The 56,440-nt window shown below is 64.6% G+C and carries 55 protein-coding genes (2 of these 55 only partly in view); 17 read left to right on the top strand and 38 right to left on the bottom strand.

Annotated elements, in window-relative coordinates:
- From CK489_RS22275 to CK489_RS22255, 5 genes are all read right to left on the bottom strand, one after another.
- A protein-coding gene (locus CK489_RS22275) for a calcium-binding protein (RefSeq protein WP_095733812.1) crosses the window boundary here: on the bottom strand, positions 1–288 show its start. 984 nt of this gene lie to the left of the window's left edge; 288 of the gene's 1,272 nt are visible here — the first part of the coding sequence; it begins with the start codon at positions 286–288; its stop codon lies off the left edge, out of view.
- A gap of 670 nt (positions 289–958) precedes the next feature.
- Complete coding sequence (locus CK489_RS22270; protein WP_095733811.1) at positions 959–2,113, bottom strand: glycosyltransferase; 1,155 nt, start codon at positions 2,111–2,113, stop codon at positions 959–961.
- Positions 2,110–4,101, bottom strand: coding sequence for a heparinase II/III family protein (locus CK489_RS22265; protein WP_095733810.1), 1,992 nt, complete (start codon positions 4,099–4,101; stop codon positions 2,110–2,112). The genes CK489_RS22270 and CK489_RS22265 overlap by 4 nt, the downstream gene beginning before the upstream one ends.
- Positions 4,098–6,284, bottom strand: a complete 2,187-nt coding sequence (locus tag CK489_RS22260) for a bi-domain-containing oxidoreductase (protein WP_095733809.1) — start codon at positions 6,282–6,284, stop codon at positions 4,098–4,100. The genes CK489_RS22265 and CK489_RS22260 overlap by 4 nt, the downstream gene beginning before the upstream one ends.
- A 110-nt stretch (positions 6,285–6,394) precedes the next feature.
- Positions 6,395–7,639: a glycosyl hydrolase gene (locus CK489_RS22255; RefSeq protein WP_245350468.1), complete on the bottom strand. Its 1,245-nt coding sequence runs from the start codon at positions 7,637–7,639 to the stop codon at positions 6,395–6,397.
- 117 nt (positions 7,640–7,756) lie between these two features.
- Here CK489_RS22255 and CK489_RS22250 point away from each other — a divergent pair, with 117 nt between their 5' ends.
- From CK489_RS22250 to CK489_RS22240, 3 genes are all read left to right on the top strand, one after another.
- Entirely contained in the window at positions 7,757–9,070 is a 1,314-nt protein-coding gene (locus tag CK489_RS22250; RefSeq protein WP_095733807.1) for a glycosyltransferase family 4 protein, read from the top strand.
- A 79-nt stretch (positions 9,071–9,149) separates the two neighbouring features.
- Complete coding sequence (locus CK489_RS22245; RefSeq protein WP_050626308.1) at positions 9,150–10,460, top strand: nucleotide sugar dehydrogenase; 1,311 nt, start codon at positions 9,150–9,152, stop codon at positions 10,458–10,460.
- 8 nt (positions 10,461–10,468) lie between these two features.
- Positions 10,469–11,188: a class I SAM-dependent methyltransferase gene (locus CK489_RS22240; protein WP_095733806.1), complete on the top strand. Its 720-nt coding sequence runs from the start codon at positions 10,469–10,471 to the stop codon at positions 11,186–11,188.
- 21 nt (positions 11,189–11,209) lie between these two features.
- On the opposite strand, the gene CK489_RS22235 is transcribed toward CK489_RS22240, so the two are convergent.
- The 11 genes from CK489_RS22235 to CK489_RS22185 all read right to left on the bottom strand — a co-directional run bounded on the left by CK489_RS22235 (position 11,210) and on the right by CK489_RS22185 (position 23,573).
- On the bottom strand, positions 11,210–11,881 hold the full coding sequence (locus CK489_RS22235; protein WP_095733805.1) for a class I SAM-dependent methyltransferase: 672 nt from the start codon (positions 11,879–11,881) through the stop codon (positions 11,210–11,212).
- A 13-nt stretch (positions 11,882–11,894) separates the two neighbouring features.
- Positions 11,895–12,518 carry a class I SAM-dependent methyltransferase gene (locus tag CK489_RS22230; protein WP_050626305.1) on the bottom strand — a complete coding sequence of 208 codons (624 nt, stop codon included), beginning with the start codon at positions 12,516–12,518 and terminating at the stop codon, positions 11,895–11,897.
- Positions 12,515–13,834, bottom strand: coding sequence for an MATE family efflux transporter (locus tag CK489_RS22225; protein WP_095733804.1), 1,320 nt, complete (start codon positions 13,832–13,834; stop codon positions 12,515–12,517). The genes CK489_RS22230 and CK489_RS22225 overlap by 4 nt, the downstream gene beginning before the upstream one ends.
- On the bottom strand, positions 13,831–15,123 hold the full coding sequence (locus CK489_RS22220; protein ID WP_095733803.1) for an O-antigen ligase family protein: 1,293 nt from the start codon (positions 15,121–15,123) through the stop codon (positions 13,831–13,833). Before CK489_RS22220 ends, CK489_RS22225 begins: the two co-directional genes overlap by 4 nt.
- A complete protein-coding gene (locus CK489_RS22215) occupies positions 15,120–16,235 on the bottom strand; it encodes a glycosyltransferase family 4 protein (protein WP_095733802.1) in 1,116 nt (371 codons plus the stop codon). Before CK489_RS22215 ends, CK489_RS22220 begins: the two co-directional genes overlap by 4 nt.
- A gap of 3 nt (positions 16,236–16,238) precedes the next feature.
- Positions 16,239–16,997: a class I SAM-dependent methyltransferase gene (locus CK489_RS22210; RefSeq protein ID WP_095733801.1), complete on the bottom strand. Its 759-nt coding sequence runs from the start codon at positions 16,995–16,997 to the stop codon at positions 16,239–16,241.
- Complete coding sequence (locus tag CK489_RS22205) at positions 16,994–17,836, bottom strand: hypothetical protein (RefSeq protein WP_245350467.1); 843 nt, start codon at positions 17,834–17,836, stop codon at positions 16,994–16,996. Before CK489_RS22205 ends, CK489_RS22210 begins: the two co-directional genes overlap by 4 nt.
- The gene (locus tag CK489_RS22200) at positions 17,820–20,093 is read right to left on the bottom strand and encodes a polysaccharide biosynthesis tyrosine autokinase (protein ID WP_198960996.1); all 2,274 of its coding nucleotides are present in this window, start codon (positions 20,091–20,093) and stop codon (positions 17,820–17,822) included. Before CK489_RS22200 ends, CK489_RS22205 begins: the two co-directional genes overlap by 17 nt.
- 129 nt (positions 20,094–20,222) lie before the next feature.
- The gene (locus CK489_RS22195; RefSeq protein ID WP_244485925.1) at positions 20,223–20,972 is read right to left on the bottom strand and encodes a hypothetical protein; all 750 of its coding nucleotides are present in this window, start codon (positions 20,970–20,972) and stop codon (positions 20,223–20,225) included.
- Positions 20,973–20,974: 2 nt separating this feature from the next.
- Positions 20,975–22,429: an O-antigen ligase family protein gene (locus CK489_RS22190; RefSeq protein WP_095733799.1), complete on the bottom strand. Its 1,455-nt coding sequence runs from the start codon at positions 22,427–22,429 to the stop codon at positions 20,975–20,977.
- A 31-nt stretch (positions 22,430–22,460) separates the two neighbouring features.
- Positions 22,461–23,573 carry a polysaccharide biosynthesis/export family protein gene (locus CK489_RS22185; RefSeq protein ID WP_094193671.1) on the bottom strand — a complete coding sequence of 371 codons (1,113 nt, stop codon included), beginning with the start codon at positions 23,571–23,573 and terminating at the stop codon, positions 22,461–22,463.
- A gap of 298 nt (positions 23,574–23,871) precedes the next feature.
- Between CK489_RS22185 and CK489_RS22180 the strand changes: the two genes are divergently transcribed.
- From CK489_RS22180 to CK489_RS22160, 5 genes are all read left to right on the top strand, one after another.
- Positions 23,872–24,174, top strand: coding sequence for a hypothetical protein (locus CK489_RS22180; protein WP_143278203.1), 303 nt, complete (start codon positions 23,872–23,874; stop codon positions 24,172–24,174).
- A 113-nt stretch (positions 24,175–24,287) separates the two neighbouring features.
- A complete protein-coding gene (locus CK489_RS22175) occupies positions 24,288–24,551 on the top strand; it encodes a hypothetical protein (protein WP_143278202.1) in 264 nt (87 codons plus the stop codon).
- 123 nt (positions 24,552–24,674) lie between these two features.
- Positions 24,675–25,967: a hypothetical protein gene (locus CK489_RS22170; RefSeq protein WP_095733796.1), complete on the top strand. Its 1,293-nt coding sequence runs from the start codon at positions 24,675–24,677 to the stop codon at positions 25,965–25,967.
- Positions 25,968–25,974: 7 nt separating this feature from the next.
- Positions 25,975–26,751 (top strand): metallophosphoesterase family protein, encoded by a 777-nt coding sequence (locus tag CK489_RS22165; protein WP_095733795.1) that lies wholly within the window; start codon positions 25,975–25,977, stop codon positions 26,749–26,751.
- A 4-nt stretch (positions 26,752–26,755) separates the two neighbouring features.
- Positions 26,756–27,352, top strand: coding sequence for a hypothetical protein (locus CK489_RS22160; RefSeq protein ID WP_143278201.1), 597 nt, complete (start codon positions 26,756–26,758; stop codon positions 27,350–27,352).
- Between the two features lie 40 nt (positions 27,353–27,392).
- Here the strand turns inward: CK489_RS22160 and CK489_RS22155 are convergent, their stop codons facing one another.
- Complete coding sequence (locus CK489_RS22155) at positions 27,393–28,829, bottom strand: undecaprenyl-phosphate glucose phosphotransferase (protein WP_095733793.1); 1,437 nt, start codon at positions 28,827–28,829, stop codon at positions 27,393–27,395.
- A gap of 101 nt (positions 28,830–28,930) precedes the next feature.
- On the opposite strand from CK489_RS22155, the gene CK489_RS22150 reads away from it, so the two are divergent.
- Positions 28,931–29,236, top strand: coding sequence for a hypothetical protein (locus CK489_RS22150; protein ID WP_050626290.1), 306 nt, complete (start codon positions 28,931–28,933; stop codon positions 29,234–29,236).
- 30 nt (positions 29,237–29,266) lie between these two features.
- On the opposite strand, the gene CK489_RS22145 is transcribed toward CK489_RS22150, so the two are convergent.
- Positions 29,267–29,641 (bottom strand): helix-turn-helix domain-containing protein, encoded by a 375-nt coding sequence (locus CK489_RS22145; RefSeq protein ID WP_095733792.1) that lies wholly within the window; start codon positions 29,639–29,641, stop codon positions 29,267–29,269.
- 667 nt (positions 29,642–30,308) lie between these two features.
- Here CK489_RS22145 and CK489_RS22140 point away from each other — a divergent pair.
- Complete coding sequence (locus CK489_RS22140; RefSeq protein WP_050424306.1) at positions 30,309–30,497, top strand: hypothetical protein; 189 nt, start codon at positions 30,309–30,311, stop codon at positions 30,495–30,497.
- Positions 30,498–30,681: 184 nt separating this feature from the next.
- Here the strand turns inward: CK489_RS22140 and CK489_RS22135 are convergent, their stop codons facing one another.
- The 9 genes from CK489_RS22135 to CK489_RS41795 all read right to left on the bottom strand — a co-directional run bounded on the left by CK489_RS22135 (position 30,682) and on the right by CK489_RS41795 (position 35,134).
- Positions 30,682–30,891: a hypothetical protein gene (locus CK489_RS22135; protein ID WP_050626288.1), complete on the bottom strand. Its 210-nt coding sequence runs from the start codon at positions 30,889–30,891 to the stop codon at positions 30,682–30,684.
- 800 nt (positions 30,892–31,691) lie between these two features.
- Entirely contained in the window at positions 31,692–31,904 is a 213-nt protein-coding gene (locus tag CK489_RS22130) for a hypothetical protein (RefSeq protein WP_244485924.1), read from the bottom strand.
- Between the two features lie 102 nt (positions 31,905–32,006).
- Positions 32,007–33,035 carry an NAD-dependent epimerase gene (locus tag CK489_RS22125; RefSeq protein ID WP_502694138.1) on the bottom strand — a complete coding sequence of 343 codons (1,029 nt, stop codon included), beginning with the start codon at positions 33,033–33,035 and terminating at the stop codon, positions 32,007–32,009.
- 97 nt (positions 33,036–33,132) lie between these two features.
- Positions 33,133–33,549, bottom strand: coding sequence for a hypothetical protein (locus tag CK489_RS22120; RefSeq protein ID WP_050626286.1), 417 nt, complete (start codon positions 33,547–33,549; stop codon positions 33,133–33,135).
- Between the two features lie 55 nt (positions 33,550–33,604).
- A complete protein-coding gene (locus CK489_RS22115) occupies positions 33,605–33,892 on the bottom strand; it encodes a hypothetical protein (protein WP_050626285.1) in 288 nt (95 codons plus the stop codon).
- A 162-nt stretch (positions 33,893–34,054) separates the two neighbouring features.
- The gene (locus tag CK489_RS40905; RefSeq protein ID WP_143278200.1) at positions 34,055–34,375 is read right to left on the bottom strand and encodes a hypothetical protein; all 321 of its coding nucleotides are present in this window, start codon (positions 34,373–34,375) and stop codon (positions 34,055–34,057) included.
- Between the two features lie 40 nt (positions 34,376–34,415).
- On the bottom strand, positions 34,416–34,574 hold the full coding sequence (locus CK489_RS41800) for a hypothetical protein (RefSeq protein WP_167350127.1): 159 nt from the start codon (positions 34,572–34,574) through the stop codon (positions 34,416–34,418).
- Between the two features lie 32 nt (positions 34,575–34,606).
- A complete protein-coding gene (locus tag CK489_RS22100) occupies positions 34,607–34,786 on the bottom strand; it encodes a hypothetical protein (protein ID WP_050626282.1) in 180 nt (59 codons plus the stop codon).
- Positions 34,787–34,981: 195 nt separating this feature from the next.
- A complete protein-coding gene (locus CK489_RS41795; protein WP_167350126.1) occupies positions 34,982–35,134 on the bottom strand; it encodes a hypothetical protein in 153 nt (50 codons plus the stop codon).
- 253 nt (positions 35,135–35,387) lie between these two features.
- Here CK489_RS41795 and ku point away from each other — a divergent pair, with 253 nt between their 5' ends.
- Complete coding sequence (gene ku, locus CK489_RS22095; RefSeq protein WP_095733791.1) at positions 35,388–36,365, top strand: non-homologous end joining protein Ku; 978 nt, start codon at positions 35,388–35,390, stop codon at positions 36,363–36,365.
- Positions 36,366–36,603: 238 nt separating this feature from the next.
- On the opposite strand, the gene CK489_RS22085 is transcribed toward ku, so the two are convergent.
- Positions 36,604–36,768, bottom strand: coding sequence for a Flp family type IVb pilin (locus CK489_RS22085; protein WP_050424338.1), 165 nt, complete (start codon positions 36,766–36,768; stop codon positions 36,604–36,606).
- 324 nt (positions 36,769–37,092) lie between these two features.
- Between CK489_RS22085 and CK489_RS22080 the strand changes: the two genes are divergently transcribed.
- Together CK489_RS22080 and CK489_RS22075 are read left to right on the top strand one after the other, a co-directional pair.
- Positions 37,093–38,727: a thiamine pyrophosphate-requiring protein gene (locus tag CK489_RS22080; RefSeq protein ID WP_095734607.1), complete on the top strand. Its 1,635-nt coding sequence runs from the start codon at positions 37,093–37,095 to the stop codon at positions 38,725–38,727.
- 82 nt (positions 38,728–38,809) lie between these two features.
- Positions 38,810–40,024, top strand: coding sequence for an NAD(P)/FAD-dependent oxidoreductase (locus CK489_RS22075; protein WP_095733790.1), 1,215 nt, complete (start codon positions 38,810–38,812; stop codon positions 40,022–40,024).
- Positions 40,025–40,140: 116 nt separating this feature from the next.
- On the opposite strand, the gene CK489_RS22070 is transcribed toward CK489_RS22075, so the two are convergent.
- The 7 genes from CK489_RS22070 to CK489_RS22040 form a co-directional block, all read right to left on the bottom strand.
- A complete protein-coding gene (locus CK489_RS22070; protein WP_095734606.1) occupies positions 40,141–41,382 on the bottom strand; it encodes an ABC transporter substrate-binding protein in 1,242 nt (413 codons plus the stop codon).
- A gap of 42 nt (positions 41,383–41,424) precedes the next feature.
- Positions 41,425–42,903, bottom strand: coding sequence for an ATP-binding cassette domain-containing protein (locus CK489_RS22065; protein ID WP_095733789.1), 1,479 nt, complete (start codon positions 42,901–42,903; stop codon positions 41,425–41,427).
- Positions 42,904–43,830, bottom strand: a complete 927-nt coding sequence (locus CK489_RS22060; protein ID WP_095733788.1) for a branched-chain amino acid ABC transporter permease — start codon at positions 43,828–43,830, stop codon at positions 42,904–42,906. It abuts the gene before it with no gap.
- A gap of 1 nt (position 43,831) precedes the next feature.
- Positions 43,832–44,707 carry a branched-chain amino acid ABC transporter permease gene (locus CK489_RS22055; protein WP_095733787.1) on the bottom strand — a complete coding sequence of 292 codons (876 nt, stop codon included), beginning with the start codon at positions 44,705–44,707 and terminating at the stop codon, positions 43,832–43,834.
- A gap of 94 nt (positions 44,708–44,801) precedes the next feature.
- A complete protein-coding gene (locus CK489_RS22050; protein ID WP_095733786.1) occupies positions 44,802–46,025 on the bottom strand; it encodes an ABC transporter substrate-binding protein in 1,224 nt (407 codons plus the stop codon).
- 551 nt (positions 46,026–46,576) lie between these two features.
- A complete protein-coding gene (locus tag CK489_RS22045; protein WP_095733785.1) occupies positions 46,577–48,172 on the bottom strand; it encodes an MDR family MFS transporter in 1,596 nt (531 codons plus the stop codon).
- A gap of 191 nt (positions 48,173–48,363) precedes the next feature.
- Entirely contained in the window at positions 48,364–48,885 is a 522-nt protein-coding gene (locus tag CK489_RS22040; protein ID WP_095733784.1) for a YcgN family cysteine cluster protein, read from the bottom strand.
- Between the two features lie 287 nt (positions 48,886–49,172).
- Between CK489_RS22040 and CK489_RS22035 the strand changes: the two genes are divergently transcribed.
- The 3 genes from CK489_RS22035 to CK489_RS22025 are packed head-to-tail and all read left to right on the top strand — an operon-like array spanning position 49,173 to position 52,643.
- A complete protein-coding gene (locus CK489_RS22035; protein ID WP_095733783.1) occupies positions 49,173–51,446 on the top strand; it encodes a transglycosylase domain-containing protein in 2,274 nt (757 codons plus the stop codon).
- Position 51,447: 1 nt separating this feature from the next.
- Positions 51,448–52,026, top strand: a complete 579-nt coding sequence (locus tag CK489_RS22030) for a DUF1214 domain-containing protein (protein WP_029082050.1) — start codon at positions 51,448–51,450, stop codon at positions 52,024–52,026.
- Positions 52,023–52,643, top strand: a complete 621-nt coding sequence (locus CK489_RS22025; protein WP_050626276.1) for a DUF1254 domain-containing protein — start codon at positions 52,023–52,025, stop codon at positions 52,641–52,643. The genes CK489_RS22030 and CK489_RS22025 overlap by 4 nt, the downstream gene beginning before the upstream one ends.
- A gap of 10 nt (positions 52,644–52,653) precedes the next feature.
- Here the strand turns inward: CK489_RS22025 and CK489_RS22020 are convergent, their stop codons facing one another.
- Together CK489_RS22020 and CK489_RS22015 are read right to left on the bottom strand one after the other, a co-directional pair.
- Positions 52,654–53,757 carry a helix-turn-helix transcriptional regulator gene (locus CK489_RS22020; RefSeq protein WP_095733782.1) on the bottom strand — a complete coding sequence of 368 codons (1,104 nt, stop codon included), beginning with the start codon at positions 53,755–53,757 and terminating at the stop codon, positions 52,654–52,656.
- Between the two features lie 173 nt (positions 53,758–53,930).
- A complete protein-coding gene (locus tag CK489_RS22015; protein WP_095733781.1) occupies positions 53,931–54,770 on the bottom strand; it encodes an MBL fold metallo-hydrolase in 840 nt (279 codons plus the stop codon).
- Positions 54,771–54,861: 91 nt separating this feature from the next.
- Between CK489_RS22015 and CK489_RS22010 the strand changes: the two genes are divergently transcribed.
- A complete protein-coding gene (locus CK489_RS22010; RefSeq protein WP_095733780.1) occupies positions 54,862–55,743 on the top strand; it encodes a LysR family transcriptional regulator in 882 nt (293 codons plus the stop codon).
- Here CK489_RS22010 and CK489_RS22005 read toward each other — a convergent pair.
- A protein-coding gene (locus CK489_RS22005; protein ID WP_050626272.1) for a hypothetical protein crosses the window boundary here: on the bottom strand, positions 55,712–56,440 show its 3' portion. Its footprint extends 39 nt past the window's final position; the window shows 729 of its 768 coding nt (coding positions 40–768); the start codon falls outside the window, past its right edge — the gene reads right to left on this strand; it ends in the stop codon at positions 55,712–55,714. The two genes, CK489_RS22010 and CK489_RS22005, sit on opposite strands and share 32 nt — an antisense overlap.

The raw sequence follows: 56,440 nt of genomic DNA, 5'->3' as shown, positions 1-56,440 counted from the left end.
GTTGACCGACAGCGTCACGTCGCTGTTGGTGGCCTCAATGATGGCCTTCAGGTTGGCGTCAGTGTTGACGGTGTTATTGGCGTTGGTTTCGATAAGAACATTGGCAGATGGATCCGGGTTGGAGATGCCCGCACCCACCTGCACCGGGACCGCCGTTCCGTCATCCGGGTTGGTGTAGCCGATGCCCGAGTTGATCAGATAGTTGAAGATCTGTTGCTGGGTCGCGTGATCGATCGTGGAGTTGATCGCATGTTTCAGGTCAGTCTGGTCGAGATTGTAAGTCGCCATCGATGTAGCCCCTGCTTGGGATACGAGGATCAAGCCGCTGGCCCACACCTAAGCTGTTGATTCACAACTCGATTGTTGCGACGCAGCTCAAATGTGGACACACGTTACGAACTTGTTAAGTCCATTGTTAAGTCCGCAATGCGAGAGTGTCAATCAGCAATGCGCCATTAACGCCTGGTTCCACGTGATTTATGTGAGACTTAGCGCCATTTCTCACGTGCGCTAACATTCAGCGCAGGCAAATCCCGAATGTTAGCCGCGACGCAAAAAAGGGTAGTGATTATACGGGGTTTCATTGCCCCGCGAGACCGCGCAAAAGCCCGGAATTTCGCTGCTGCTGCGTGTGCTTTGACGCGATTTTCTGCTCTGAAAAAATATTTCTGCGCCGCGTGAGAGTTTTTCAAAAAAAGCGTCAAACTTCACAACCGGCCGTCAGCCCGATCAGTGTTATGGCTGGCTGTGGTTGCAATCCGTGAGCTCCAGGCACGCCAAAACCGGGGAATCGATCGCAGAATCGAGGTCACCCGACCGCCCGGTCGGAGCCGGTGGCGTCGGACAAGGCGCCTGATATAACAGATTAACATCAGATTTGCCGCAATCCGTTAGGGATGGGTACGGGGAAACCGGCAAGGCGGCGCCCGATCGAGGCGGAACAAACCGCCTGCATCGATCATCCCGCGGCAGCACGCGCGTAGACGGCCTCAAGCAGCCGGAGATTCTCATCCGGCGCGTAGCGCGCGAGATAGGCGGCCCGTGCGGCCTGTCCCCACGCCGTCGCGCAATCAGGCGTGCCCAGCAGGTCGGAAATCCGGTTTCTCAGCGCGACGGCGTCGCCCGGCGGCGCCAGCGCTCCGGTCTTGCCGGCGCTCACCGCCTCGGCCAGCCCGCCGATCTCGGACGCGATCACCGGCGTGCCCCGTGCGAAGGCCTCGACCACGACCATGGGAAATCCTTCGTACCATAGCGACGGCACGACCAATGCCCGGGCATTGGCCATCTCCCAAAGCACCTCCGCGCGCGAACGCGCACCAAGGAAGGTGACATTGCCGGTCGCCCGCGCCGCGAGCGCAGCGCGTTCCGGCCCCTCGCCCACGATCCGCAACGGCACGCCGCTCCCCGCAACGGCGTCGAGCAGCACGCCGACGCCCTTCTCGCGGCTCAGCCGTCCGACATAAAGCAGCCCGGCGCGCGGCATGGCTGGATCAGGCGCCCCCGGATCGGCCATGAAGTTCGGCTTCACGTCGATCCGGCCTGCGTCGAAGCCCGCCTGCACGAACAGGGTGCGGGCAAACTGCGTCAGCGCGATCAGACGCAGGCCGGGCCGCGTCCAGGTGCCGCGGCGCCGGTGCTGCGCGATCATGTAGGCCGAGGCCAGCGAGCCCGGAATCGACCCGCGGTAGCAGCGATGCGCAACGCCCCAGAGATGGCCGCGGTCCAGGCATTTGTGGCAGATGCGCCCGTCGCGCAGCAGCATGCCGCCGGTGCAGATGGCACGATAATTGTGCAGCGTCACCACCGCGGGCACGCGCTTTTCCCGGCAGACGTCGAACACGGCGGGCGAGAGCAGCGGGAAAAAATTGTGAACGTGCACGACGTCGGGGCGGAAGCGGTCGATTGCCTTCGCCATGACCTGTTTTCCCCGCGCATTGTCGGCGATCGACAGCGTCGTCGCGATCCGCGCGGCGAGCGAGTTGATCGCCTCGTTGCTGACCGTAAGCGTTTCAACGCTGTGTCCTGCGCCGCGCAACAGGTCCACTTCCGCATCGAACACGACGTCCTCGCCGCCGCGTCCCTGATACTCGTTGTGCGCAACCAGGATCTTCATGACCGACGCACCGGATCGGGAAACCAGCGCAGCTCAGTCACCAGATCCTGGCCGGTCGCGAGCGTACCGGAGCCGATCAGCGTGGTCGCCGGCACCTTGAGATCGAAGGACGGCGAATACCAGCCGGCCGGCGTGGCTTCGTCGCCGCGATACGATATCCAGTCGAGCGCCGTCGGCAGCTCGAGCTCGCCGCGGCCGCCCGGCCACGCAAGCTGCGCCGTGCGGCCCTCGAGCTTGCATTCGACCTCGGGACCGAGATGCCAGCTGAGGCTCGCCGGCACCGCGAGCCCTTCGTCGGCAAGCACAATATCCGTGACGACGAGCCGCGCCGCCCGACGCTGCAATTGCACCGAGCGGCGATGCACGAGACCGGCTTCGTCATGGTATCCCGAATGCTCCGCGGCCCAGCCTGCGTCCGCATCAGCATCGTCCAGGCCGCTTGCTGCGATCAGCCGGCCCCGCGCATGCCGCGTCCAGAGGAACGGCCCACCGGACACCGACTGATCGCGCGCGAACAGGCAGAGCGTGTTGTGCGCCAGTGTGGAGCGGAAATAGGCACGCCATCGCGAATCGCCGTGGTAGCAATAGGTGCCGGGGTCGGCGAGGATCTCGACCCCGCCGATCCTGCATTCGAGCGACAGCGCATCCGCATGGGCATGCGCCGCAATGCGGCCGAAGCCATGCGGGCCGTGATCGCAGCGGCACCACACCGCGTTGTCTTGATCGACGAGAAACGTCTGTCCCGCCGCATCAAGCAAATGCGGGCGGCGCGCAGGCCGCGCCGCGATCGCACGCGCCTTGACGCCGTCGGTCAGAAGGAACGTGCGCAGATCGCCCTCCGGCAATCCGGGCCACCATGGCAGATCGCCGAACAGGCGCGCGCCGCTGGCGAGCAGACCGAGCCAGCGATTGCCGGCGTGATCGTCGAGCAACAGGCCGATGCCGTCGTCACCGTCGCCCTGACGCGGCGGATGCGCGCGATCGTCCAGCATCGCGGCGATGACGTCGCTCATGCGGCACATCGTGGTCCAGACCGCATCGCCAAGCGGATGTCCCGACGACTCGCCCTGCACCGCCGCGGCAAGCAGGAGTTCGAGGACAAAGCCGTGATAATCGGTCGCGAGCTCGCCGTTGCTGCCGCAGGCGAGGGTTTGCGCAACGGCTTCGTGTGTCAGCGTGCCGGCGGATTGCTCGCGCCATCGCGCGCTGTCGCGGAACAGCGGAAACACACAGGCCGCCACGAACTGCCCGGCAGCCTCCGCGATGACGTGGTTGTTGGCGGAAGAGCCGCGGCTCGGGAACTGCGACAACCAGTATTGATGCGCGTAGAGCTGCGTCACGAACAGGTCGTTGTCCTCGAACAACGCGGGCGCGCCGGGCCAGTTCTGCAACAGCTGGCGCACCCAGGCCCACGAGATCAGCCGCACGCCAAGCTCGATACCGCTGATCCAGTGCGGGCCGCGAGGAAACGGATTTTCACGCCACCAGCTCACCAGATGCTCGGCCACGCGCCCAGCATAGCGCTCGTCCGAGGTCAGGTAGTACGCGGCAGCCAGCACCGTGAGATGGTGGTGACGAGACGCCTCCCAGATGTATTTGATGTTTCCGACCGCAGCTTCGTCGCGATAGGAAACTGCAAACGAATACATGTCCGCGGGCGCCCGCTTGCCGCTGCGGACATCGACGAACCAGTCGGGCCGTTCGCCGAGCGCTCCATGATTCCTGGCAAAGATCCGCCACTGGCCGGCGAGAATCCGCTCCGCGCTCTGGACCAGGCGCTCGGCGGCTTGTCGCGGTGCGCACGCCGGCGACGGCAACGGCTTCAGCCGCGGCTGCCGCGGGCGAGGAGCGAGCCTTGCGCTGGCGTGTCGCGCGATATCGGGCGGCGTGATGCGCCAGAGCAGGCGCAGCACCTGATCGTTCACCCGTCCGGCAAGCTCGGACGGCTCCATGCGCTGCAGGCGGCGCAGATACCAGGCCGGGTTCATCTCGACGCAATCGAGGCACGCGCGACACCCTGCCCTGTCGCGCTGATCGTCAGATCGACCGGCATCCCGGCAGCCGCGCTCTCCTGCACCGCGAGCGTCGCGCGGGTGGTCGCGAGCAGCGATTCCAGCGCGATCGGCATCGCGGCCCCTGATGCGATGGCCCCAATGAAGGCATCCAGCATCGGCCGCTGCCCCTTGTCGAGCCGCGCTGTCTTCGCCGTACGCTGTCCGGCCTGCCAGACCTCGAAGCCGGAGAAATTGTCGAAAGCGGCAAAGCCTGTGCTCGCCGATATTTCGAGCGCTTCCTTCGGCACCCGCGGATCGCCGCCGGTGAGATAGCTGAGGCTCGCGACCGACCCGTCGGCAAAATCGAAAGTGGCGACGAGATTGTCGACATCCCTGCCCGCGGCACTCGCCGCAACGCGCACCGGCAAGGCGCCGAGCCACCATGACAACACGTCGATGAAATGGCCGCCCTCGCCGACGAAGCGACTGCCTTCGGTCTCGGCCTGCAGATACCAGGATGACTTCTCCAGCGGGCCGGCGATGACGCGATATTGCAGCGTCTGCGGCCCGGCGGGCGCGAACGCCGCGCGCATGCCCAATAGCAGCGGCGAGAACCGGCGATTGAAGCCCACCATCAGCCTGTTGTTGCCGGTCTCGCGGATTACCTGCTCCAGGTGATCGAGCGAGCCGGTGTCGATCGCCAGCGGCTTTTCGACGAACACCGCCTTGCCGGCGCGCAACGCTTGCGCCGCGAGGTCGGCATGGGACGCGTGACGCGTCGCGATCAGCACGACGTCGATGTCGTCCGCCGCGAGCAGCGAGGCCGCATCCGTCGAGGCGCGCGCGAAGCCGAACTTGCGCACCGCGGTGGCGCCGCTGAGACCGGTATTGGTCACGACCTCGACGAGATCGACGCGCGCGTTGTTCGCAAGCTGCGGCAACAACATGCTGGAGGCATAATTGCCCGCGCCGATGACACCGAGCCGCACCCGGCCGCTGCGCAGGGCAACGGCCGGACGATAGCTCATCTGCATCGCGCGCGGGGCAGCGTCCGGATAGGCGAACACCATGCCAAGTCCGACCTCGCCCCGGCTCATGCGCTCGAACGCCGAGGTCGCCTGCTCCAGCGGCACCACTTCGGAAATCAGCGAGGAGAAGTCGAGCCGCCCGTCGGCAAGCAGCGCGACGATCGCCTCCATGTTGCGCTTCTCGGTCCAGCGCACATGGCCGATCGGATAATCGATGCCGCCCTCCTCGTAGAGCGGATCGTAGCGGCCGGGGCCGTAGGAGCGCGAGAAGCGAACGTCGAGCTCCTTGTCGTAGAACTCGTTCCACGGCAGGTTCAGCGTGCATTTGCCGATATCGACGATGCGGCCACGGTCGCGCAGCAGTGCTGCCGAACGCGAGGCGAGATCCGGATCGTCGCTGCCTGCCGTGATGAACACGCAATCGACGCCGTTTCCCGCGGTCAGCTGGTCGATCCGCGCACGAAACTCGGCCGCGGTATCGTCCGATGCGACTGCGCAGACCGCAGCGCCCGCCGCCTCCGCCTGACGACAGCGCACCTCCAGCCGGTCGAGCCCTGTGACCACGACACCGGCGCTGCGCAGCAGGCGCACCATGATCTGGCCGATCAGGCCGAGGCCGATCACGCAGGCGGTCTCGCCGAAACGGATTTCGGACTGGCGCATCGCCTGCAGTGCGATCGAGGCGATCGTGGCGAAGGCGGCCTGGTCGAGCGCAGCGCTGTCCGGAACCGGCACGCAGAGGTTCACCGGCACCCAATTGTATTCAGCATGGGTTGCATATTGATTGCCGCCGCAGCACACCCGCTGCCCGACCGAGAAGCCGCCGACGCCCTCGCCGACCTCCACGACGGTACCCGATAGCGAATAACCGAGCGGCGTGTAGGAATCGAGGCGGTTCATCACCTTCTGATAGGTCGCAACCAGTCCCTGCTGGCGGACCGAGCGCATCACCTTGGCCACCTGATCGGGTCGCGCGCGCGCCTTGCCGAGCAGCGACAGGCGGCCTTCAGTGAACTTCATCATCTCGGTGCCGGTCGAGACTGCCGAGAACGCCGTACGAACCAGGACCCCGCCGGGGCGGCAGCGCGGCGCCGGCACGTCGATCAGCTTGAGTTCACCGCTCTTATAGTTCTGCGCGATCTGCTTCACAGTCGGTCAATCGCCTCAAATTAACAGAGTCCTTGTATCGCGCCTGCGGCCCGCAATGAAGCCGGGAACGTCATCAAAGTTATCTCATCGCCTGCGCGTTAACATTCTTATCATTCGAGCAGCAGAACCGGTTTAGGCGAGATTTCGACCTCGCCATTGGCGACGGACCCTTCGCCACCGTCGAGGCCCTGGAAACGGCTGAAACGCGGGTCGACCCGCTGAACGGACCGCCCCTTGGTGGTCCAGAGGATCAAGCCGTTGCGGCCATCCGGCATGCGAAGCTCGACGCGCCAGGTCGACGGCGACGTCCTGGCTGCGCTCACGACGCTCGCGCCGACCAACCATGACTGGATCGTGCGGTATGCCACTCCGCTCGGAAGCAGCCCGCGCGCCGGGTCCCATAATTTTCCAAAGTCGCTGCCGCCGCCGGCGAACTCATACCAATAGAACCGGTCGACGCCGCTGATCCATTTCAGGATGTAGGCACGCGCCAGGCACCCGTCCGGATTGTCCTCATAGGACGACCAGCCGGCCTCGGTGTCCCAGATCGGCCGTGCGGCAAGATCGTGCGCGGCGAGAATCTGCCTGAACCGCGCGATGATTCCGAGCACGGCTTCAGGTTCGCTGGTGTAGCCATGGAAAGCGAACACGTCGGCATATTGCCCGCCGCCTTGCGCCATGAAGGCCTTTTGCCAGCGATACCCGTCAGGCGTGCCATTGGACGGCGGCGTCAGCACGGTCAGGCCGGGATCGCTGGCCTTGATGATCTCATAGGCCCGCTTCTGCATCTGGACCATGGTCGCGATATCGCCCGAGTAGTATTTGGGATCCTCGGGCTCATTCCAGATTTCCCAGTATTTGATGCGGCCGGCGGCACGCGTGACGGCGGCGCGCACCCATTCATCCCATGATGCGAGGTCGGCAGGCGGCGAACTTGCGCCGGGCGCGAACGCCGGCGGCGCGTCTTTCACCGAGGCGGCCCATCGCGGCGTGTAGGCGAGATTGAGCACGATCTCGACATGCTCGCGCTCCGCCGCCGCAAGAATGGCGTCGAAGCGCGCCCAATTGAAGATGCCGGGCGCTGGATTGATCTGCGCCCAGTAGATCGCGCCCCACAGCCGGACGCCGTCGAATTTCAGCTCGGGCCAGGGTTGCGACTGCCCGATCGCGTTGATCGTCATGCCGAAAAGTGACGGCGGGATCACCGCATTCACGCGGCTCACAGTGAGCGCATCGTTTGACGCCGCGCCACTCCATTGCAGCGGCCATTTGTGGGCCAGCGGCAGCAGCGTGCTCAAAACCAGTGCAATCAACGCCCTTTGACCCCAATCCCTCACCGTCGCCTTGCCTGCCATGTCGTTGTCTCGTCGCCGTCACATCGGTGCCGGGATTGCTAAGTGCAAGCCGCGCATGTTAATGCCGATGTTAGTCGGATTGTGATGTTGTTAGGTCAATGGTATAGATCACCGCAGATGTCGAGAGCTGAACCATCACCGCGGCGGATCCTGATCATCGTCGAGAACCTTCCGGTTCCTTTCGATCGCAGGGTGTGGTGCGAGGCAACGTCGCTGCGCAGGGCAGGCTATGAAGTTTCGGTGATCTGCCCGAAAGGGCGCGGTCATGACGAGGCTTACGAATACCTCGAGGGCATTCACATCTACCGCCATCCGATGCCGGTGGAGGCGCGCGGGATCGCCGCCTATCTCATCGAATACCCGGTCGCACTGTTCTGGGAGATGCTGCTCGCGATCAAGGTGGCGTGGAAGCACGGCTTCGACGTGATTCAGGGCTGCAATCCGCCGGACCTGATCTTCCTGATCGGCCTGTTGTTCAAGCTCGGCGGCAAGCGCTTCGTGTTCGATCATCACGACGTCAATCCCGAGCTTTATGAAGCGAAATTCGGCCGCAGGGACTTTTTCTGGCACCTGCTGCGGCTGGTCGAATATCTCACCTTCAAGACCGCAAGCATCTCGATCGCGACCAACGAATCCTATCGCGAGATCGCGATCACGCGCGGCCGGATGCCGGCCAATCGCGTCTTCGTGGTGCGCTCCGGGCCCAATCTCGACCGCGTGCGCTCCCGTCCGGCCGATCCGGCCTGGCGCCGCGGCCGGCGCTACAGCGTCGGCTATGTCGGCGTCATCGGCCAGTCCGAAGGCATCGATCTGCTGCTGCAGTCGATCGGCCATATCGTGCACGACCTCGGACGCACCGACATCCAGTTCAACATCGCCGGCACCGGGCCGGAGTGGAATGCGGTCGTCAAGCTCTGCGAGGAGATGCGGCTCTCCGACTACGTGAACTTCACCGGCGCCATCGCCGATGACGCGTTGTTCACGATGCTCTCGACCGCCGACGTCTGCGTCAATCCGGATCGCGTCACGCCGATGAACGACATCTCCACCATGAACAAGATCATGGAGTATATGGCGCTCGCACGGCCGATCGTTCAGTTCGACGTCCGCGAAGGCCGTCGCTCGGCGCTCGACGCCTCGCTCTATGCCGCGAAGAACGACCCGCAGGATTTCGCCGGCAAGATCGTCACGCTGATCGATGACCCCTCGCTGCGCGACTCGATGGGCGCATTTGGCCGCAGCCGCGTCGAGCGGGCGTTGTCCTGGACGCATGAGGAGCCGAAGCTGCTCGCGGCCTATGAGGCTCTGTTCGCCAGGAAGGCCCCCAGGCAGAGCCGCGCACCTCGCGCGAACGCGAGCAGCGAGCGGCCGACTTCACAGGCCTCTGGCGCCGTCAACGCCAATGCAGCCGCCGGGCGGGCATCGCGTTGAACGCCCTGCCGCCTTACTCCCGCCAAGCACGCCGTGGCCGCGGCGGCGCGCACGCCGCCGAATTGTTGAAGGTCGAAGCATGAACGTCAGCATTTTCGGCCTCGGCTATGTCGGAACGGTCTGCGCCGCCTGCTTCACCGAGCTCGGCCACCAGATCATCGGCGTCGACAAGAGCGTGGCGAAGGTCGATCTGATCCGCGAGGGCCGATCGCCGGTGATCGAGCCGGGCATCTCGGACAAAGTGGCGCGCGCCGTTGCAACCGGTCAATTGATAGCGACCACCGACGCCACCGAGGCGATCGTCAACAGCGACATCTCGATGGTCTGCGTCGGCACGCCCTCGTCCGGCAATGGCAACCTCGACCTGACGGCGATCCGACAGGTCGCGATCGAGATCGGCCGCGGTTTGCGCGCCAAGAACGCGCCGCACACCGTGACGATCCGCTCCACCGTGCTGCCCGGCACCACCCGCGGCACCGTCGGGCCGCTGATCGAGGAAGCCTCCGGCAACAAGATCGGGCGGGATTTCGATCTCGCCTTCAATCCCGAATTCCTGCGCGAAGGCTCGGCGATTGCCGATTTCAATGCGCCGTCGAAGACCGTGGTCGGCGCCTTCAACCAGGAGACCGCCGACCGCGTCATGGCGCTCTACAAGGATCTGCCGGGCGCCAAGATCACGCCGCCGGTCGAGACCGCTGAGCTCGTCAAATATGTCGACAACAGCTGGCATGCGCTGAAGGTCAGCTTCGCCAACGAGATCGGCACGATCGCGAAGACGCTGGGTATCGACGGCCGCGACGTCATGAACATCTTCATGCAGGACACAAGGCTCAACATCTCGCCGGCTTACTTACGGCCTGGTTTTGCCTTCGGCGGCTCCTGCCTGCCCAAGGACGTCAAGGCGTTGAAGCATCTGGCGCACAGCCGCGGGCTGTCGACGCCGGTGCTCGAAAGCATCCTGCCGAGCAACGACATGATCATGTCGCGCGGCGCCGACTGGATCCTGTCGCATGACGGCCGCCGCATCGCTTTCCTCGGGATCAGCTTCAAGGCCGGCACCGACGATGTGCGCGACAGCCCGTTCGTCGAACTGGTCAAGAGCCTGCGCGGCGAGCAACGCGAGATCCGGATCTACGACCCCAATGTGCGGCTGTCGCAGCTGATCGGCGCCAACCGGGACTTCCTGATGCGCAACCCGGACCTGGTCGGCCTGCTGCATGATGATGTGGCGGAGACGATCGAATGGGCCGACATCATCGTGCTGACGACATCAGATCCGCGCTTCGTCGCGGCGCTGAAGGCAAGCCGCCCCGACCAGACCGTGCTCGAACTATCGGACATCGGACTGCCCGATGAAGTCAGCGCCAGAGTGAGCGGCTTCCATTGGTAGGGATCACCATGGCCACCATGGCCGAGACCCGCGACCGACCCGAAATCCGTTTTCACGACGAGATTTCGTCGGAGTGGGAGACGCTGCATCGGAGCCGCACCTTCAAGGCGCGCACCGCTGCGATGTTCGGTCTGCTCGGAGACGCGGACCTTGTTGGCCAGCGCTGGCTGGATGCAGGTTGCGGCACCGGAACGCTCTCCCGCCTGCTCGCCGCGCGCGGCTGCGCCGTCACCGGCGTCGACGCCTCGCATGAAATGATTGCGGCAGCACGCGATCGCCCGGTCGACGGCCTGCTGGCCGAACGGCTGACGTTCCGGCAGATCCCGACCATCGCGAGCCTGCCGTTTGCCGATCGTTCGTTCGACGGCGTGCTCTGCGCGAGCGTGCTGGAATATGTCCCCGACGTGGCGCAGTGCCTCGCCCAGATCCATCGCGTGCTCAGGCCCGGCGGACTGCTCTTGGTCTCGATCCCCAATCGCGGGTCACTGCTGCGCCGGAGCTACCGGCTCGCGCACGCCGCCTCGTCGCGGGTGTCTTCGCGACCGCTGTACCGCTACCTCGCCTTTTCCAAATTCGAGGCTTCGCCGGCCGCCATGCAAGACTTGCTGCGGCGACACGGTCTCATGATGCTGGCTACCGGCTTTGCCGGCTCTCCGCTGCCGCCGGCGCTGGATCGCCGGGCGACAATCGGCACGCTGATCAATATCCTGGCGCGCCGCGACGACTGACGCGCCGGGCAGACGTCCGCCTCAAGCCTTGATCGCCATCAGCGACTTGGTCATGCCGAGATATCGTTCGCGATAAATCCTGGCATCCGGAAACGTTTCCGTCATCTCGCGCCAGTCGAACAGATGCCAATCGGGCGCGGTCCGCTTGAACCAGAAGCGGTTGAACAGTTCGATCAGCGAGATCTGCAGCCGCCTCGGCAACAGCACGATGATTCCGGGCAGGCAGGTATGGCTCTCGATCGGGAAGTAGCGGTACGGCGTTTGCACGTAGAAGGACTTTGCGACCCGCGAAATCTCACCCGCAAAGCGGTTCTGGTGCTCGCGCGCGATGTTTAGGAATGCCGTGTCGCTCGCGATCGTCACGACGTCCTGCTTCGGACCCGTGACATGTTCGATCACCGACGAGCAGAAGCAGAAATCGAACGCATGATCGTCGAACGGCAGGCGCTCGGTCTCCTGCAGCAGCACGGTCTTGAAGCCGAAGCGCTCGCGTGCCGTCTTCAGATCGTCGGTTGAGATGTCGCAGACCGTGATGTCGGTATGAAACGGCAGGATCGCGCGGATGTGCCGGCCAGTGCCGCCGCCGAGATCGAGGATCTTCGCGTTGAGCGGGATATTCACGGTGCGGACGAGGAACTCGCCGCGCCGCTGCCGTGCCGCACTGGAAAATCGCGCCTGGATTGCGCCCAGCACTGTCAGTCTCCTGCTACTTGATGGCCTCGAAGAAGATCGACTCGTCCGGCCGGTTGTCGAGCCGGTCGATGTCGGGACAGACCCCCTCCCGATACGCCCGCGTATGGGTCTCTGAGCATCCCGCGTCGCGGAACAGCGCCGCGAGCGAGGCACGGGTATAGCCCCAGTGATGTGCGAAGGCGGCTTCCTTGCGGCGTTCGATCTCGAACACGCCCTTGAGGAAGGCCTGCGGCGCGGCCGGATCGTAGAGGGCGACGATCCGTTCCATGTCCGGGACGACAATACGGCACACCCCGCCCGGTGCCAGCACCCGGGCAATCTCGCGCGCCAGCCGCCCGACCTCGTCAGGGAACAGATGCTCGAAGACGTGCGCGCTGAACACCGCCGAGAGGCTGCCATCGGCGAACGGCAGCGGCTTGGTCAGGTCCATGTAGCGGAGCCGGGCAAACCTGCCGTTGCGGTGCTCGGCATAGCGGGCATTGCTCAGCAGGCCCGCGAGATGCAACGCTTTGGCCGCGAACGGCAGCCGCGCAATCCACAGGTGCATCGTGATGTCGGTGTTGATCCAGCCGTCGATGCCGCAATTGAAGGCGCCGATGTGCAGCCTCGGGAGCGAACCGCGCGCGTGGTCAGTCATGCCTGCCCCCGCGCCCGATTGGTCAACACGACGGTGATCACCGACGCCGCACTGGAGGCCACCATCGCCGCAACCGCGCCCATCACCTGCCAGGCCTGCGCCGCGAACGGCAGCACGCAGCACAGCGCGACGAGGCCGGCGATCCGGCTCAGCATGAAGCGCTGCGGCTTGCCGGTCGCGAACAGCGGCAGCGCGAGGCCGAGCCACACGGCGTCAAGCGCCATCGCCGCGCCCATCAGGGCGAGGCTGCCGGTGCCGATCTCGTAGGTCTGTCCATGGATGACGAGCGCAAGAATGCGCTGGCCGAACAGCACGACCACCGCGCCATAGGCGGCGGCGACCGACCCGAGCAGCAGGGCGTTTTCGCGCGCCGCCGCAGTGACCGCGCCGCGCCTGCCGGCGCGCAGCCCGGCCGCGATCTCCGGCAGGCGGACCGAGAACATCGTCGCGCAGAACTGGCTCAGCGGTGCAAACAGCAGGAGCAGGATCCGCAGCGATGCGCTCGCGTCGAGCCCGATCAGGACGCCACACACCGGGATCAGCCCGATGCTGCCGATCCAGTAAGTGAGCGAGGTCGCGACGAACCAGCGGCCGTTCCTGAACAGCCGCCGCAGCGAGCCGCGGAAAATTCTGGCGCGCGGTCGGGCCAGCTCGCCGGTGTGGGCCAGCAACAGACTCGCGGCGGCCGCCGCCGAGATCGCGATGCACGCCATCGCCGCCGCAGCGCCGGTCAGCTTGAGCACGATCATCAACCCGGCCGAGGCGACGAGTGCCACGCAATAGGTCAGCGAGGACGTCACCGCGCGCGGCAGCCGCCCGTCGAGATAGCAGATGCGGCGGAACATGCTTTGCAGCCGAACGGCGGGGATCGCGAGCCCGGTTGCGATCACGAGCCCGCCCGTGTTGTCGCCGGCCGCAATGATCACGAGGCCGGCAATCGCCAGCAGCAGGCCAAACCCGGCCGCGACGGCGAGCGACGACAGATAGAGGCCGAGCCGCAGCTGCGGCCAGCGCGATTTCGGGATGCGATGCGCGGTCGCCGGCAGACCGTCATCAAACAGGCCGCGCAGAAACACCGCCTCGATCAGGATCGAGACCGACCAGGCGACGCTGAACTGGCCAAACGACTTGATATCGAGCACGTTGGCCAGCACGATCGTCAGCACGAAGGCGGAGCCGCTGAGCAAGGCCTGATCGATCAGGCCGAGCGCAACATTGCCGCCGGCGCGGCGCAGCCGGCGAAGCGCTCCGCCCACGGCAACGGCGACCCGGGTCTGGGCCGCCATTCGGTCGAGCCTTTCAGTCAACGCACTCACGCCTCACTCACACGCAATCTGGCGAACGCCCGCCGCGGCGCTGCTTGCAGCCGGGCCTCCGGGCCGAAATAGCACCAGAACACCAGCACGCAGCCGAAGTAATTGTGCAGCAGCTGGCTCGAATCGTTGGCCGACGCGATCACGACGAACAGCAGCATCGCAAACGGCGCCAGCCAGTACATCCCTTTCCGCTCGAACGTGAAGACGATGGTGTTCCACAACGCGCGCGCCAGCAGCAGGATATAGAGCGCACCGCCGAGCAGACCGAACTGGAGGAAGGCGTCGAGATAGGAATTCTCGAATGAGCCGAACTCGGTATTCCAGGGCGCCATGCTCGTCAGCTCGTTCGCCGGCGAGTTCGGCAGCTCGTTGAAGAACCCCGAGAAGCCGTAGCCGAGCCATGGGTGCTGCCAGAAGAAGTACGGCCAGACCGACCAGAGGAACGAGCGGCCGGTCAGGTTTCCGCTGCGGCCGACCAGCCCGTACAACTCATCGCTCGGCACGGCGAACACGACCAGCGCAACAAAGGCGAGGCAAAGCCAGTAGATCGAGGCCGCACCCCTGTGTCCGAGCACCACCAGCAGCAGCCCGAAGGTCACGGCAAGCGCCGTCAGCATGCTGATCAGCGGTCCCGCGGCGCCCGCCGCGGCGAGCGCGAAGAGATGACATCCCATCAAGAGCAGCGACCAGCCGAACTGCTTGCGCGGCCCCGCCAGCATGCGCACGAAACAGATCAGCACCATCAAGCCGAAGAAGGCGCCGGCCAGATTCTTGTGGCCGAACACGCCGGCATAGGCCTGGGTGCCCAGCACCGTCGGCCGATGCAGCGGGTCATAGTCCCACTGCGAGCCGATCACCGGAAACAGCAGGACATGAACGATCAGCACCGCGATCCCGATCCGGAACAGGGTGTCGACGAGACGGTCGACGGGGCAGCTGATCACGACCCACGCCGAGAACAGCGTGGTCAGCAGATACATCGCGAACTTGACCGACGCGCCGGCGGGGTCGGCGCTCAGCGCCAGCGAGACCAGCGCAAAGGCAACGAACGTCAGATAGAGCTGCGATTGCAGCATCAGCAGGCCGAAGCGCTTCCGGTCTACCGCGATGTGCAGCATCAGCAGGATGTAGAGCAGCAGCCACGCAACACGGAACAGCGTGGACTCCCCGGCCCGTTCCGCGAACGAGATGCCTTCCACGAAATTGAACAGGAAATAGATGCAGCCGAGCACCATCACCAGATAGGCGTGCAGGAAGAGATCGGTTCGAAACCACCACCGGCCGATCATTGAACGGCCTCCCGCCGGGCTGGCGCCCTCGCGAGATGATCGACCGCGGCCTTGAAGCGTCCTGCGGCGTCGGCAAGCGCTTCCCGTCGTACGCTCTTCCGGGCCTGCTGCGACATCACCTCCCAGCGCGCGGGATCCTCGAGCAGGCCGCGCGCCGTGTCGACCCACTCCCGCTCATCAAGCGCGCAAACGTGGCCGCTTATGCGGTCGCGCACCAACTCGCCGCCCGCTCCGACATGCGGCGACACCAGGCACGGAACGCCGCACTGCATCGCCTCGTTGCACACCAGCCCCCACGGCTCCAGCAACGAGGGCAGCAGCAACAGCCGGGATTGCAGAAAGACTTCCGATATCGCCTGCCACGGCACATGGCTGTCGTGGCTGACATCGATGCCGGCGTCACCGAGCCGCGCCAGCATGCGCGCCTCTGCGGCGCCGGACCCGACCACCCGGACTTTCAGGCCAGGGAGGACACGGCCCAGCGCGATGGCGACGTTCTCGAAGAATATTGCATTCTTGGCGCCGTCATTGATGCGGGCGCACCAGAGCAGGTGAAATGGACGATCATGGAAGCATGGCACCGACGGCGGCGGATCCCACGCCGGCACCAGCGGCACCACGAACAGATCGTCGTCAGCAACGCCCTCGGCACGGAAGTACGCCCTGCCTTTGTCGCTGCAGCATACGACCGCCGCACACTGGCGCAGCAGCCACGGCCGCGCCAGGCGATGATAGGCGGTATCGGGCATCGTCTCGCGCCAGCCGTCGATCGTCAGCGCGAGCGCCTTGCCGTTGGCCCGCGCCCACGCCGCGCCCGCCAGCATCGAGGGGAAAAGCCCGTTGACGAACAGCAGGTCGGGCGCGAGCGCGTTCAAGGCGCGGCCGATGCCGATATTGAGATGGGTGTGACGCGACCGCGACAGTGGGATCGAGACACCGGACACCGTGCGCGTCAGGTAGCGCGGCGTGAACGTTCCCGCCCAGGCGCGATCGGCCTCCTGCGCAGTGCAGGACAGCACCGCGAGATCCAGCCCACGATCGACCAACTCGTTGTAGAGCCGGTTGGTGTAGGGAGTGATCATGTTGTTGAAGACGACCACGCGCGGAGCCATGGCTTATCGATCCCGTGGCGGCGCCTGCGCCTCGCCACGCCGGCAGAGCGCCCCGCAATGATAGGTCGCAAGCCGGGTGGCGAACGCCGGGCTGACCGACAGCAGCGACTTCCGCACAATGCTCTTTGCGAGCCCCCTCACCCGTGACGAATGAAATTCGTGCACCGGCAGGCTGTGGTCGTAGGTGCCGAAGCCGGCGACATGGAGTCCCGCGGTCTCCAGCACCAGGCGGAACGTGTCGGGCGTGTAGAAATTGATATGGCCGATGTCGAGCGTCGATTGCAATGCGCGGCGATTGGTCCGCGCGTGCAGTTCGCAGGGTACCTCGACATAGATGAAGCTCCGCGCAACCCGGGCGAGCTCCCGCAGCAATGCGCGCGGCTCGGGCACGTGCTCCAGCACATGGCTGGCATAGACGAGGTCGAACGATCCGTCAGCGAACGGGATCGTCGCACCGTCATAGCTCGACCAGCGGAACGGCGCCGCTGCAGCGCCATCGATCTCCAGGTTGGTCGCGGGATCGATGACGTCGATGCCGGTGAAGTAGCGGCCGATGCCGATCGCGGACAGCCGCGCCAGCACGGCGCCGGTGCCGCAGCCGACCTCGAGCACATTGCCGACGCTGGCGGCGGCGGCTCTGAGCAGGCCGGCGATATGATCGGCCTTGTCGACCGCGCAGACGCGGCGCCAGTCGCGCTCCTGCGCCGAATAGACGCCTTCGTAATGCGCGTTGTGTTGACCGACGCTGAATTCCATCGTCATGGCCTGGCCCTCGCCTCCGGCGGAGTTCGGGCGAGCTCGTCGATGCGGTCGTTCGATTTGCGCTCCGGATTGCGTGGCTCCATCGGCGCGCGGCGATCGAGGTCGTATCCGATGTCGGCCATGGTCCGGGTCAGGATGTCGACGTTCCGTTGCGGGACAGCTGCCAGGCCGGCTAGCAGCCTGTCCCGGTGCGCCCAGCCCGGTCCTTTCAACAGATCGATCGCCTCGGTGTACAATTCGGTCTTCACGAGGCGCGCGAACTCGGCGATCACCGCGTCCGACAGGTCGGGCGGCAGCGCATCGAGCATGGCGAGCGCCATGGCGCTGCGCTTGACGACGATCCAGCCCTCATTGGGTCCGAGCCGATACGACATCCGCAACAGGTCGAAATTGGCATCGCTCAAACCTTGCCTGATGTTGCGAAGCCAGAACAGCACGACCCAGAGGTAAGGATCGGCCGGTGCGCAGCCGAGCGATTTGCGGACCGTTGCGTCGAGCTCGCCCATCCTTGCGTCCACCTGATCGCCCGATGCGAGTGCGTTCTCGGCGAGCCGAAGCCGGATCACCGCCGCGCTGCGATCGATCGCCGGCATGCAATCCTTATCCCCAGCCACGCGCGACAATAGCGGACCGAGGTCACCGAGCTCGGCATCGCTGACCGGCACGTTGCGCAGGATCAGGTCCCTCGCGCCGTCGAGCCGGACCTGGTCGACAAAGACCGGCAACGTGGTCGCGCCCCAGGCAACCGAGGAGCATGCGGCCGCGGCCAGGAAGCCGCGCGCCAGCCAGGCGGCGGCGCGCCGCGGCATCTCGCCTCGCGTCTCACTCGGTGTAGCCATATCGTCCATAATGCGAGTTGTAATAGTAGTTCTTGCCGCCATAGCCGCTGTAGCGGCTCATCGCGGCGATATCGGCCTTGTTGAGCACGACGCCGAGCAGGTTCTCGTTGACCGCCCGCGCACTGCGCAGCGCGCGCTCGACCACCTGCACCTGGGTCTTGCCCCACTCCACGATGAAGACGAAGGAATCGACGAAGTGCGCGGTGATGCGGACATCGACCACCGGCGTGAGCGGGGGGAAATCGACGATCACGTAATCATAATGGCCGCGGACGGCGTCGATGAAATCCTTCATCTGGTCGGAGGCCAGCACCTCATGCGAATGCGCGATGCGCGAGCGCGTGGCGCCCGGCAGGAAGGCAAGGCCAGTCTCCGGATCGCGCCACAGCGTGTCCTGCAAGGTCGCATTGTTCGACAGTACGTCGAGAATCCCGCGCTCGGCGTTGGCGGCGATCTTGCGGCTGAGCGAGGGATTGCGCAGGTCGCAATCGACCAGCAGCACGCGCGACCCGCTCTGGGCGACCAGTTGCGCGAACACGAAAGCCAGCGTCGACTTGCCCTCGTTGGGCAGCGCTGAGGTCAGGCCAAGGATCTTCGACGGCTTGGTGACATTGAGGTCGGCATTGACCTTGATCGAGCGGATCGCTTCCGAGAAGCGCGAGAACGGCGCATCGATCGCCGCCCACAGCACCGGCTCGTCGCCGCGCCGGATCGTGCGCGGACCGACCGGCAGGTTGGGACGGCCGGCTGCCGGTGCCTTGAGCTGGCCCGGCGAGACGCGGGGAACGATCGCGACACAGTCGGCGTCGAGGATCGTCTCGACCATTTCAGCGGTACGGAACACCCGGTCATAAAGGTCGCGCAACACGCCGAGCCCGAGCCCGGCGATCAGACCGCCCAGCGCCGAGAGCGCCAGCACAACCAGGGTCTGCGGGTGGCTCTTGCCGAGCGGACGCGAGGCGCGGGTGATCACCCGCGCCTCGCTGACCGGAAACGACTGCTGCTGCACGTTTTCCATGTAGCGTTGCAGGAAATTGTCGTAGAGCGAGCGATAGGTCTGCGCCGAGCTCTCAAGCTCGCGCAGCGTGACCTGCGCCTGGTTGGTGGATTGCGATTGCGACACCGAATCGTTCACGGCGCGCTCGATCTCGTTCTGGCGCTGCAGGGCGATCGCATAGTCGCTCTTGTAGCTCTCGGCGAGCCGCTTCAATTCGTCGATGATTGACGACTGGATCTCGCGCATCTGGTTGCGCAGATTGACGGCGGCAAGATGATTGTAGCCATAGCGCGACGACCAGTCGGCCTCGCGATTGGCCAGCTCGAGATATTGCGAGCGCAGCTTGGTGATGACCTGGTTGTTCAGGGTATCGGCAACCGTCGCGTCGGGGACGCCGCTCTTCACCACTGCCTCAATGCGGTCGAGCTTGGCCTTGGCGTCGGTGACCTGAGACTTCACATGGACCAGCTGCGTGTTGAGCTCGCCGAGCTGTTGCTCATTGAGCAGCTTGCCGCTGGAGGTGACGATGTTATTGGTCTTCTTGTAGTCGAGCACTGCGCGCTCGGCGTTGGAGGCCTGCGTGCGCAGCTCCTTGATGCGGTCCTGCAGCCAGGCGCTGGCGCGGCGCGTCGCCTGGTATTTGGAGTCGAGCTGATCGACGATATAGGCGTCAGCCACGGCGTTGGCGATCTGCGCCGCCCGCTCCGGATCGAGCGAGCGGAAGCTGACCTCGATCACATAGGTCATGCCGCGGCGGCGGACATCGAGCTGCTTCTGAAAGGTGCGCACCGCACGCCGGGTCCGGTCGAATTCGTTGGGCGGCGCACTGCCGGCAAACAGGCCGGACACGAAATCCAGCACCGCTCCCGCCGCGCCGGCCCTGGAGCCGATGAATTCCGGATCCTCGTTGAGCTTGAGGTCGCGGATCACCGCGAGCGCGACGTTCTCCGACTTCAGGATTTCGACCTGGCTCTCGACCGCGGAGGAATCCACCGGAACGTCATTCGCCGGCGATTGCTGCTGGAAGGCCTGGAATTTGCGCGTGTCGATGATCATCGTGGCAAGCGCGGTATAGCTCGGCGCCGCCGTCATCAGGTAGCAGATGCCGCCGAACAAGCAGAGCCCGGCCGTGCCGAGGATCACCCAATATTGCCGGAGCAGATAGGTGACGAAGGCGTCGAAGGTTTCCGCCAGCGACGGCAGCTCGGCCGGCCGATTTCTCAGATCGACTGACGGCGGAATCTGGTTGCGCTGAAGCATCTCGTCCTATCGCCGCGCCGGCAGGTTGGTGCCTGCCCGCGCGCCCTCCAATGGCATCGGGTAGCCTCCCGCCGCCGACATCGAAGTGCATCGCTGCAGAGAGTTCTCCATCGGCGATCGGAAGCCCGCTCAGGGAGTGACGGTTGAGATCAGCGTGGTGCCGGTCGGCCCGTTGCCGGACGACGAGACCGACGATGTGAAACTGAAAATGCCGGTATTCACGCTATTGCCGCCGATCGCCTCGAGCGCGCTGCCTCCCGCGCCGTTAGCGCCAAGCGCGCTGGTCTGGCCGCCGGATGCACCAGCGCTGCCCGCGCCGCCGGCGCCGGTCGCAGCGGTGCCGGTATCTCCCGACGCTGCGGCAAATGCCATCACCGTGTCGAGGTCCTTGGTGTCGGCGATCGCCTGCTGGATACGCGTCGCATAGGTTTGGTTGCTGCGCACCACGATACGCGCGGCCTGGGCGAGACCGGCGGCGATCGCCGTCTTCTGGTCCTTGCTTGCCTTGGCAAGCAGCGCAATCAGGGGATCAAGCGCCGTCGGATCGCTGAGAGCGAAGTCGCGCGCCCGCGAGGTCAATTCCACGCCCGCGTTCGGAAATTGGGTCAGCAACTGCTCTGGATTGGCCTTGAAATTCGTCACCGCCTGGGGGAGCTGGATCAGCCCGCCAGGCGTTTGTCCGATCACGGCGCCGCCCGGCGCCGCGAGTGCCAACATCACCAAGACCGCAAGGCGCGGAGCGGAAAAACCGCCGGATCGCTCAAATGTGAACACCTCTATCTCCCTAACGAATACTAACAGTTCGTTAGCATAGTCAGAGTTATCGCGCCAATTAAAACCCCTGCCCGGCCGCGGCCCGCGCGCCGCGCGAATAATCAACGTTAACCGGCCGCCCCGGCTGTAACACCGGCGTCACGGACGCCGCCGCCCCTGCCGGAACGGAAGGATTGCGACAACCCGGCCCCGAGCAAGGCAGCGATAACAACGGCGTAGCCCGTGATCTGGAGCGAGAAATCGATCATCGAATGCAGCGTGCCGGCACCCGACGCGCAGAGCGCCACGAGCGGGACGATGACGTCGCGACGCCGGGTCCGCACCCCATGCGCGAGCACGCCGAAGGCCGCGAGCAGCGCGATCATGGCGGCGCCGGCCATTAACATTCCGCCGTCAGACGCCAGCTCGAGCCAGCTGTTGTGCGCCCGGTTCCAGGTCCCGCGCAGCGAAATGTCGTCGGTGCGATAGGCCGGATAGACCCATTCGAAGGACCCGATACCATCGCCCAGCCAGGGATGATCCCAGATCATCCGCAACGTCGCGCGATAGGTCGAGAACCGTCCCTCATCCGACAGGCCCATCGTGCTGAAGCGTGCGCCGACGCCGCCGCCGAGCAGTTGCAGCAGGGCGAGTGCGACCAGGCTGCCGATGCCGAGCGCCGCGATCAGGCCGTAGCGGCGCGGCATCCGCTTGCGAAACAGGATCGCGGCCGCGACGACCGCGGCGAGCAGCGAGATCCCGACCCCGCCGCGCGATCCGGTCAGGAACATCGCGAGCAGACAAGTGAGCCAGCCGAACGCAAGGCCGGCAAGCCGGCGCCGTGCCGGCATGTCGAGCCGGGCGAACAGCCGTGACAGGCCGGATCGGTGCGACGGCCAATGCCGCTCGATCAGCTCGCAGCCGAACAACAGCCAGATCAGTGCGCAGCAGCCATAATAAATGCCCGCCGTGTTGCGGTTGACGAAGGGAGAGGTCAGCCACTCCAGATGCGCCTGCTTCTCGTGCAGCAAATAGATCCGGGTCGGATCGATCGCGAACGTGACAATGCCGCAGATCGCATAGGCGAGGCCCGCGAGCGCCACTGCCCGCAATAACCCGCGCGCCAACATGCGATTGGCGCCGAGCACGACGCCGATCGCAAAGGCGAGCAGACAGACGATCGCAACGCCGGCGGAATAGAACGGCAGATTGGTTGCGATCGTCACGACGGGCGGCAGAACGGCGGGCAGCAATTTTCCCGCCTCCGCCCACAGCGCGTTCGGCGCCGCGCCGAGCCACGGCCGCAGCGCCGATTGCTCGTGCAGCACCAGCACGGCGAGCGCCGTCAAGAGCGCCGTCACTGCGAGGATCGCGAGCTGGCTGCCACGCAGACGCACCGGCAGCACGCCGAGCAGCGCGATCCCGAGCAGGATCGACCAGATCGCGGGCGCAACGGCGCCGACCGAACCGAGCGGCAACGGCGCCAGCGCAACGACGGCGCAGAACAGCCACGATGACCAGCGCACCGGCCACGGCAATGCCGTCGCCTCGCCCGAGCCGGAAGGTGATCTTAGACGTGTCATGAAGCCGGCCGAGCCGGCTTACGCCCCAATATCAGGGCGCAAGCTTGATCGAATTACGAAGTAAGGTTGCGTTGTAGGCGGCCACGATCGGATCGTTCACCGTTGCGGTCACGAGGCGGATCTGCTGCATCAGCTTGGCGTCCTCGACGGATGCCGCATTCGACGCATAGAGCACGTCCTTGTTGCGCAACTGGAAACGCGTGGCCAGGAAATAGCCGGCCGGATCGCGGAAATTGATGTTGTAGACGACCGGGATGATCGGCCCTGAATATTTGCTGACGTCGATGCCGAGCTTGGCGGCGACTTCCGGCAACTCGCCGCGATAGACGAACACCGAGGCCGGGTCGGCCGAGGAATCGTTCAGGCCACCCGCCTTGGCGACCGCTTCGGCGAGCGAGATGCGCCAGGCTTCGAAATTGAATTGTCCCTGCGCGCCCGATGCACCGAAGGCAACGAAGGTCTGCGGCTCGCGGTAGACATAGATGGTGTCGCCCGGATGCGCATAGATGTTGCTCTTGGGCTCGTAGACCAGCTGGCCGAACGGCACCGTCGTCCGCTTGCCGTCGCGCTCCAGCATCACCCAAGTGTCGAAACCCTGCCCTTTTGGGCCGCCGGCGCGCGTGATCGAATCGAGCACGCGTTCGCCCGCGGCGTTGGCGGGGAAGCGGTTCGGCGAATTGACCTCGCCGAGCACGGAGATCAGCGAGGTGCGCTGCTCGATCAGCGCGACAACCGCCTGCGGCTCGATCGCGCGGTTCTTCAGCGCGTCGACGATCGAGCGCTGCACCTCGGTCGGCGTGCGGTTCTTGGCACGGATCGCGCCGGCATAGGGCACCGAGATGTTGCCGTCGGTATCGACGTTCTGGTTCGGCAGCGTGATGTAGTTGCCGGGACGCACGCCGGCCTCGACCGGAATGAACAGACCGCCGGCGGCGGCCTCGAAGATCGTGACGCTGACGACGTCGCCGATGCCGAAGTGAATATCTTTCGGCGGCGGGCCCTGAATGCCGCCGGCGAGCTGCGGCGCGAACGACGCCAGCACGTTCTCGACCTGCGGCGTGATCTTGACCATCGCGTAGGGCAGGCTTTCCGGGTCCTTCTGCCCGGCGACCACATCGGAGCTGGTCGGACCGTTGGTCGGCATATAATGGCAACCGCTGACCGAAACGGCGGCCGCAAGCAATATCATTATCCGAATGAAATTCGCACGCGACATTCAAATACTCCGGCCGTGCCGTAACATGCCGACTATCACAATCACAAGGTTCCGCGATATAGTGCGGTACAATTGATAAATAATGTTAGCAAGGTGAGGCAATTCGGCGACACCGGCGCGATACCGTGATGCAAACGGCCCGTGCGGCATCACTCCGGCTTTGATTTCGCGTGATGTCCCAGTTATCGGTGAATGAGATGGTTTGAGTTTAACGATTGAGGGTTCGATGCCTCGCATGAAGCCACTGGCGATCGCTTTGGGAACCGTCGCCTTGCTGCTCGGCATTGGCAATTCGGGCGCTTTTGCCGCGGAATTGAGCATTTCTCCGACCCCGCGCGCGGTGCAGCGCGTCGGCGGTAACTGCCAGCGACTGCAATATTGTCATGGCGATGTCTGCCAGTGGAAGCGGGTGTGCTGGCACGGCTGTCCCGATCGCTACTCCTGCGCGCCGCTCTACGGCGCCTATGGCCCCTATGGCGGCCGTGACTATTGGGCGGCCTACAGCTACGGCGATCTGCGCCCATTCTGATTGTTAATCGACTAACATAACCACCCAGCCATTCGCGTGCCGGCCGATTTGCGACGATCGGCTTAACCCAGGCTTAGGACCCGGCCCGCTATCATGCGGTCGCAGGGTTGGTTATGTTATTTGTTTTCCTTGGCAATTTGATCGGCGGTGCGGTTCTCGGGCTGCGCCAGCACTGCCTGGTGCTGGTGCCCGTCATGCTTGCGGAACTCACGCTGCTGGCCGTCATCGCAGGCACGCGCCTCGTGTGGTCCGAGACGATGCTGCTCATGATCACCGCGATCGTATCGCTGCAAGGCGGATATCTCGCGAGCGCACTCGCGCCGCTGTTCTGGTCCCGCTCCTCGACGCCGCTGCTGGCCTTGCGCCGTCCGCATTGACGCGGCACTACGCTCCCAAATTCGGCGTGCCCGATTTCCATTGACCTCGCCGCGGGCCCGGGGCATCCCGCTGCCTTGCGTTCGCATCTTCCGCAGGAACCCCACCTCAGGACTTGCCCTCTCGTGTGGAACGTCACGGCATTCATCTGCATCCTGATCGGTACGTCGATTCCGCTGGGTCTGCTCGACGCCTCGCTCGCCATTGGCCTCGCCGGCACCACAACGTCGCTTGGGTTGCTGGCGAGCCTGATGGTGATCCGTCCAGGTGAACTGTCATTCCTGAAATCGGTCGCCGGGCCAGCCGTTGCAGTGGCGCTGATACCGATGCTCTGGATCATCCTGCAGATGTTGCCACTGCCGTTCCTGGCGCATCCGGTGTGGAAATTCGCCGGTGAAACGCTGGGGATGCCGCTCAGCGGCAGCATCACGATCGATACCGGCGCAAGCCTCGGCGCGCTGCTGGTCTGGCTGTCACTGCTATCGGTCATGATATCAGCCGCGGCGATCGCGATCGATGCCCGCCGCGCCGACATGGTGGCCCGCAGCATCGCGGCAACCGCAACCGTCGCGGCCCTGATCCTGCTGCTGTACAGCGATCCGATCAAAACCTGGCTCGGTGCCGGCGACGCGGCGCGCGATCGGACCGCAAACGGCTTACTGGTCGTCGTTCTCGTCGGCATTCCGCTTGGCCTGGCGCGCACGCTCGACACCGGTGGCCATGCCGATGGCCACACGGCGGCGCAGCTCGCGCAACTGCGCTGGCTGTTCGCCGCCGGCGCACTGTTCGGCGCCGCCAGCGCCTGCTGGTACGGCCGTCGCGGTGCCGCGATCGCAATCGCAGCGGGCATCGCCCTCGTCCTGATGACCTTCGCCGCGCGAAAACTTCATCTGCACCGCTGGAGCAGCGCTGCTGCTGCCGCCGCGATCGCGCTGATCGCCCTGGCGACGGCGATTGCCAATCGCCACCCCGATGTGGCGTTTGCCATAGCCTTCGCCGATGCACCGGCGGAGTTCGTGCAATCGACCCACAATCTGCTCGCCGACCTGCCCGCGCTCGGCAGCGGCGCCGGGACCACCGCAATACTGGCGTCGACCTACATGGACTGGCAAGGCGCAGCCACGCAGCCCGTGGTGGCGACCAGTGCCGCCGCCTTGATCGTCCAGTTCGGTTCCGCCATGTTCTGGACTCTACTCGCGGTTACGATCGTCGGCATCGCGGCGTTCACGGCCGGTGCGCGCAATCGCGGCCGCAACTGGTCTTATCCTGCGGCGGCCGCGGCCGTGCTGCTGACGCTGCTGCTCGCTGCCTTCACCTTGCCGGAATTGCCGGCGCTGCCCGGAGTGATCGTGTTGGGAGCCGTGATCGGAACAGGACTGGCGCAGCGGATCGGCCGTTCACGGTTGCAGGCGGGCTAGGCGGTACATGCGCAGCCTCCTCCAACGTATTGTCGGCCAGACCGGCGACCTCGAGCACGCGGGAGACGAGACCTGCATCTACGCGGTCGGCGATATCCACGGCCACGCCGACCTGCTGCACGAGATCTGCGCGCGCATCGATGCCGATATCCGCAAGTCACGGCCGGTGCGGCCGATCCAGGTGTTCCTTGGCGACTACATCGATCGCGGACCGGATTCGCGCGAGGTGATCGCGATGCTCGATCAACGCCGCCGCACCCGAAGCATGGTCTGTTTGCTCGGCAATCACGAGGCGTGCCTGCTGGAGTTTCTCGTCAATCCCGACATGCTGGCGCAGTGGCGGCAGTTCGGCGGCCTGCAAACGCTGATGTCCTATGGATTGACGCCCTCGTCGAATCCCGACGCGGAGGAACGCCGGGCGCTCGCGCGGGCGCTGGTTCGCCAGATGCCGCCGGCGCATCTTGCCTTCCTGCGCTCGCTGCCGATCTGTTATGTGCACAGCCGCTACTTCTTCGTGCATGCCGGCGTCCGGCCCGGCGTCGCGCTGAACCAGCAGCGCAGGGAAGACCTGCTGTGGATCCGCGACGACTTCCTGATGTCGGAAGATGATTTCGGCAAGGTCGTGGTCCACGGCCACACGCCGGTGCATGAGGCCGAGCTGCTGCACAACCGCATCAATGTCGACACCGGAGCCTATGCGACCGGCCGCCTGACCTGCGTCAAGCTCGAGGGCGCACGGCGAACGCTGCTGATGACCGGCAACCGGGCCGTGCGCCATGGATAGCACGATGGCTGACACGATATCCGACGCGTTCCGGCGATACCCACGGCAGCTGTCGCCGGCCTTCGCGCCGGCCGCGGCCGCGATCGGCGCCGTGACACTGGCGTTGTCGGCCTGGTGGCTCGCCGCCGATACATCGCGCGGCAAGCCGTCGCTCGCGGCCGGCATCGGCGTGATCAGAAGCGAGCTGTGGCTGCGTGACGGCTGGAGCGATTTGCAGACTTCGCCCGAGGCGGCCGAAGCCGCCTTCACGCGCGCGCTTCGGCTCTCGCCGATGGATGCCGGCGCCTGGTTCGGCCTCGCCTCGGCGACCGGGCGGTTCGATTGGCTGAACCCGACCGCATCGAAGGCGCTGAAGATGTCCTACTACACCGGCTTCAACCGCAGCGATCTGATCGCGCCGCGCCTGATCCTGCTGGCGCAGGTCGACACCACGCGCGATGTGGAGCTGGTCGACCTGCTGCAGCGGCAGATTCGCCTGATCCTCACCCGCGCGCCGGAGCTCAAAGGCGCGGTCGGCCAGGCCTATCGCGTGGCGACCGACGCCAACCGGCGCATCATCGAGGCGGAATTCAAGGACGCCAACCAGAGCCTTCCGGAATAAGGCGCGTCGGCACCCGGGCTGCCGTCGGATGCCTGGCCTGTCAGACACCCTTGTGCCGCAGCACCGCGCCGACCGTGCGCAGCAGGATCCGCAGGTCGAGCACGAAGCTCCAGCTCTTGATGTAGATCAGGTCGTGCGCTACGCGCAGCTGCATGTCCTCGATCGCGGGCGTCGCGCCGCGCAATCCCTGCACCTGGGCGAGGCCGGTGATGCCCGGCTTGACGTGCTGGCGCTGCGCATAGCTCGCGATCAGCTTCGAGTACTTGTCGTCATGGGCCAGCGCGTGCGGCCGCGGGCCGACCAGCGACATGTCGCCGCGCAGCACGTTCACCAGCTGCGGCAGCTCGTCGATGCTGCGGCGGCGCAGCGTCGCGCCGATCCCGGTCAGCCGTGAATCGTTCGGACGCGCCTGCACGATGACGTCGCCATCCTCGAGCACATGCATCGAGCGGAATTTCAGGATGGTAAACTGCTTGCCGTCGAACCCGTTGCGGCGTTGCCGGAATAGGATCGGGCCTTTGGAGTCGAGCTTGATCGCAATCGCGGTCCCGATCAGGAGCGGCGCGAACAGCACCAGCAGGCCGCTCGACGCCACGATGTCGAACAGCCGCTTGCCCGCACGCTCAACCGCGGTGAGCGGCGAGCGCTGCATTTCCAGCGTCGGTATCGGGCCGCTCGCCACCATCCGCAGCGCGAGGAATCTCTCCGCAGTTCGATCCGGCAGCAGCCGCACCGGCAGCGGCGACGCCCGCAATTGATCGCAGACGAACTGGATGCGCGGCTCCTGCTGCCAGGGCATCGCCAGGATGATCTCGTCGGCGCCGCACTCACGCGCGGCACGAATGGCTGACGCAACACCCGCGCGGTCGCCCGCGTCGTCGGACTGGCCCGACAGCTGAACCCGTCGCACCTCGCTGAGGCCGAAATCGCGCAGCAGGCTCGATTGCCGCACCCGTGACAATTCGTCCGCCAACCCGACCACGACGGCGCGGCGGGTCGCCAGCATGCCGCGGTCGATCGCACGTTGCAGCGGCGCCTGCAGCAGCATCCGTCCAGCCACCAGCCCGAGGCCGCCGATCAGGCCGAATGACATCACCGACCCGCGCGAGACGCCGGAGCCAACCTTCAGGAGGAAGATGATCAGTGTCATCAACAGGACGACCAGCAGCCACCCGCCGAGCAGGCTGCTCCAGCGCCGGTCGAGCCCGGCCATCACCTGTGCATTGTAGAGGCCCTGCGACTTCGCCACGAACATGTGAAGGATGGCGGCGAGGACCCCGATGCCTAGAAAACCCTCGAATCTGTTGCTATAAACCGTGTGGTAGTAGAACAGGTGATAGGCCGCACCGCCAATGATGCTGGACAGCACGACGATGATCATCTCGAAAGCGACGGCAAACGCCTCGAGCGAAGCAAAAGCGAACGCGCCGACGTTAACCGGATCCTTCGCTAATCGAGCGTCCGACAGGTCGGTCATCGGGAATTAACATTCGTGTTAACAATTCATATGTGCATTATCAGTATCAGGCAGGCCGTGAGCTCGCAAGACCTGCCGGCAATATCAGGCAGAGAGCATCCATGAGTTCTTCGGCTGGCGAAACCGAGGCCGCGCTGGTGGCCCTCCTCCACTTGATCCGCCTGATGGGCGCGGAGCTGGTCGCCGGCCAGCACCGCGACGACGTCGAGGTACTGGTCAAGGCGGTCGAAACCAAGCTGCGATCGGCCCGCTTTCCGGCCGAAATGCCGAATCAGGACATTGTCAAAGGTCTGGACCTCGCTCAGGAGAGGCTACGTCCAATCCTCGAAGAGCTTCGCGCACGATCAGAGAAAGCGCATCTGAGCGACCAGCTGCTGCTGGCGCCCAGGCCCTCGCGTATCCATTAACGGATCAGCTTATAACGGATCAGCTTATCGTCAGCTCTGGACTTCACCCCGGCGGGGCAAGCCGTTCCCGCCGTTGGACCTGACCGCAAGCTTCTCCTCGATCTTCATTTTCTCGAGCAGCAGATCGGTCACGATCCGGCGCAGCCGTTCATTTTCCAGCCGCAATTCGTCAATACGGTTGTGGACGTGGGGGATCCCATCTCGATCATCGGTGCGAGTGGCGAGTTCGGTCACAGTACCATTCGCCGGATGGCCGCGCGCGGCCTCCTGCTTGCGCCAGCGGTGAAATGTCATCACGCTAACGCCCAGCACCTTGCACGCTTGGGCTTGTGACTGCCCCCGCGCCATGAGTTCCTCGGCCTGTTTGACCTTGGAAGTGATCTCCTCAGTAGAATGACGCCTCATTGGTCATCTCATTGCCCCCTAGATTAGCAATCATCGCATGGCCTATAAGCTATGTAAATGCAACAGGAAATTCAAATTGAGGATTTCCCGGGGGTCTTTCGGGAGCCTCAAACTTGCCGTCGGTAACGCTGCATTTTGCGAAGAAACGCCGAAGCTGCAAGGTATTTACCGAAATATATGAGCAATATTCCCGCGCCGAACCGGCCTCACAGGAAAAGTTATACGACTTTCTGCGTATGAGAATTTGATCTGGATAACTGGCGCACCGTTTGCATTCCTGAATGAGAAGCAAATGAGAACATCCAATCGGTCCCTCGACAGATTGTGAGTGCACCATGCCTCTCCGTGATAGTTACGCCGGCGTTCAAGCAGAAGTTTCACAAAATTCTAACAAATTAATCCCGCGACCTTCGCGTCCGGTAGCTTGCAGCCGCGCACGCGCGGCGGTAGTTACTAAGACGTTAGGTGTCATGAGAGTTTCAACATATTTGAGGATTATTTTCACGACACCTAACTCTCATAGCTCGATCCGCGAATTATCAATTAAGCGCTTTCCCACCCGAGACCATCAGGCGGAGCCACGACCGCCGGATAGTCTGCGAACTATTCTGTGCTGACGCTTGTCAGAGCCCGCCTCTGATCAACAGATTTTACGAGGATCGACACCATGGCGCGTCTCAAGGTCTTCGAGGGGAAGCAGTCCGCGTCCAGCGAGGCGACCGACGCCCTGGAACGGCTCGTCGCGGAGAATTCCGAGCTCCGGCATACCGCCGTCGAGTTGGTCCTGCAGACCTGGATCCTGCGCGAGCGCTTGTCCGACGTCGTGGCGCACAAGCCGGTGCGACAAGAGCACTGATACGCCCCCGCGCCCCTCGATGCAGACGCATCGCTGAATCCGTCCGGCGGCCCGCAGCATGATCGGCAGGCGATCCACGCCTCAATCTTAAATTGAGTTGTCCGCGATCATGGACAAGCCACCACCCGCGCCGGATGGCGCGGAAGTGGCGGCAATTGCGTGGTGAGAAATTCGCGGACGGACGTCAGCGATGAACCCGGCGCAGCGCGGCGCGCGGGGTGGTCTGCTCACGCGATACACCGAACGAGCGGGACGCAACCGGGCGCTCGTGGATTTCACGCAGCTCAGCGATATCCAGCATCAGCGCAACGACCTCGTTGCGCAGCGATTGGTTGGTCGCGAGCAACGCCTCTTCGATCGGCTGATGCAAGTGTTGAATCTTGTGCTGCTTCATGGCGCGCCCTCGCTCTGCGGTTAAGGGTATGAGCGATGTGATTGAAGTTTCGATGACAGAGTTAGATCACGCACATGGAAAGCGGTTAATGGGGCAGGTTTGCGACCAACGTTACGCTGACAGAAATTTTTCCAATTTGGTTCCACAACCTGATCGCGAAAGGTTTAATCGATGGCCGTATTGTGTCGCTGCGATGGGATGTCGACGGCAGCGATGCGACGCGCGGCCGAAGAACGCAACAGGTGCCGGCCGCACGGCGCGACCAAGAGCATGAAATCATTTGACGATCATCGATCGCCGCGATCGCGAGGGAAACCGGCGGAACGCCTGCGCGAGATCACAATGTCGCCGCGCCAAAGGCCGGCGGCTTCAGGCGATGTTCCAGCCGCGAACCAGATATTCCACCAACGACGACATGCACACACTAAATCTGCTGCACTCGATCAATCGGATTTGCGCAGCGCATAACAGGTTAAACTAAGCGGCATGGATGCGCGCAGCCATCCGCGCCGACCGCAGACATCGGGGCGCCGCGAACGTCGGGCGTTCCGATCGGCGCCCTGGCGATAAGACGGAAAGATTCAGCGCTTCACGTTCGATCGTGCAAAGAGATTCGTCTCGAATCCGGACCAAATCCGACAATGCTATTCTAATTCAAAATGAGCGACGCTGATGCGGCTTCGACAGACCACTTCGCGCTTCATCCCACATGCGCTTTGCACGTTCACTGCAGCAAACAGCCGTTCGCACCATCAATCGCCATAAGCATCGCTAATTGGCGGCGCGTCGCGATCGCCGCGCTATTTCGATTTGGCAGGCGTGTCGTCATCCATCTTGCCACCGTTGGCGACGCACTTGTTGAAATAGTCGCGCTGATCCTTAGCGCCACCCCTCGCGCTGCCGGAAGCGGGATTGCCGGGTTGCCGCGGCGGAAATGCGCGCGCCACCAGAGCATCGCAGGCGCGTGCGACCTGGACGTCGATCGCGATCGCCGGAGCGATTGCTCCTGACATGATCATAACTGAAGCTACGGCAAAACCCGTGATAACTCGCATTGCCACACTCCGTTCCACGCCGCGCAAGTTTTTCTCAAGGTTGGATCTGCGAAGAGCGCACTATTTCCGATCGATGTCGTGATAAGCCCGATACCAGTCGACAAATTTGGCAACGCCGTCCTCGATCCGGGTCTGCGGCCGGAAGCCGATGTCTCGCTCCAGGTCGGAAACGTCAGCTGCCGTCTCCGGCACATCCCCAGGTTGCATCGGCAGCAACTGCTTTTCGACCCGCCGGCCGAAGCCCTGCTCGAGCAACGCCACCACATGCATCAATTCTTCGGGCCTGCTGTTGCCGATATTGTAGACGCGCCACGGCGCCTTGCTCGACCCCGGATCGGGATGCGCTCCCGACCAATTGACGTCGCCCGCGGGCGGGCGGTCGATCAGCCGCACCATCGCCTCGACCACGTCGTCGACATAGGTGAAGTCGCGCCGCATGTTGCCGTTGTTGAACAGCTGGATCGGTTTCCCCTTGGTGATCGCGTCCGCGAACGCGTAGAGCGCCATGTCCGGCCGGTACCAAGTCCCGTAGACCGTAAAAAACCGCAGCCCGGTCGTCGGGATGCGATAGAGGTGGCTATAGGAATGGGCGAGCAGCTCGTTGGCCTTTTTCGTCGCGGCATACAGGCTGACCGGGTGATCGACATTGTCGTGGATCGAGAACGGCAGCTTGGTGTTCGCCCCGTAGACCGACGATGACGACGCAAACAGCAGATGCTTGCACGCCGTGTGCCGGCAACCCTCGAGAATGTTGAGAAAGCCCTCCAGGTTGGAATCCACATAGGCATGCGGGTTCTGCAGGGAGTAGCGCACGCCGGCCTGGGCCGCGAGATGCACCACGACCTCGAAGCGATAACGCTCGAACAGCGCCTTCATCCCGGCGCGGTCGGCGAGATCGAGCTCCAGGAAGGTGAACCCCCGGTGCTGCTTGAGCAGATCGAGCCGCGCGCGCTTGAGCGCCGGGTCGTAATACTGGTTCAGATTGTCGATGCCGATGACCGGCTGCCCTGCCCGCAGCAAATGCTCCGCCAGATGGAAGCCGATGAAGCCGGCGCAGCCCGTGACGAGTAGATTGCCTGCGATCACCACGTTCCGCCTGTTCCTTTCGCCTTGCGCCGGAGCAGGCCGCACGCGCAGTCAGGCGCGGGCCGCAGCGACTACCGTCGAGTTCCGGCTGCGGGGTGCGTCAGTTGCTGGCGGCCGCAGGTTTGTAGTCCGGAAAGCGGCTCAGTACCGCGGCCTTCATGAACTTGAAGTGCGCAATCTCGGTCGCCAGTTCCTTCAGCCGACGCTGGCCGTTGGAGATCTCGGCGTCAAACAGGTCTTGATGATAATTGTCAAGCGCCTCGCGTTCCAGATATTCGTCGGTGCCGTTGCCCAGTGTCACCGCGGCGCGGGCCAGAACATCGTCGACGCGGCGGCCAAGGCCGGATTGCTCGCTTTCGGCCGCCTGCAACGCGGCCTCGATGGCGGCCATGATCGATCCGATCCGGGCGCGATCGGTCTCGGCATCGCGCTCGGCCGAGCGTGCCTTGAAACCTTCCTCGCTACGCCGCGACCGGATCAGGTCGTGGGCGCGAGCCCGCAAAAACAGCTGAAACATCTGTCAGTATCCGGTTCGGGCCATTCAGGCAGTATCGCTCAAAAATCGCCCGGTCTTAGTTAAAAAAGGGTGAATCGCCCTCTTGCCCGGCCCTCAGGTCGGCCTTCCACTTGATCCAGGCCTTGTCATGCTTGTCGTAGAGTTCGAGCCACCGCCCCTCGACGGCCGACGGTATCGGCTCGGCGCTCAAGGCCTCCTGGTTCCGAGCTTCCCCGTCCACCGGCAGGGAAGTGTCCAATCCTTCGAATTCCGACGTCTCTTCGAGCGTGAGACCGACCAGCACGCGCCGGCCACTGACGTCGACGACATACCGCCTCGGCGAATGTCCCCTGAGATCACTCATGCTGTGCAAGTTCCCTCGCGATCCGCGCAGGCCGACGGCGGGACCAGACCGGCACGCGGACCCAGCCCGGCTGCCGCAACGAAGACAAGATGACCGATTGCATGTCGCCCGCCAACCCCAACGCACCACACTGTCGCGCTACCTCTGTGGAGCTAGCCCCCGCTAGAACGCGCGGCGCATGTGGCCGAACGCGGAAACCGGTTGCTGTTCCCGCCTCGACGATCGAGCGGCCGACGGTGCCACATAGGGCGCATAGATCCGATATTGCGCGCGGCGCTTGTGCGACCGCCACGAGCGCGCGGCGAAGCCGGAGAGGAAGCCGGCGACGAACGCCGCGGCAAGAATGAGAACAGGAGAAAGCATCACAGTCGTCCACGTTAGCCCCGATGTTATTAACATTCGAAGTTGTGACGACATCATGATTGGGCGCGCCGAAAGAATGTTCAGCCGCTGCAATTTTTGTGCAATCAAACGGCGCGACAATGCTCAGGCGCCAACACCGGTTGTTCTCGCGCAAAGCGCTTCAGGAGAACCACCACAGCATGAATTTCAGGAACATCGAACTGAGGAGATAGATCCACCCCGCCATCGCCAGCACCGTCAGTCCGACGAAGACACCTGAGACGCTTTTCTCCTTGAAGCGCGCCAACAACGAGTTTTTTTCTTCTTGCGGAAAGAACATCTCAAGCTCAAGGCGTATCTGATTCAAATCAGCTAGCAGCCAATTTCGATGATCTCGTGACGCGCCACCGCAGCGCGCATCACGGGTCTCAGCGCAAAATCTCGTGAAGCCGCGAGCCTTCGCTCAAAATCCGGCTCAAGTTTCTTCGCCAGATGGTCAGGGATGATTTCGCCGCCCATCGCAGCAGCCTGCGCCGGAATTTCCACGCGCATGTTGGCGATCCGCGGCGCGCATGCGCGTCACGCGTCGAGTCGCCGCGCAGCTTGACAGACGGCATGCATCCGCATGCTCAAGCGGCCGACGCCGGAAGCGAGCGTACGCACCCTCACGCGCATGGCACCCTGCTTCAACGGCATCTCACTTCGACAATGGACACCTCGCACACGGGAGACGATCGTCAGCAGCGCCTACACCCGGAAGAAGGCGAACCAGACGATGCCAAGGATCAAAACGGCGAGCCCGGTCGAGGCTGTGAGCAGTGCGAGAACCGAAGGTCCGGGTTCGGCCTGGCGCGCCTCGGTCGGGGTTTCGATGATCTGACCGTGTTGTTCCCTAGCCATGGCGACCTCTTTGCTTAAGTGCCTGTAATTCCGGCGATTGCCGCTCCCCTTCGAAAGGCCAACGCGGCATATGGAGTGATGTTCCGAGCCGTCTGGCGACGGCCCGGCGCCCGCTGCGGCCACCGCGTCAAACCGGCGCAGGCTGAAGCCACGGTTAACGCCGTTGCCAGATTCACCGGGCGGTGTTGTTTCAAACTGGGGTTCCCGGTGTTATCCTTGACCGTTCCGTCGGTTGCGTAATCGGAGTTTCCCCATGGCCCCCCGCGCCAACTGGAAGGGCTTTTTGCGCCTTTCGCTCGTGACTTGCCCGGTTGCCCTGTACCCGGCGACGTCGGATACCGAGAAGGTCTCCTTCAACCAGATCAACCGCAAGACCGGCCACCGGATCAAATACGCCAAGGTCGATGCGGAGACCGGCGAGGAAGTTGCCACTGACGACATCATGAAGGGCTACAAGGTCGACACCGACACCTACATCGAGGTCACCAAGGAAGAGCTCGACGACATCGCGCTGGATTCGACCCGCACCATCGAGATCGACGAATTCGTGCCGCGCAGCGAGATCGACAGCCGCTATCTGATCCGCCCCTATTATCTCGTTCCCGACGGCAAGGTCGGCCACGACGCCTTCGCGGTGATCCGCGAAACCATCCGCAGCATGGACAAGGTCGCGATCGGCCGCGTCGTGCTGACCAACCGCGAGCATATCATCGCGCTCGAGCCGCTCGACAACGGGCTGATGGGCACGCTGTTGCGCTACCCCTACGAGGTGCGCAGCGAGAAGGAATATTTCGACGACATCCAGGATGTGAAGATCACCAAGGACATGCTGGATCTCGCCAAGCATATCGTCGAGCAGAAGTCCGCCGAGTTCGATCCGGAGGAGTTCGAGGATCGCTACGAGCAGGCGCTGATCGACCTGATCAACCAGAAGCGCAACGGCATCAAGATCGCCAAGCCCGCGGCGAAGGCCAGCGGCAACGTCATCAACCTGATGGACGCGCTGAAGAAGAGCCTCGCCAACGAGAAGCAGGCTGCTCCCGCCAGGGCCGAAGCAAAGGCCGCGAAGGGCAAGAAGCCGAAGAAGCGCATCGAAGGCCAGCGCGAGATGCTGCTGCCGATCTCGGGCAGCGGCAAGCGCGAGCCCAGGGAAGCCGTCAAGCCGGAGCCGAAGAAGGCCGAGAAGGCAACGCGGGCGCAGGGCACCGCCGCGCGCAAGAAGGCCGGCTGAGAGGCGCTTACGCGGCGGAGCAGCATCGCGGCGGCACGCTGGTGACGTTGCGCCGCCGACTACATCATGAAGCTATCCGAAGACGCCCATCAGGATGCGCGCGGGCAGGTCGCGGCCGAGCATCTCGTCAACGCGTTAAAACAAGGGGCGGCGGGCTGATGTTCGCGCGCATCGCGATGCTGCGCGCGTTGAATGGAGAAAGCGAGAACGGCTGAATCGAAAGCGTGTCCAGCGGTGCTTACTTGAACGCCGCACCGACGGCGCTGAATTGGCCGCTGACGCTGGTGCCGATGCCTTTGACGCCGGCGACGATCACGATGCTGATGCCGCCGGCAATGATGGCGTATTCGATCGCCGTAGCGCCGACATCGTCACGCAGAAATCTTGCAAGCAACGCGCGCATGAAAAGCTCCTGTCCGACGCTCGCGGCTTTTTTCTCCCGCGCCGTAGTAATATTCCAGCAAAACTAGGCCACATTGGTTGACGGCCCATTGAGGGACAGGATGAACGATCGCTTAAGGGTTGCAGAGAAACTCCCCACTAGTTTTGCCTGCATCGCGACCTCGCCCCGCGAGGCGGCCAGCCGCGATTGGGCGTAAACGCATATCAGGACTACCTGATCCGGCCCGCCGCTCGGCTTTACCAGCCAGCGAAATCCTGTTCCTTTATCGGACAGGGCGACAACGAGGCCGGAGCGAACCGGCCGCATCCAATGGGAGTGACCGTCATGAAGCTCGGCACCGCGATCGCGGAAATCATGAAGCGCGAGGGGATCGAGATCCTCACGGGGTACCCCGTCAACCATTTGATCGAATACGCCGCCGCCGCCGATATCCGCCCCGTGATGGTGCGCCAGGAGCGCATCGGCGTGCACATGGCGGACGCGATCTCCCGCGTCACCTCGGGCGAGAAGATCGGCGCGTTCTGCATGCAGCACGGCCCGGGCGCCGAGAACGCGATGGGCGGCGTCGCGCAGTGCTACGGCGAATCCGTGCCCGTGCTGGTGCTGCCGATGGGCTATGCGCGGCGACTCGCCAACATCGACCCGAACTTCAATTCCAGCCAGGCGATGAAGGCGTTCTCCAAGTCCTCGGAGCCGATCAATCTCGCCCCGGAGGTCTGTAACATTTTCCGCCGCGCGTTTACCAAGCTGAAGAACGGCCGCGGCGGGCCTGTGATTGTCGAGATCCCCGCCGACATGTGGAACGAGGAGGTGCCGGAGCCCTTGAACTACACGCCGGTGCTGCGCACCCGTTATGGCGCCGATCCCGTTCACATCAAGGAAGCCGCCGCCCTGCTCGTCAATGCCAAGCGTCCGGTGATCTATGCCGGCCAGGGCGTGCACTACGCAAAGGCCTGGCCGCAGCTGAAGCGGCTCGCCGAGCGGCTCGCGATCCCGGTCACCACGAGCCTCGGCGGCAAGTCGTCATTCCCTGAGACGCATCCGCTGTCGCTCGGCTCCGGCGGCCTTGCGGTGCCGCGCGCGGTGCCGAAATTTCTCGCTGAAGCCGACGTGATCTTCGGCATCGGCTGCTCCTTCACCGAAACCTCGTTCGGCATCGCGATGCCAAAGGGCAAGACCATCATCCATTCGACGCTCGATCCGAACCACATCAACAAGGATGTCGAGGCCAAGATCGGGCTGGTCGGCGACGCCGGCCTCGTGCTCGACGCGCTGCTGGAAGAGATCGGCAAGACAGTCACCGCGGACCGCAACGCGAGCGCCGTCGCGGAGGAGATCGCCGCGTCGCACAAGGAATGGCTCGCCAAGTGGATGCCGAAGCTGACGCACAACGACGCGCCGCTCAATCCCTACCGCGTGCTGTGGGACCTGCAGCACACCGTCGACATCCACAACACCATCATCACCCATGACGCCGGCAGCCCGCGCGACCAGCTGTCGCCATTCTGGAAGTCGGTCGAGCCGCTGTCCTATATCGGCTGGGGCAAGACCACGCAGCTCGGCTATGGTCTCGGCCTTGCGATGGGCGCCAAACTGGCAAAGCCCGACAAGCTCTGCATCAATGTCTGGGGCGACGCCGCGATCGGCTTCACCGGGATGGATTTCGAGACCGCGGTGCGCGAGCGGATTCCGATCATGTCGATCCTGCTCAACAACTTCTCGATGGCGATCGAGCTGAAGGTGATGCCGATCTCGACCGAGAAGTACCGCTCCACCGACATCTCCGGCGATTACGCCGCGATGGCCCGCGCCTTCGGCGGCCATGGCGAGCGGGTGACCAGGCCCGAGGACATCATCCCCGCGATCAAGCGCGGCATCCAGAAGACCAAGGAGGGCGTGCCGGTGCTGCTGGAATTCATCACCAGCAAGGAGACCGAGGTGTCGCGCCCGGGGACGTGACGGCACCTCACACGCCCTCACCCACTTGATTTGACCGCGCCTGCGCAGGCAAGCTCCCTCCGACCAACGATCGGAGGGAGAGATGGCGCGCATCCTGGTGCTGGGGGCCGGCTTTGCCGGTCTGTGGGCCGCGCTCGGCGCCGCCCGCAAGCGCGACGAGATCGGTGCGCGGGCGGTAGATACCGAGATACTCGTCGTCGATCGCAACGCCTATCACAACATCCGGGTGCGCAATTACGAGGTCGATCTCGCCGATGTCGCGCTGCCGCTCGACCAACTGCTCGATCCGGTCGGCGTCAGGCATCGGGTCGCCGAGGTCGCGGCGATCGATCCGGCGAAGCGCGAGGTCGTGGTCAAGACGAACTCCGGCGCGGAGACCTTGACCTATGACCGGCTGGTGCTGACGACCGGCAGCGAATTGGTCCGCCCCGCCATATCAGGCCTTGCCGCCCATGGCTTCGACGTCGACACGTATCAAGCGGCGACGCGGCTCGACGCGCATCTTGCCGCGCTCGGCAAGCAGCCGGCGTCGCCGGCACGTTCGACGGTTGCGGTCGTCGGCGCCGGGTTCACCGGGATCGAGGTCGCGGCCGAGATGCCGGCCAAGCTCGCCCACGCTGGCATCACCGGCGATCATCGCGTCGTCCTGATCGATCCCAATCCGGAGGTCGGCGCGACGTTCGGCGCGCATGGCCGCCCGGTCATCAACGAGGCGCTGTCCGCGCTCGGCGTCGAGACACGGCTCAACGTCAGGGTTAGCGCGGTCGGCGCCGACAGCATCACATTAGGCTCGGGCGAAGTCATTCCGGCCGCGACCGTGGTGTGGTGCGCCGGCATGCATGCGAGCCCCCTCGCCGCGATGCTGCCTGCCAGGCGCGACGCGCTCGGCCGCCTCGCGGTGGATCATTTCATGCGCGTCGAAGGCCTGCCCGGCGTGTTCGCCGCCGGCGACGTCGCCGCCTGCCTGATCGACGGCGAACATCCGACCGTGATGTCGTGCCAGTTCGCGCGGCCGATGGGCCGGTTTGCCGGACACAATGTGGTCGCCGATCTGTTTGGCGAAGAGTTGCTACCGCTCAATATCGACTGGTACGTGACGGTGCTCGATCTCGGCACCTGGGGCGCGCTCTACACCACCGGCTGGGACCGTGAGGTGCACACCACAGGCGCCGCCGCCAAGCTCACCAAGCAGACCATCAACCGGCAGCGCATCTATCCGCCGCGCAACGGCGATCGCGCCGCGCTGCTCGCGGCCGCCGCGCCGACGATCCAGGCGGCGCCGCCGACGCGCAAATAGCTTCTCCCCACCACCGTCATTGCGAGCGAAACGAAACAATCCATCGCACTGCTTGCGCGGATAGAATTGCTTCGTCACTCTGCTCCTCGCAATGACGGCGTGCTTGGTTTCCGCGCTTACTGCGACAACTTCACGAAGTCCGGGAACTTCAGCTTCCCTTCCGCGATCGCCTTTGGCCAGACCGTGATCTGCTTGCCGTTCTGCCACTGGAACACGAGGCCGGTGACGGCGCCTGGGCCGGACTTGATGCCGTGGGTGAACTCGTCGTTCTTGCCGTAGAACTGGATCTTGCCGATCGTGCCCTCGAAGTCGGTCTTCTCCAGCTCGGCCACCATCTTGTCCGGATCGGTCGAGCCGGCGCGCTGGATCGCTTCGGCGATGATGTAGACCTCGTCGTAGGCGGTGTAGCCGGTATAGGCCGGTGGGGTGCCGAACTTAGCTTTGAAGGCCGTCGCGAACGGCTTTGTCTTCGGCGTCACCGCAACGTCGGGGGTCGCGACCGCGAGCGAGGGCACGCCTTCGGCGGCGCCGTTGGTGTCGCCCCAGAACGACGGGCTCAGCGCCTGCGCGCTGATGCCGAACATCGGGATCGGCACCTGCTGGTTCTTCCACTGCACCGTCGGCTGCACGCCGACATGGGAGATGCCGGTGACGATCACGTCGGGCTTGGCGGCTTCCATCTTGTTGAAGATCGGCGTGAAGTCGGTGGTGTCGGGCGAGAAGCGGATGTGCTCGACCACCTTCAGGCCGGCCTTCGGCAGGCAGGCCTCGTAGCCGATGTCGAGCGGCTTGGTCCACGCCGCGTCCTCGCTCATGATCGCCACCGACTTGAACTTGAGCTGGTCGACCAGAAGCTCCTTGGCGGCGTCGCAGACGAGTTGCGCCTGCGCGGCCGAAGTCAGGTAGCCGTGGAAGGTGTACTTGTTCTTCTCGTAGTCGTTATGAACAGCTTTGGTGATCTCGTTCGAGGCGGCGCCGGGCGTGATCAGCGGCATCTTCAGTCGCGAAGCCCACGGCTCGAGCGCCAGCACGACCTCGCTGATGTAACTTGCGATCACGGCGGAAACCTTGTCCTCGCTCACCGCGCGCTGGAATGCTCGTACCGAGTCCGCCGACGAGCTCTTGTTGTCGTAGGTGACGATCTCGATCTTGCGGCCCATCACGCCGCCCTTGGCGTTGATCTCGTCGGCCGCGATCTGCGCGCCGCCCGGAGTTGCCGCACCGGCGATCGACTGCACCTCGGCGATCACGCCGATCTTGATCGGATCCTTGGACTGCGCATAGGCCGGCGCCGCGAGGCAGAGCGCGAGCGCAGTCGCCAGCAGGCTCCCGCGGGCGGCGGTTGAATATCCTGACATGATCATCTCCCTTTGCTTTGTTATTTTTCAAATCGTCGAACGTCAGAGAAAGTCCTTGCCGGCCTCCGCGGCGAACCGGCCCGGATCGCCCTCCCAGACGATCCGCGCGTGCTCCAGCACATAGACGCGGTCGGCATGAGGAAGCGCGAAGGTCACGTTCTGCTCGCCGAGCAGCACCGTGATCTTGGTGGTCTGGCGCAGTCTCTCGAGCGCCTTCGACAACAATTCGAGGATGACCGGCGCCAAGCCGAGCGTCGGCTCGTCCAGGATCAGGATCTGCGGCTGCATCATCAGCGCACGGCCGATCGCCAGCATCTGCTGCTCGCCGCCGGACAGCGTCTGCGCCATCTGGCCCTGACGCTCCCTCAGGATCGGGAACAGTTCGAACAGCCAGGCGAGTTGCTTGGCCCGCGCCGCATCGTCGAGATGCTGGCCGCCGAGGTCGAGATTTTCCCGCACCGTCATCTCGCCGAACAATTCGCGCGATTCCGGGCACTGCACGAGGCCGGAGCGGGCGATCTTCGCAGGCCCGGTGCCGCGCAATTTCTCGCCGCCGCGCAGGATCTCGCCGGTGTAGGGCAAAAAACCCGAGATGGTGTTGAACAGCGTGGTCTTGCCGGCGCCATTCAAGCCGACGATGGAGACGAACTCGCCCTCATGGACGTGGATCGAGACGTTCTCCAGCGCCTGCGCCTTGCCGTAATGCACGCTGACATTCTCGACCTGAAGCAGCGGCACTTTGTCCTTGAACGAGGTCTCGGGCCGCGCATGGGTCTCGATCGCGCCGCCGAGATAGACCCGCCGCACGGTCTCGTTCTTCATCACGTCCTCGGCGCGGCCGGTCGTGATCTCCTCGCCGAGATACATCGCGAGCACGCGGTCAACCAGCGCCGCGACGCTCTTGACGTTGTGGTCGACCAGCATCACTGCGCGCCCCTCGTCGCGGAAGCTGCGGATCAGTTGCGAGAACATGCCGACCTCGGCGCTGGTCAGGCCGGCAAAGGGCTCATCGACCAGCACCACCTTCGGGTCGCGCGCGATCGCCTTGGCGAGCTCGAGCCGACGCAGATCGGCGAACGGCAGCGTCGGTGGACGACGGTCCATCACTGCGCCGAGGCCAACGCGCTCGGCGATCCATTTGGCGCGCTCGGTCAGCGCCTTGTCGGGAAACAGCATGAACAGGCTGTCGGGCAGCAGCGCGACCATGATGTTTTCCAGCACGGTCTGCCGGTTCAGCGGCCGCGAGTGCTGGAACACCATGCCAAAGCCCTTGCGCGCAATCTTGTGCGCCGGCAGGCCGGCGACATTCTCGCCCTCGAACAGCACCTCGCCCGCACTCGGGCGCTCGATGCCCATCACGCTCTTCATCGCGGTGGACTTGCCAGAGCCGTTCGGCCCGATCAGGCCGAGGATCTCGCCGGGGCGCAGCTCGAAGCTCAGATTCTTCACCGCGGTGAGGCCGCCGAATCTCTTGGTCAATCCGCGGACGGTGAGCGTTGCAGTGGTCACGGTCTGATCCATTTAAGAGCGCGCCTCGCGTGACAGGGCCGCTCCGAGGAAACCGCCGGGGAAGAACAGCACGACGAGCAGCGCCACCGCCGAGACGATGAAGGTCGCAAGCTCGCCGGTCGGGCGCAGGAATTCGCCGGCGACGATCAGGAAGATGGCGCCGAGCGCCGCCCCCAGCACGGTGCGTCGGCCGCCGAGCACGGCGGACACGATCACGTTCACGCCGACTGCGACGTCGACCACGGTGCCGACCGAGGCGGTGCCGAAGTAGAACACCAAAAGCGCGCCCGACAGGCCCGAGAAGAAGGCGCTGACGATGAAGGCCGCGAGCTTGTGCTTGACGATGTTGAAGCCGAGCGCGCCGGCCTGCACCGGGTCCTGCCCGCTCGCCTGCAGCACGAGTCCGACCGGCGATTGCGACAGGCCATACAGGATCGCCGCGCTGATGGTCATGAAGCCGAGCGCGATCCAGTAATTGACGCCGGCATTGATGGTGATGACGTCGGGAATCGTGAGCCCGATCTCGCCGCCGGTCAGGTCAGCGAACACCACGACGAAGTTCTGCAACATCAACACCGCGACCAGCGTGGTGAGGCCGAAATAGGGTCCCCTTACCCGCAGCGCCGGCAGCGCCAGCACGAAGCCCGCGACCACAGAGGCCAGCGCGCCGAGCAGGATGCAGAGATAGACCGACCAGCCGAACTGGTTGTTGAGGATGCCGGCGGTATAGGCGCCGGTGCCGATCAGGAAGGTCGGCCCGAAATTGACCTCGCCGGCGAAGCCGAACAGCAGGTCCCAGGCCATCGCGAACACGCCGAAATAGAACGCGACCGTGAGCAGCCCGAGGATGTAGCCGGAGACATAGAGCGGCAGCGTCGCCGCAACCGCCACGCAGGCGAGCGAAATGAAGAACAGGCGCGACGTGAAGAAGTTGGCCATCTCAGCGCCTCCCCAAGAGGCCCTGGGGCCGGATATACATCACGAACACCAAGAGCAGCAGCGCCGGAATGGTGCGGTAGGCCGGCGAGATCATGTAGGCGGTGATGGTCTCGAGATAGCCGACGACGAAGGCCGCGATCAGCGAGCCCGACACGCTGCCGAGGCCGCCGAGCACCACGATCGAGAACGCGCTCGCGGTCAGCGGCCCGACGCTGTAGGAGCTGACCCCCAGGAACATGCCGAGCAGCACGCCGGCGATGCCGGCGAGGATGCCGTAGATGCCCCACACCACGATGTAGATCTGGGTGAGCTCGAGCCCGAGCAAGGTGACGCCGCGCGGGTTCATCGAGGCCGCCAGCACCGCCTTGCCAGTGCGGGTACGATTCACCAGCAGCCACAGCAGGCCGATCACGAGGCAGCACACCAGTGCGGTGAAGATGTTGTTGCGCGGGGTGCGGTTGCCGAAGATGTCGACGACGCCCTCGACGATCGGCAGCACCGTCTTGGCGTTGTTGGTGAAGAAATAGGCGATCAGCTCCTGGATCATGATGCCCCACAGCAGGGTGCCGGTGAGGACGAAGATTTCCTTTTCCTCGTTGGGGATCCGCGTCGAGTTCTGGATCGGCTTCACGACCGCGAAATAGGTCGCGAACGACACGATCAGCGCCACGCCGACCCCGAACAGCGCGCCGGTGCAGATGTCGAGGTGCAGCACGCTGGCCGCGGCCCAGGCCGCGACCGCTGCCGCCACCATGATGGCACCGTGGGAGAGGTTGAGAACGCCGGAGACACCGAAGATCAGGGTGAAGCCGGTCGCGCCGAGCGCATAGAGTGCACTGATGGCGAAGCCATCGATCAGGATTTGTAAGGCAAGCATCTCATATCGGCCGCGGCAGCAGCGCTGCCTGTTGTGGAGGACGCGGGACTGAATAGCGATGCTCCCGGGACCGGCCCGGGAGCATGATCATCAGTCAGTTCGTGGTGAGCTTGATGAAGCTCGGGAACTTGAGATCGCTCTTGGCGATCTCCTTCGGCCAGACCGCGACCTGCTTGCCGCCCTGCCACTGCAGCATCAGTCCGGTGATCAGGCCCTTGCCGTACTTGATCGAATGGGTGAAGGGGTCATCCTTGCCATAGAACTGGACGCGTCCGATGGTGCCTTCCCAATCGGTCTTCTCCAGCGCATCGACCACCTTGTCGGCCTCGACCGAGCCGGCGCGCTTCACCGCATCGGCGATGTAGTAGACCTCGTCATAGGCGGTGTAGCCCGCATACGACGGATAGTTGCCGTAGCGCTTCTTGAAGCCTTCCGCGAACGGCACCGACTTCGGCGTCACCGCGACGTTCGGGCCCGACACGCCCTGATACAGCACGCCTTCCGCCGCATCGTTGGTGTCCTTGCCGAAGGTCTCGTTGGTCGCCTGCGAGGAAATGCCGAACATCGGGATCGGCACCTGCTGGTTCTTCCACTGCACCGTCGGCTGCACGCCGACATGCGAGATGCCGGTGATGATCACGTCGGGCTTGGCGGCTTCGACCTTGTTGAAGATCGGCGTGAAGTCGGTGGTATCGGGCGAGAAGCGGATATGGTCGACGACCTTGAGCCCGATCTTCGGCAGGCATTCCTCGTAGCCGACGTCGAGCGGCTTGGTCCAGGCCGCGTCCTCGCTCATGATGACCGCGGTCTTCATGTGCTTCTGATCGACCAGCAGCTCCTTGGCGGCGTCGCAGACCGACAGCGCCAGCGCCGCCGAGGTCAGGTAGCCGTGGAAGGTGTACTTGTTCTTCTCGTAGTCGGCGTGGACGCTCTTGCTGATCTCGTTGGAGGCGGCGCCGGGCGTGACGAACGGCGTCTTCAGGCGCGAGGCCCAGGGCTCGAGCGCCAGCACCACCTCGCTGATGTAGCTCGAGATGACGACGTTGACCTTGTCCTCGTTGACCGCGCGCTGGAATGCGCGCACTGAATCCGCCGAGGACGAGTGATTGTCGTAAGAGACGATTTCGATCTTGCGGCCGTCGATGCCGCCCTTGGCGTTGATCTCATCGGCAGCGAGCTGCGCCGCCTGCGGGATCGACGCACCGGCAATCGCCTGCGCTTCGGCAATCACGCCGATCTTGAGGGTGTCGGCGGCCTGCGCCCCACCGGGCGCGAGCGCGACAAGGCCCAAAGCGGCTGCTCCGGCGAATTGCTGCATCGCATGAAATGGCAGTCGCGATGTTCTTGTCACTCTGTTTCTCTCCTCTTGTTGTTTTTCGGCTACTTCGAGCTCTTGGGGCGGGACTATAGCCGCGACAAAATGCGCAGCAAGTGAAACTGCGCGCAGATCGCCATGCACGGACGACAACTAAAGTAGTGGGTGGGGACTCTGCGGCTGAACAAAGATGAGGCAGCGCGGGAATAAATGAGAGTCGTGGGTGACGATCTCTCCTCTCGTCATGCCTGGGTGCGCAGTTCCGAAGCTGCCCTCATCCTCAGCTGTCATCGCCCGGCTCGACCGGGCGATCCAGTACGCTGCCGCTTCTCGGCTCAGGCACCAGCGTCTCTCGCGGGCGCTGACGTCGCGTGGTGTAAGACGATGAATCGAGAACCGTCCTCATCGTCGTCCCGGCGAAGCCCGGGACCCATAACCACCGATGCGAATTGCCAAGCGCTATTGGAACGACGAGTCCCAGCGACAACATCCGCCGCGGCGTATGGGTCCCGGCCTTCGCCGGTACGACGGCGATGAGCGTGGCGACCCCGCCCCTACTCCGCCATCTCAGCCGGCGGTCGCGCGGCGGGACCGGCGAGCGGGCGCTCTTCCATCGTGATCATGCAAATGGAAGCGGTGGTCAGCAGCACGGCGGCGGCGCCGAACACGTAGCGGAACGCATGAATCATGTCGGCCATCGGGATCGCGCTGACCGTGCTGGCCGCCGCAGCATGATGCTCACCGGCGAGCGAGATGTCGGTGCCGAGCGTCATCAGCAGGATCGTGGTGAAGGCGGCAACCGTGAAGGAAGCCATCATGGCGCGGAAGAAGTTCATCGCACCGGTCACGGTGCCGACCTGCGGCCGCGCCACCGCGTTCTGCAGCGACACCACGCTGATCGGGAATGTCGTGCCGAGCCCGAGTGCGAACACGCTCATCAGCAGCAGCAATCCCGACAGCGGCAGCGTCGTCACGGCCATGCCGACGGCACAGATGGCGGCAACCGAGGTGCCGACGATCGCAACGCGCTTGTAGTGCTTGGCCTTTGCCATGGTGCGGCCGGCGATCGCCGCACCGAAGGTCGAGATAGCCGCGAGCGGGATCAGCGCAAGGCCGGCCTCGCTGGCGGTGAGGTGATAGACCACCTCGTAGTACAGCGGCAGGTGCACGGTCAGGCCGACCATGGCGCCGAGCGCACAGCCGCCCGCGCCCATCGCGAACGGTACCACCGAGCCGCCGAGCAGCGACAGCGGCAGGAACGGCTCGTCGGCACGGCGCGCATGCCAGACGAAGGCTCCGGCGAGCGCGATCGAGGCGCCGATCATCGCGGTGATGGTCGGCGACAGCCAGGACAAACGGGTGCCGCCCCAGGTCAGCACCAGCATCAGCACCACGGCCGAGGCCATCAGCAGCACGCCGCCGAGCCAGTCGACCTTGCGCTTGCGGTGGAACACCGGGATCTTGCCCATCTTCGGCAGCAGCAGCGCCAGCGCGGCGGCCGCGAGCGGCAGGTTGATCCAGAAGATCATCGACCAGTGCAGATGCTCGGCGAACACGCCGCCGACCACCGGGCCGAGAATGCCGCCGGCCATCCAGACGCTGGAGAAATAGGCCTGGTAGCGGCCGCGCTCGCGCGGGGTGACCACGTCGGAGATCACGGTCTGGACCACGGGCATGATGCCGCCGCCGCCGAGCCCCTGCAGGCCGCGAGCAATGATCAGCATCGTCATGCTGGGCGCGATCGCGCACAGCACCGAGCCGACCACAAACAGGCTGAGCGAGGTGATGATCATGACGCGGCGGCCATAGATGTCGCTCAGCGTGCCGAACACCGGCGCAACCGCCGTCGAGGCGAGCAGATAGGCCGTGATCACCCAGGACAGGTTGGTGACGTCGTGAAACTGGCGCCCGATCGTCGGCAGCGCGGTCGCGACGATGGTCTGGTCGAGCGCGGCCAGGAACATCGTCAGCATCAGGCTGATCACGATGGTGCGGACTTCGTCCGGATTGAGCGGTGCCGGCGGCGCCAGCGGCGGCGCGTCGCTGAGTTCGATCACCTCGCTTGGGAGATGAGACAGCTCTTCGGCAATGTCGTCAGGCAATGTCGATTGGTCGGCAGGAAACGGGCTCTGCCGTTCATACTTGTTCATTTGGGGCGTAATGCTGCTGCGCGGGCGCGTCCCGCGATGGAATCATTCTCTGCTTTGCAATTTATGCAGCAATTCGCTGCTGAGGCAGGCACCCCAGCGCATGGGTGCATCCCGCAGCAATGTTCTCGCGACGACGTGATCGCGAAAGCGCCGGCATCAGCTCCGGCACGTCCGCGTTACGGCTCGGAATTCTACTGGGAGGCCTTCGGGCGCTTCTTCAATTGGGCCCGTTTCGGCAGCAACGCCGGCCAGCGCACGATATGATCCTCGAGATCAGCGTCGTTGACATCGATCTCGGTGCCCTCCACCCGGCCGCGCACCGAGACCCCGGCTTCGTGAACGGTGTTGGGATCGCCCGAAATCAGGGGATGCCACCAATAGAGGTCGCGCCCCTCGGCCACGAGGCGGTAGCCGCAGCTCGGCGGCAGCCAGTTCAGGGTGCGGACATTTTCGGGCGTGAGGCGGACGCAATCCGGAACCTGCTCGGAGCGGTTCGAATAGTCCTTGCAGGCGCACAGGCCGGCATCGAGCAGCTTGCAGGAGATATGGGTGAAGTAGATCTTCCCGGTGTCCTCGTCCTCGAGCTTTTCCAGGCAGCAGCGTGCGCAGCCGTCACACAGGCTCTCCCATTCGGCGTTGGACATCTCCTCCAACGTCTTGGTTTTCCAGAAGAATTCCTCCTGGCCCGACGTGCGCTTGGGCGGTGCGGTCATGCTGTCCCTGATATGGCAATAGAGCCCTTCTTGGGACGCCGGCGCGGCCGGCGCAAGTGGGTGGTATTGCGGGGTCGAAAAAGCCGGTGGGCAGCGTTAGGGCTTTCATTAAATTCACCAGCCGCGCCATTGGTTTATGGCAGCCGCTCGGATAGAACGTGGAACGAGTCCCCAACGACGCAAAAGCGCCTTGGGATTGCCGCAACATCGAAGCAAGACGCTGGCCTGTGCCCGTTTGGGCGCCCGCAGTGCTGTCAAACTGATCAAGGGTCCGGTCCTTTCAGATCATGCCGTCGCATTGGAAACAGAAGGTCCGGAACTTCTTCCTGGACCTCGATGCGCGTATCGACTCGACGCTGTTCTCGTCGGGCAAGGGCCTGCGCGAGCTCTACGAGCGCTATTCCACGTTCATGGACCGCTTCTACGTCGGCCGCTGGAAGCGCTGGGTGTTCATCGAGCCGCTATCGGAGGCCGCGACGATCGGGCTCGGCGGCATGATCCTGATGCTGACGCTCGCGATCCCGGCCTTCCGCGAGACCGCCGACGAGGACTGGCTGAAGAAGTCCGACCTTGCGGTCACCTTCCTCGACCGCTACGGCAACCCGATCGGCAGCCGCGGCATCAAGCATAATGACTCGATCCCGCTGGAAGACTTTCCGGACAATCTGATCAAGGCGACGCTCGCGACCGAAGACCGCCGCTTCTACGACCATTTCGGCATCGACGTGCCCGGCCTCGCCCGTGCGCTCGTCACCAATGCGCAGGCCGGCGGCGTGCGCCAGGGCGGTTCGTCGATCACCCAGCAGCTCGCCAAGAACCTGTTCCTGAACAACGAGCGCACCATCGAGCGCAAGGTGAAGGAAGCCTTCCTCGCGATCTGGCTCGAGACGCGGCTCACGAAGAACGAGATCCTCAAGCTCTATCTCGACCGCGCCTATATGGGCGGCGGCACGTTCGGCGTCGACGGCGCCGCGCACTTCTATTTCAACAAGTCGGTGCGCGACGTGAACCTCGCGGAAGCCGCGATGCTCGCCGGCCTGTTCAAGGCGCCGACCAAATACGCCCCGCACATCAACCTGCCCGCGGCGCGCGCCCGCGCCAACGTCGTGCTCGACAACCTCGTCGATGCCGGCTTCATGACCGAGGGTCAGGTGTTCGGCGCCCGCCGCAATCCGGCGGTCGCGGTCGACCGGCGCGACGAAAACTCGCCGAACTATTATCTCGACTACGCCTTTGACGAGATGCGCAAGCTGGTCGACACCTTCCCGAAATCCTACACCGAGCGCGTCTTCGTGGTCCGCACCGCGATCGACATGAATGTGCAGAAGGCGGCCGAGGAAGCGATCGAGAACCAGCTCCGCCAGTTCGGCCGCGACTATCACGCGACGCAGGCCGCGACCGTGGTGTCCGATCTCGACGGCGGCATCCGGGCCATGGTCGGCGGCCGCGACTATGGCGCGAGCCAATTCAACCGCGCCACCGACGCCTACCGGCAGCCGGGCTCGTCGTTCAAGCCTTACGTCTACACCACGGCGCTGCTGAACGGCTTCACGCCGAACTCGAAGATCGTCGACGGCCCGGTCTGTATCGGCAATTGGTGCCCGCAGAATTATGGCCACTCCTATTCGGGTCAGGTGACGCTGACCCAGGCCATCACCCGTTCGATCAACGTGGTGCCGGTGAAGCTCTCGATCATGCTCGGCGGCAAGGAAGGCCCGAAGGCCGGCCGCGCCAAGATCGTCGAGGTGGCGCGCCGCTTCGGCCTCAAGGCGCCGCTGCCGGATACGCCGTCGCTGCCGATCGGCTCCGACGAAGTCACGGTGCTGGAGCACGCGGTGGCCTATGCGACCTTCCCGAACCGCGGCAAGGCGGTGACGCCGCATTCGGTGCTCGAGGTGCGCACCGGCGCCGGCGACCTCGTCTGGCGCTGGGACCGCGACGGGCCGAAGCCGCGGCAGGCCATCCCGCCGAATATCGCCGCCGACATGGCCGGTATGATGAGCCACGTGGTCAGCGAAGGCACCGCGCGCCGCGCCGCGCTCGACGGCATTCCGACTGCGGGCAAGACCGGCACCACCAATGCCTATCGCGACGCCTGGTTCGTCGGCTACACCGGCAATTTCACCTGCGCGGTGTGGTACGGCAATGACGACTATTCGCCGACCAACCGCATGACCGGCGGCTCGCTGCCGGCGCAGACCTGGCACGACATCATGGTCGCCGCGCATCAGGGCGTGGAAGTGCGCGAGCTCAACGGCGTCGGCATGGGCCAGAAGCTGCCGCCGCAGCCGGCGCAGGCCAATGCCCAGGCCAACGCCGCGCCGCGCGTGCTGGAAACCAAGCCGGGTCCGCCGCCGGTGCTGACCAAGCGCGGCGCCGATATCCTGGTCCGCGTCGAGAAGCTACTCGACGACGCCGCCAAGACGACCGGCAAGACCACGCTTAACGAGCCCGCGAAGACCGGCAAGCCGGAGTCCTCGAGCGCGCTGGCGTTCCCCGAAAACTACGTTGCCGCGGCCGGACCGGACGGCGCGCCCCCTTCCGTGCCACGCAAGAACTGACGTGCGGCTGCTCCTCACCACCCTGCTGGCACTCGTCATCGCCACCGCCGTCGGCCTCGGGCTGACCTACGCGACGGCGACGCGCGGCACCGACCTCGGCACGCTGAAGATCGGCGCCTGGACCGCGCGGCCGAAGAACGGCACCTCCGACGTCGACCCCTATTCGCGCGCCACCATCGCGCGCAGCGGCGAGCTGCCGATCGGCACCGGCGACGGCATCGCGTTCTCGGCAACATCAGACGACAAGAACAAGCCGCTCGACGGCCGCTGCGACATCGTCGTCAGCGGCGTGACGCCGGCGGCGCGGTTCTGGACGCTGACGCTGTTCGACCGCAAGGGCCACCTGGTCGCGAATTCGCTGCAGCGCTACGGCTTCACCAGCCAGGAGATCATGCGCGCCTCCGACGGCACGTTCGAGATCCACATTGCCTCGCGCTCACGCGCCGGCAACTGGCTGCCGACCGGCGGCATCGAGCGCTACGCGCTGATGCTGCGGCTCTACGACACGCCGGTCGGGGTCGCGACCCGCACTCAGCGCGACGCGCCGATGCCCTCGATCGCAACGACGGGCTGCCCATGATCCGCGTGCTGTTCACCATCCTCGCAGGCGTGCTGCTCGGCGGCGTGGTGCATCTCGTCAGCGTGCTGGCGCTGCCACGCATCGCCTCGCAGGACGCCTATTCGCGGCTGACGCCGATGACCAAGCTCAACGAGGTGACGCAGCTGCCGCTGGCCGACCCGAGCCACTCGCCGATGCCGCTGATGGATCCGGCCTTCGCGGTGGCGATCTGCCGCTACGATCTCTCGACCGGGCCGCTCAAGCTCACCGTGCCGGTCAGCCAGGCCTACACGTCGGTGTCGTTCTACACCCGCAACGAGGTCGCCTATTACGCGATCAACGACCGCTCCGCCGGCAAGAAGGTGATCGAGCTCGACCTGATGACGGAAGCGCAGCACAACGAGCTGCCGGAGGACGAGGAAATCACCGCCGCCGACCGGCTGATCATCGACTCGCCGACCTCGACCGGCCTGATCCTGCTGAAGGCACTGGCGCCCGAGCCCGGCCTGATGCCACAGGCGCAGGCCTCGCTCGCGGCGTCATCCTGCAAGGTGCAGGCCGAGCCGGTCGCGGCCAAGCAGGAAGCCCCGCCGCCGCTCCCCGCGCCGGCTCCGCCGCCCGCGGCACGCAAGCGCTAGCCGGTAACCGTCACAGTTTCGGGATAGCGCCGAGCAGCGCGACGACATCCCGCTGGCTATGTGTTCCCGTCTTGGCAAACACCGCTTTGACCTGGTTGCGGATCGTTTCGCGGCTTAGCCCGTGAAGCGCCGCGATATCACCGATCGTCTGTCCCTGCACGATGCCGCGGGCAACACGCGCTTCGCTGGGAGAGAGATCGAAGAGTCCGCGAATGAGCGCAAGGCTCGGGGCCTGAGGTGCCGTGACCGGGGTCACGATCAGGATGCCCACCGCCCCATCGAAAACATCGCGCGCTTCGCCGGGCATCGACACCAGATGAACAACCACGCGGTCCTGATTGTCTGCGCGGCACGCTGCAAAGGAATGCACGGCCTTCTCAAGCGGCGACCCCAGCTGGGACAAACCGGCACGCAGGAGGGTGTCAGCCGCGGCGTCCCTCATCGCGATACGGTCGCCGGGGAGCCAGCGCAAGACGTCCGTCATCCCTTCGATCAAGGCGTTCGCCACCAGAACACGTCCGGATCGTTCAATCGCCAACGCCGGCAGATCGACGAGCGCCAGAGCCTCGGTCGCCGCCTGCATCCGCGCCAGACGCCAGCGCGTCGCCAGCAGGCTCGCCCGCGCGAGATGGGGCCGAAACCGGTCGAGAAAATCGAGATCCTGCCGCGAAAAAGCCGGCTGGCCTGCGAGTCTTTCCATATGAAACACGACGAGCTCGCCGGAGGGACTATGGACGGCCGTCGCGCAGGCGTGCTCGAAACCCCACTTCTTGTTCCACTCCGTCCGATACGGATCGCGTTCCCATTCCTCCAGCGTGAAGACGTCTTGTTCGCTGACGAAACCAGGGTGATCCCGTGCCAGCAGTCTCGGAGTCGTCTCAGTACGACTGGCAATGCCCTCGCTGATGAAGGCCGAGAATGCCTCTTCGATCGATGGTGACGTCACCACGCCATTCCAGACACCGCTCCACCGATCGGTGCCCGAGCTGATCATCACCATGCCATGGGCGCCGCCGGCATGCGCGATGTCTTCGAGAACGTCCGGCCACAGGTCTGGAACGACAGCAGCCTCATGGATCCGGTCCACAATGCGCTCGAAGTCAATGTCCGTCATTGCCACCCCTACCTGCTCCAAGACAATCGACGTCAAACAAGGAGCCGGCGCAACTCCGCCCAAATACTGGCATCTCCATCGCTCGAATTTCAATTGGCAAGGTGGATGCAACGATCGCGCCAGGATCGCAGCAAACTCTACGACGAAGGTCGAATGCGGACCGCGCGGTCAAATCAGAGAGCGAGCGCGTGCCGGCCGCAACGGCAGGTCTCGTAGTCGACGGGATCGTGGCTGTTGACGATCGTGACATCGGAGCCATGCGCGGCCTTCAGCTGGCGCAGCCGCTCCTGGTTCTGGATGCGCGTCGCGCGATCCATGTCGGCCCGGCGCTGGAACAGGCCGAGCACCAGCGGGATCCGCGGCCTGGCGTCGAGCTGTGCATGGTGGAAATAGGCATCGCCGGCGTGCAGCAGCCATCTATCCTTGTCGCGCACCGCGATGCCGCAATGGCCGAGCGTGTGGCCCGGTAGCGGGATCATCAGGATGTCCGGCTCGCGGTCGCCGAGCGCCCGCACACCCCTGAAGCCGAACCAGTCCTCGCCGCCGGCGCCATAGAACGCCCAGTCCGGCCCGTGCTTCCACTGCGCCGTGATGTAGCGTCCTTCCGGCGGCGTCACCTGATGCGTCACCGCCATGTCGTACTCCCTGCGATGGACGTGCACCTTGGCCTTCGGAAAGTCCGGCACGCCGCCGGCATGGTCGCGATCGAGATGCGTCAGCAGCACGTGACGCACGTCGTCGGGCGAGAAGCCGAGTGCCGTCACCTGGCGGACCGCGGTCTCGGCCGGATCGAGCCGCGGCGTGGTCTGCCGCACCCATTTGCGCCCGAGCCGCGGCGGGTCTGCGATGTCGCCAAGCCCGATGCCGGTATCGACCAGCACCAGGCCGTCATTGCTCTCGACCAGCAGGCAGTGACAGACCATCCGCGCCCGCTGGAAGATGCTGCCGCTGCCGTTCACGAGCCGCCTTCCGATCGGGCACATCGTGCCGGTGTTGAGATGATGAATGCGCATGACAAATCCTCCGCTGTGCCAGGCGCAGACTTGCCACTCGCATTTCCATAGGTAAAATATTGTCTTTCTATCGATACGATAGGACATTCCTATGGATATCCGCGAACTCCGCTATTTCGCCGCGGTCTACCGCGAGCGCAATCTGACCGCTGCGGCAAAGCGCTGCTTCATCTCGCAGCCATCGATCTCCGCGGCGATCACCAATCTCGAGGCGGAGCTCGGCACCACGCTGTTCATCCGGCACAAGAAGGGCATGGCGCCGACGGAATCAGCCGCGCAGTTCCACGGCATCGCCCGCAAGATCATCGATGAGGCGGACGCGGCGCGAAACCTGTTTCGCAAGCCGGCGACGAAGCAGGCGCTGACGCTCGGTCTGTTGCGGACGCTCGATCAGGCTCGGACCATCGCCCTGCTCAAGCCGCTGACCGGCAACGCCGATCTCGCGCTTCGGCTGGTCGGCGCCGGCCAAAAGGCCGACGCGCGGATCGTCGCGAGAACCATGATCGCGCCCGGTGAGCACTTCATCCCGCTGTGGAGCGAGCGCTATGTCGCGGCACTGCCGCCGTCGCATCCCCTGACCCTCAAGGAGACGCTGCGGACCAGCGACTTCGCCGGCGTTCCGATGATCGATCGTTGCCACTGCGAGCAGCAGGAGTTCTTCAAGCGCACCGCACCGCCGCGCAAGCCGGTGGCGATCGCGGAATCGGAGGAGTGGGCGATGGCGCTGGTCGCGGCCGGGGTCGGCGTCGCGATCGTCCCCGAAGGCGTGGCACGCGGCAATCCGGACGTCGCGGTGCGCGCGATCGATGTCGACGTCACGCGCCAGGTCGGCCTCGCCTACCCCTCGGCCCATCCGTCCTCTGATGCGCTGAAGGCGTTCATTGCGAGCCTGCCACGGCAGGCGAGCAGTCGCCGCACCAGTTCCAGGAAGATGAAGCGGGCTAGCCCTTCGTCACCACGGCCTGGCCCGTGACCGGTCCCGAGACCAGCGGCGCATTGGCGGTGAGCCGGGCGAGTTCGTTGATCTGGCGTTCGGCATCAGCAGCCATGCCGTCGGGCGCCTGGATCACCAGCCGCTCCAGCGCCCAGCGATAGGACGAGATCCGCCGCTCGAGGGCCTGCTGGACCCACTGCACGATCAGCGTGTTCTCTTCCATCCGCGCCACCGCATCGGCCCGCTCGCGCGGCGACACGTCCGCGATCATGTTGAGGCTGGCACTGCGCTTGCGGTCGAGCTCGATCACCTGGATCGCCGTCGCGAAGAACGGCTCGAACCGGGTGATATCGTCGCGGACCTGGTCGATCAGCAGCGAATAGCGCGAGGCGAACGAGCGATGCGGCTCGTCGATCAGGTTGCGGCCGTACGCGGTACGATCGAACACCGCCTTCTGCCGCCACGGCGAAGGCAGCGGCTGGTAGTCGCCGAACACGCTCTTCCACGCCGGACGCGACAGCGGCGGCTCGACGAATTGATAGGCGAGATCGCGCAGCTGGCGTTCGTGTTCGGTAAGCTGAAACTGCGAGGCGTTTTTGCCGATGCTGCCGGTCGCCTCGGCGCCCATCCAGCGATGCATGTCGTCGTTGCGGAAATCGGCGCGGGTGCGGCCGAAATCGCCGCCGCTGCAGCCCGCGAGCGCCGAGCCCGCGACCAGCAGGATCAGCGTCGGGAA

The sequence above is a fragment of the Bradyrhizobium sp. UFLA03-84 genome (genome assembly GCF_002289535.1).
Taxonomy (GTDB): domain Bacteria; phylum Pseudomonadota; class Alphaproteobacteria; order Rhizobiales; family Xanthobacteraceae; genus Bradyrhizobium; species Bradyrhizobium viridifuturi.
Note: the sequence above shows the minus strand (reverse complement) of the source record. Positions and strands in the feature narration are given on the sequence as shown.

Excerpts from the sequence above, each read along its gene's own strand:
- CK489_RS22160 (WP_143278201.1), top strand. The coding sequence starts at position 26,756 with ATGGCTGACACGATATCCGACGCGTTCCGGCGATACCCACGGCAGCTG.
- CK489_RS22100 (WP_050626282.1), bottom strand. The coding sequence starts at position 34,786 with ATGCGCGTGGAAATTCCGGCGCAGGCTGCTGCGATGGGCGGCGAAATC.
- CK489_RS22205 (WP_245350467.1), bottom strand. The coding sequence starts at position 17,836 with ATGGCTACACCGAGTGAGACGCGAGGCGAGATGCCGCGGCGCGCCGCC.
- CK489_RS22065 (WP_095733789.1), bottom strand. The coding sequence starts at position 42,903 with ATGGATCAGACCGTGACCACTGCAACGCTCACCGTCCGCGGATTGACC.
- CK489_RS22045 (WP_095733785.1), bottom strand. The coding sequence starts at position 48,172 with ATGAACAAGTATGAACGGCAGAGCCCGTTTCCTGCCGACCAATCGACA.
- CK489_RS22035 (WP_095733783.1), top strand. The coding sequence starts at position 49,173 with ATGCCGTCGCATTGGAAACAGAAGGTCCGGAACTTCTTCCTGGACCTC.
- CK489_RS22025 (WP_050626276.1), top strand. The coding sequence starts at position 52,023 with ATGATCCGCGTGCTGTTCACCATCCTCGCAGGCGTGCTGCTCGGCGGC.
- CK489_RS22145 (WP_095733792.1), bottom strand. The coding sequence starts at position 29,641 with ATGAGGCGTCATTCTACTGAGGAGATCACTTCCAAGGTCAAACAGGCC.
- CK489_RS22115 (WP_050626285.1), bottom strand. The coding sequence starts at position 33,892 with ATGAGTGATCTCAGGGGACATTCGCCGAGGCGGTATGTCGTCGACGTC.
- CK489_RS22055 (WP_095733787.1), bottom strand. The coding sequence starts at position 44,707 with ATGCTTGCCTTACAAATCCTGATCGATGGCTTCGCCATCAGTGCACTC.
- CK489_RS22250 (WP_095733807.1), top strand. The coding sequence starts at position 7,757 with ATGTCGAGAGCTGAACCATCACCGCGGCGGATCCTGATCATCGTCGAG.
- CK489_RS22050 (WP_095733786.1), bottom strand. The coding sequence starts at position 46,025 with ATGCAGCAATTCGCCGGAGCAGCCGCTTTGGGCCTTGTCGCGCTCGCG.
- CK489_RS22020 (WP_095733782.1), bottom strand. The coding sequence starts at position 53,757 with ATGACGGACATTGACTTCGAGCGCATTGTGGACCGGATCCATGAGGCT.
- CK489_RS22080 (WP_095734607.1), top strand. The coding sequence starts at position 37,093 with ATGAAGCTCGGCACCGCGATCGCGGAAATCATGAAGCGCGAGGGGATC.
- CK489_RS22215 (WP_095733802.1), bottom strand. The coding sequence starts at position 16,235 with ATGGCTCCGCGCGTGGTCGTCTTCAACAACATGATCACTCCCTACACC.
- CK489_RS22155 (WP_095733793.1), bottom strand. The coding sequence starts at position 28,829 with ATGACCGACCTGTCGGACGCTCGATTAGCGAAGGATCCGGTTAACGTC.
- CK489_RS22200 (WP_198960996.1), bottom strand. The coding sequence starts at position 20,093 with ATGCTTCAGCGCAACCAGATTCCGCCGTCAGTCGATCTGAGAAATCGG.
- CK489_RS22265 (WP_095733810.1), bottom strand. The coding sequence starts at position 4,101 with ATGAACCCGGCCTGGTATCTGCGCCGCCTGCAGCGCATGGAGCCGTCC.
- CK489_RS22140 (WP_050424306.1), top strand. The coding sequence starts at position 30,309 with ATGGCGCGTCTCAAGGTCTTCGAGGGGAAGCAGTCCGCGTCCAGCGAG.
- CK489_RS22040 (WP_095733784.1), bottom strand. The coding sequence starts at position 48,885 with ATGACCGCACCGCCCAAGCGCACGTCGGGCCAGGAGGAATTCTTCTGG.
- CK489_RS22190 (WP_095733799.1), bottom strand. The coding sequence starts at position 22,429 with ATGACACGTCTAAGATCACCTTCCGGCTCGGGCGAGGCGACGGCATTG.
- CK489_RS22135 (WP_050626288.1), bottom strand. The coding sequence starts at position 30,891 with ATGAAGCAGCACAAGATTCAACACTTGCATCAGCCGATCGAAGAGGCG.
- CK489_RS22015 (WP_095733781.1), bottom strand. The coding sequence starts at position 54,770 with ATGCGCATTCATCATCTCAACACCGGCACGATGTGCCCGATCGGAAGG.
- CK489_RS22255 (WP_245350468.1), bottom strand. The coding sequence starts at position 7,639 with ATGGCAGGCAAGGCGACGGTGAGGGATTGGGGTCAAAGGGCGTTGATT.
- CK489_RS22245 (WP_050626308.1), top strand. The coding sequence starts at position 9,150 with ATGAACGTCAGCATTTTCGGCCTCGGCTATGTCGGAACGGTCTGCGCC.
- CK489_RS41795 (WP_167350126.1), bottom strand. The coding sequence starts at position 35,134 with ATGGCTAGGGAACAACACGGTCAGATCATCGAAACCCCGACCGAGGCG.
- CK489_RS22085 (WP_050424338.1), bottom strand. The coding sequence starts at position 36,768 with ATGCGCGCGTTGCTTGCAAGATTTCTGCGTGACGATGTCGGCGCTACG.
- CK489_RS22010 (WP_095733780.1), top strand. The coding sequence starts at position 54,862 with ATGGATATCCGCGAACTCCGCTATTTCGCCGCGGTCTACCGCGAGCGC.
- CK489_RS22270 (WP_095733811.1), bottom strand. The coding sequence starts at position 2,113 with ATGAAGATCCTGGTTGCGCACAACGAGTATCAGGGACGCGGCGGCGAG.
- CK489_RS22220 (WP_095733803.1), bottom strand. The coding sequence starts at position 15,123 with ATGATCGGCCGGTGGTGGTTTCGAACCGATCTCTTCCTGCACGCCTAT.
- CK489_RS22070 (WP_095734606.1), bottom strand. The coding sequence starts at position 41,382 with ATGTCAGGATATTCAACCGCCGCCCGCGGGAGCCTGCTGGCGACTGCG.
- CK489_RS22230 (WP_050626305.1), bottom strand. The coding sequence starts at position 12,518 with ATGACTGACCACGCGCGCGGTTCGCTCCCGAGGCTGCACATCGGCGCC.
- CK489_RS22185 (WP_094193671.1), bottom strand. The coding sequence starts at position 23,573 with ATGCCGACCAACGGTCCGACCAGCTCCGATGTGGTCGCCGGGCAGAAG.
- CK489_RS22175 (WP_143278202.1), top strand. The coding sequence starts at position 24,288 with ATGTTATTTGTTTTCCTTGGCAATTTGATCGGCGGTGCGGTTCTCGGG.
- CK489_RS22130 (WP_244485924.1), bottom strand. The coding sequence starts at position 31,904 with ATGTCAGGAGCAATCGCTCCGGCGATCGCGATCGACGTCCAGGTCGCA.
- CK489_RS22240 (WP_095733806.1), top strand. The coding sequence starts at position 10,469 with ATGGCCACCATGGCCGAGACCCGCGACCGACCCGAAATCCGTTTTCAC.
- CK489_RS41800 (WP_167350127.1), bottom strand. The coding sequence starts at position 34,574 with ATGTTCTTTCCGCAAGAAGAAAAAAACTCGTTGTTGGCGCGCTTCAAG.
- ku (WP_095733791.1), top strand. The coding sequence starts at position 35,388 with ATGGCCCCCCGCGCCAACTGGAAGGGCTTTTTGCGCCTTTCGCTCGTG.
- CK489_RS22060 (WP_095733788.1), bottom strand. The coding sequence starts at position 43,830 with ATGGCCAACTTCTTCACGTCGCGCCTGTTCTTCATTTCGCTCGCCTGC.
- CK489_RS22210 (WP_095733801.1), bottom strand. The coding sequence starts at position 16,997 with ATGACGATGGAATTCAGCGTCGGTCAACACAACGCGCATTACGAAGGC.
- CK489_RS22075 (WP_095733790.1), top strand. The coding sequence starts at position 38,810 with ATGGCGCGCATCCTGGTGCTGGGGGCCGGCTTTGCCGGTCTGTGGGCC.
- CK489_RS22165 (WP_095733795.1), top strand. The coding sequence starts at position 25,975 with ATGCGCAGCCTCCTCCAACGTATTGTCGGCCAGACCGGCGACCTCGAG.
- CK489_RS22150 (WP_050626290.1), top strand. The coding sequence starts at position 28,931 with ATGAGTTCTTCGGCTGGCGAAACCGAGGCCGCGCTGGTGGCCCTCCTC.
- CK489_RS22180 (WP_143278203.1), top strand. The coding sequence starts at position 23,872 with ATGCCTCGCATGAAGCCACTGGCGATCGCTTTGGGAACCGTCGCCTTG.
- CK489_RS22120 (WP_050626286.1), bottom strand. The coding sequence starts at position 33,549 with ATGTTTCAGCTGTTTTTGCGGGCTCGCGCCCACGACCTGATCCGGTCG.